General features: G+C 63.4%; 50 protein-coding genes and 1 pseudogene (2 of these 51 only partly in view). 28 read left to right on the top strand and 23 right to left on the bottom strand.

Annotated features, from left to right (window positions below):
* Positions 1-944, top strand: the 3' portion of a protein-coding gene (locus CAF70_RS22605) for an efflux RND transporter periplasmic adaptor subunit (protein WP_256573311.1). 148 nt of this gene lie to the left of the window's left edge; 944 of the gene's 1,092 nt are visible here — the last part of the coding sequence; the start codon falls outside the window, past its left edge; the stop codon is at positions 942-944.
* Positions 941-4,056 (top strand): annotated as a pseudogene (locus CAF70_RS22600) (efflux RND transporter permease subunit). The gene CAF70_RS22605 and the pseudogene CAF70_RS22600 overlap by 4 nt, the downstream one beginning before the upstream one ends.
* Positions 4,057-4,184: 128 nt before the next feature.
* Here CAF70_RS22600 and CAF70_RS22595 read toward each other — a convergent pair.
* Positions 4,185-4,400, bottom strand: coding sequence for a YodC family protein (locus tag CAF70_RS22595; RefSeq protein ID WP_085626654.1), 216 nt, complete (start codon positions 4,398-4,400; stop codon positions 4,185-4,187).
* A 212-nt stretch (positions 4,401-4,612) separates the two neighbouring features.
* Here CAF70_RS22595 and CAF70_RS22590 point away from each other — a divergent pair, with 212 nt between their 5' ends.
* From CAF70_RS22590 to CAF70_RS22580, 3 genes are read left to right on the top strand one after another with little or no spacing between them, the layout of a single operon-like run.
* Entirely contained in the window at positions 4,613-5,755 is a 1,143-nt protein-coding gene (locus CAF70_RS22590) for a MexC family multidrug efflux RND transporter periplasmic adaptor subunit (RefSeq protein WP_085626660.1), read from the top strand.
* Between the two features lie 15 nt (positions 5,756-5,770).
* Positions 5,771-8,899, top strand: coding sequence for an efflux RND transporter permease subunit (locus tag CAF70_RS22585; RefSeq protein WP_085626653.1), 3,129 nt, complete (start codon positions 5,771-5,773; stop codon positions 8,897-8,899).
* Positions 8,899-10,302 (top strand): efflux transporter outer membrane subunit, encoded by a 1,404-nt coding sequence (locus CAF70_RS22580; RefSeq protein ID WP_085626652.1) that lies wholly within the window; start codon positions 8,899-8,901, stop codon positions 10,300-10,302. The genes CAF70_RS22585 and CAF70_RS22580 overlap by 1 nt, the downstream gene beginning before the upstream one ends.
* Before the next feature lie 81 nt (positions 10,303-10,383).
* Here CAF70_RS22580 and CAF70_RS22575 read toward each other — a convergent pair whose 3' ends face one another.
* The 4 genes from CAF70_RS22575 to CAF70_RS22560 all read right to left on the bottom strand — a co-directional run bounded on the left by CAF70_RS22575 (position 10,384) and on the right by CAF70_RS22560 (position 13,016).
* Entirely contained in the window at positions 10,384-10,944 is a 561-nt protein-coding gene (locus CAF70_RS22575) for a TetR/AcrR family transcriptional regulator (protein WP_085626651.1), read from the bottom strand.
* Positions 10,945-11,125: 181 nt separating this feature from the next.
* Positions 11,126-11,587: a type II toxin-antitoxin system YhaV family toxin gene (locus tag CAF70_RS22570; protein ID WP_085626650.1), complete on the bottom strand. Its 462-nt coding sequence runs from the start codon at positions 11,585-11,587 to the stop codon at positions 11,126-11,128.
* The gene (locus CAF70_RS22565) at positions 11,587-11,904 is read right to left on the bottom strand and encodes a type II toxin-antitoxin system PrlF family antitoxin (RefSeq protein WP_085626649.1); all 318 of its coding nucleotides are present in this window, start codon (positions 11,902-11,904) and stop codon (positions 11,587-11,589) included. Before CAF70_RS22565 ends, CAF70_RS22570 begins: the two co-directional genes overlap by 1 nt.
* A 197-nt stretch (positions 11,905-12,101) precedes the next feature.
* Positions 12,102-13,016: a LysR family transcriptional regulator gene (locus CAF70_RS22560; protein WP_085626648.1), complete on the bottom strand. Its 915-nt coding sequence runs from the start codon at positions 13,014-13,016 to the stop codon at positions 12,102-12,104.
* A 207-nt stretch (positions 13,017-13,223) separates the two neighbouring features.
* On the opposite strand from CAF70_RS22560, the gene CAF70_RS22555 reads away from it, so the two are divergent.
* The 3 genes from CAF70_RS22555 (at position 13,224) to CAF70_RS22540 (ending at position 17,500) form a co-directional block, all read left to right on the top strand.
* On the top strand, positions 13,224-14,246 hold the full coding sequence (locus CAF70_RS22555; RefSeq protein ID WP_085626647.1) for a zinc-dependent alcohol dehydrogenase family protein: 1,023 nt from the start codon (positions 13,224-13,226) through the stop codon (positions 14,244-14,246).
* A 513-nt stretch (positions 14,247-14,759) separates the two neighbouring features.
* A complete protein-coding gene (locus CAF70_RS22545; protein WP_085626645.1) occupies positions 14,760-16,145 on the top strand; it encodes a hypothetical protein in 1,386 nt (461 codons plus the stop codon).
* Positions 16,145-17,500, top strand: coding sequence for an aminotransferase class I/II-fold pyridoxal phosphate-dependent enzyme (locus tag CAF70_RS22540; protein ID WP_085626644.1), 1,356 nt, complete (start codon positions 16,145-16,147; stop codon positions 17,498-17,500). Before CAF70_RS22545 ends, CAF70_RS22540 begins: the two co-directional genes overlap by 1 nt.
* Before the next feature lie 199 nt (positions 17,501-17,699).
* On the opposite strand, the gene CAF70_RS22530 is transcribed toward CAF70_RS22540, so the two are convergent.
* A complete protein-coding gene (locus CAF70_RS22530; protein WP_085626643.1) occupies positions 17,700-19,010 on the bottom strand; it encodes an MFS transporter in 1,311 nt (436 codons plus the stop codon).
* Between the two features lie 66 nt (positions 19,011-19,076).
* Positions 19,077-20,390 (bottom strand): L-fuconate dehydratase, encoded by a 1,314-nt coding sequence (locus tag CAF70_RS22525; RefSeq protein WP_085626642.1) that lies wholly within the window; start codon positions 20,388-20,390, stop codon positions 19,077-19,079.
* Between the two features lie 101 nt (positions 20,391-20,491).
* On the opposite strand from CAF70_RS22525, the gene CAF70_RS22520 reads away from it, so the two are divergent.
* The 8 genes from CAF70_RS22520 to CAF70_RS22485 all read left to right on the top strand — a co-directional run bounded on the left by CAF70_RS22520 (position 20,492) and on the right by CAF70_RS22485 (position 32,022).
* Positions 20,492-21,439 (top strand): LysR family transcriptional regulator, encoded by a 948-nt coding sequence (locus tag CAF70_RS22520; RefSeq protein ID WP_085626641.1) that lies wholly within the window; start codon positions 20,492-20,494, stop codon positions 21,437-21,439.
* A gap of 34 nt (positions 21,440-21,473) precedes the next feature.
* On the top strand, positions 21,474-22,421 hold the full coding sequence (locus CAF70_RS22515) for a LysR family transcriptional regulator (RefSeq protein ID WP_085626640.1): 948 nt from the start codon (positions 21,474-21,476) through the stop codon (positions 22,419-22,421).
* 191 nt (positions 22,422-22,612) lie between these two features.
* Positions 22,613-24,154 carry a UxaA family hydrolase gene (locus tag CAF70_RS22510; protein WP_085626639.1) on the top strand — a complete coding sequence of 514 codons (1,542 nt, stop codon included), beginning with the start codon at positions 22,613-22,615 and terminating at the stop codon, positions 24,152-24,154.
* A 34-nt stretch (positions 24,155-24,188) separates the two neighbouring features.
* Positions 24,189-25,247, top strand: coding sequence for an Ldh family oxidoreductase (locus tag CAF70_RS22505; protein ID WP_085626638.1), 1,059 nt, complete (start codon positions 24,189-24,191; stop codon positions 25,245-25,247).
* 20 nt (positions 25,248-25,267) lie between these two features.
* Positions 25,268-26,485 carry a fumarylacetoacetate hydrolase family protein gene (locus tag CAF70_RS22500; protein WP_085626637.1) on the top strand — a complete coding sequence of 406 codons (1,218 nt, stop codon included), beginning with the start codon at positions 25,268-25,270 and terminating at the stop codon, positions 26,483-26,485.
* 98 nt (positions 26,486-26,583) lie between these two features.
* The gene (locus CAF70_RS22495) at positions 26,584-27,885 is read left to right on the top strand and encodes an MFS transporter (protein ID WP_178076418.1); all 1,302 of its coding nucleotides are present in this window, start codon (positions 26,584-26,586) and stop codon (positions 27,883-27,885) included.
* A gap of 229 nt (positions 27,886-28,114) precedes the next feature.
* On the top strand, positions 28,115-29,764 hold the full coding sequence (locus CAF70_RS22490) for a VRR-NUC domain-containing protein (protein ID WP_085626635.1): 1,650 nt from the start codon (positions 28,115-28,117) through the stop codon (positions 29,762-29,764).
* On the top strand, positions 29,761-32,022 hold the full coding sequence (locus tag CAF70_RS22485) for an ATP-dependent DNA helicase (RefSeq protein WP_085626634.1): 2,262 nt from the start codon (positions 29,761-29,763) through the stop codon (positions 32,020-32,022). Before CAF70_RS22490 ends, CAF70_RS22485 begins: the two co-directional genes overlap by 4 nt.
* A 172-nt stretch (positions 32,023-32,194) precedes the next feature.
* Here CAF70_RS22485 and CAF70_RS22480 read toward each other — a convergent pair whose 3' ends face one another.
* Positions 32,195-33,376 (bottom strand): NnrS family protein, encoded by a 1,182-nt coding sequence (locus tag CAF70_RS22480; protein ID WP_085626633.1) that lies wholly within the window; start codon positions 33,374-33,376, stop codon positions 32,195-32,197.
* Between the two features lie 214 nt (positions 33,377-33,590).
* Between CAF70_RS22480 and xerC the strand changes: the two genes are divergently transcribed.
* From xerC to ureG, 9 genes are all read left to right on the top strand, one after another.
* Complete coding sequence (gene xerC, locus CAF70_RS22475; protein ID WP_015270152.1) at positions 33,591-34,505, top strand: tyrosine recombinase XerC; 915 nt, start codon at positions 33,591-33,593, stop codon at positions 34,503-34,505.
* Positions 34,506-34,828: 323 nt separating this feature from the next.
* Positions 34,829-35,662, top strand: coding sequence for an urease accessory protein UreD (locus CAF70_RS22470; RefSeq protein ID WP_085626632.1), 834 nt, complete (start codon positions 34,829-34,831; stop codon positions 35,660-35,662).
* 9 nt (positions 35,663-35,671) lie between these two features.
* Positions 35,672-35,974, top strand: a complete 303-nt coding sequence (locus CAF70_RS22465; RefSeq protein WP_003256923.1) for an urease subunit gamma — start codon at positions 35,672-35,674, stop codon at positions 35,972-35,974.
* A 19-nt stretch (positions 35,975-35,993) separates the two neighbouring features.
* Positions 35,994-36,311 (top strand): urease subunit beta, encoded by a 318-nt coding sequence (locus CAF70_RS22460; protein WP_025339426.1) that lies wholly within the window; start codon positions 35,994-35,996, stop codon positions 36,309-36,311.
* Positions 36,308-38,011: an urease subunit alpha gene (ureC, locus tag CAF70_RS22455; protein WP_085626631.1), complete on the top strand. Its 1,704-nt coding sequence runs from the start codon at positions 36,308-36,310 to the stop codon at positions 38,009-38,011. Before CAF70_RS22460 ends, ureC begins: the two co-directional genes overlap by 4 nt.
* A 9-nt stretch (positions 38,012-38,020) precedes the next feature.
* Entirely contained in the window at positions 38,021-38,524 is a 504-nt protein-coding gene (gene ureE / locus CAF70_RS22450) for an urease accessory protein UreE (RefSeq protein WP_085626630.1), read from the top strand.
* 17 nt (positions 38,525-38,541) lie between these two features.
* Positions 38,542-39,087 carry a HupE/UreJ family protein gene (locus tag CAF70_RS22445; RefSeq protein WP_085626629.1) on the top strand — a complete coding sequence of 182 codons (546 nt, stop codon included), beginning with the start codon at positions 38,542-38,544 and terminating at the stop codon, positions 39,085-39,087.
* Complete coding sequence (locus CAF70_RS22440) at positions 39,087-39,761, top strand: urease accessory protein UreF (RefSeq protein WP_085626628.1); 675 nt, start codon at positions 39,087-39,089, stop codon at positions 39,759-39,761. The genes CAF70_RS22445 and CAF70_RS22440 overlap by 1 nt, the downstream gene beginning before the upstream one ends.
* Positions 39,762-39,772: 11 nt before the next feature.
* The gene (ureG, locus tag CAF70_RS22435; RefSeq protein ID WP_010953755.1) at positions 39,773-40,396 is read left to right on the top strand and encodes an urease accessory protein UreG; all 624 of its coding nucleotides are present in this window, start codon (positions 39,773-39,775) and stop codon (positions 40,394-40,396) included.
* A 120-nt stretch (positions 40,397-40,516) separates the two neighbouring features.
* Here the strand turns inward: ureG and CAF70_RS22430 are convergent, their stop codons facing one another.
* The 11 genes from CAF70_RS22430 to mcpP form a co-directional block, all read right to left on the bottom strand.
* Positions 40,517-41,245 carry a thioredoxin family protein gene (locus CAF70_RS22430; RefSeq protein WP_085626627.1) on the bottom strand — a complete coding sequence of 243 codons (729 nt, stop codon included), beginning with the start codon at positions 41,243-41,245 and terminating at the stop codon, positions 40,517-40,519.
* Positions 41,246-41,339: 94 nt separating this feature from the next.
* Positions 41,340-43,541 carry an LTA synthase family protein gene (locus CAF70_RS22425; RefSeq protein WP_085626659.1) on the bottom strand — a complete coding sequence of 734 codons (2,202 nt, stop codon included), beginning with the start codon at positions 43,539-43,541 and terminating at the stop codon, positions 41,340-41,342.
* A 136-nt stretch (positions 43,542-43,677) separates the two neighbouring features.
* On the bottom strand, positions 43,678-44,958 hold the full coding sequence (locus CAF70_RS22420) for a hypothetical protein (RefSeq protein ID WP_085626626.1): 1,281 nt from the start codon (positions 44,956-44,958) through the stop codon (positions 43,678-43,680).
* Positions 44,959-45,004: 46 nt separating this feature from the next.
* Positions 45,005-45,757: a hypothetical protein gene (locus CAF70_RS22415; RefSeq protein WP_085626625.1), complete on the bottom strand. Its 753-nt coding sequence runs from the start codon at positions 45,755-45,757 to the stop codon at positions 45,005-45,007.
* A 46-nt stretch (positions 45,758-45,803) separates the two neighbouring features.
* Positions 45,804-46,484, bottom strand: coding sequence for a C39 family peptidase (locus CAF70_RS22410; protein ID WP_025339417.1), 681 nt, complete (start codon positions 46,482-46,484; stop codon positions 45,804-45,806).
* Between the two features lie 62 nt (positions 46,485-46,546).
* Entirely contained in the window at positions 46,547-47,998 is a 1,452-nt protein-coding gene (locus CAF70_RS22405) for a heme utilization protein (RefSeq protein ID WP_085626624.1), read from the bottom strand.
* Positions 47,999-48,047: 49 nt separating this feature from the next.
* The gene (locus CAF70_RS22400) at positions 48,048-48,626 is read right to left on the bottom strand and encodes an adhesin (protein WP_085626623.1); all 579 of its coding nucleotides are present in this window, start codon (positions 48,624-48,626) and stop codon (positions 48,048-48,050) included.
* Position 48,627: 1 nt separating this feature from the next.
* Positions 48,628-49,062 (bottom strand): hypothetical protein, encoded by a 435-nt coding sequence (locus tag CAF70_RS22395; RefSeq protein ID WP_085626622.1) that lies wholly within the window; start codon positions 49,060-49,062, stop codon positions 48,628-48,630.
* Between the two features lie 299 nt (positions 49,063-49,361).
* Positions 49,362-49,931, bottom strand: a complete 570-nt coding sequence (locus tag CAF70_RS22390) for an AAA family ATPase (RefSeq protein WP_085626621.1) — start codon at positions 49,929-49,931, stop codon at positions 49,362-49,364.
* The gene (gene pnuC, locus CAF70_RS22385) at positions 49,928-50,494 is read right to left on the bottom strand and encodes a nicotinamide riboside transporter PnuC (RefSeq protein ID WP_085626620.1); all 567 of its coding nucleotides are present in this window, start codon (positions 50,492-50,494) and stop codon (positions 49,928-49,930) included. The genes CAF70_RS22390 and pnuC overlap by 4 nt, the downstream gene beginning before the upstream one ends.
* A 188-nt stretch (positions 50,495-50,682) precedes the next feature.
* The gene (gene mcpP / locus CAF70_RS22380) at positions 50,683-52,317 is read right to left on the bottom strand and encodes a methyl-accepting chemotaxis protein McpP (protein WP_085626619.1); all 1,635 of its coding nucleotides are present in this window, start codon (positions 52,315-52,317) and stop codon (positions 50,683-50,685) included.
* A gap of 299 nt (positions 52,318-52,616) precedes the next feature.
* On the opposite strand from mcpP, the gene CAF70_RS22375 reads away from it, so the two are divergent.
* Together CAF70_RS22375 and CAF70_RS22370 are read left to right on the top strand one after the other, a co-directional pair.
* Positions 52,617-53,447, top strand: coding sequence for an undecaprenyl-diphosphate phosphatase (locus CAF70_RS22375; protein ID WP_085626618.1), 831 nt, complete (start codon positions 52,617-52,619; stop codon positions 53,445-53,447).
* Positions 53,440-53,853 carry a DUF1294 domain-containing protein gene (locus CAF70_RS22370; RefSeq protein WP_085626617.1) on the top strand — a complete coding sequence of 138 codons (414 nt, stop codon included), beginning with the start codon at positions 53,440-53,442 and terminating at the stop codon, positions 53,851-53,853. The genes CAF70_RS22375 and CAF70_RS22370 overlap by 8 nt, the downstream gene beginning before the upstream one ends.
* A 120-nt stretch (positions 53,854-53,973) precedes the next feature.
* Here the strand turns inward: CAF70_RS22370 and CAF70_RS22360 are convergent, their stop codons facing one another.
* Together CAF70_RS22360 and CAF70_RS22355 are read right to left on the bottom strand one after the other, a co-directional pair.
* A complete protein-coding gene (locus CAF70_RS22360) occupies positions 53,974-54,333 on the bottom strand; it encodes an MmcQ/YjbR family DNA-binding protein (protein WP_085626616.1) in 360 nt (119 codons plus the stop codon).
* Entirely contained in the window at positions 54,326-55,228 is a 903-nt protein-coding gene (locus tag CAF70_RS22355; protein WP_085626615.1) for a LysR substrate-binding domain-containing protein, read from the bottom strand. Before CAF70_RS22355 ends, CAF70_RS22360 begins: the two co-directional genes overlap by 8 nt.
* A 133-nt stretch (positions 55,229-55,361) precedes the next feature.
* On the opposite strand from CAF70_RS22355, the gene CAF70_RS22350 reads away from it, so the two are divergent.
* The gene (locus CAF70_RS22350) at positions 55,362-55,973 is read left to right on the top strand and encodes an FMN-dependent NADH-azoreductase (RefSeq protein WP_049277030.1); all 612 of its coding nucleotides are present in this window, start codon (positions 55,362-55,364) and stop codon (positions 55,971-55,973) included.
* 34 nt (positions 55,974-56,007) lie between these two features.
* Here CAF70_RS22350 and CAF70_RS22345 read toward each other — a convergent pair whose 3' ends face one another.
* The gene (locus tag CAF70_RS22345; RefSeq protein WP_025339404.1) at positions 56,008-56,607 is read right to left on the bottom strand and encodes a helix-turn-helix domain-containing protein; all 600 of its coding nucleotides are present in this window, start codon (positions 56,605-56,607) and stop codon (positions 56,008-56,010) included.
* Between the two features lie 39 nt (positions 56,608-56,646).
* A protein-coding gene (locus tag CAF70_RS22340; RefSeq protein ID WP_085626614.1) for an FAD-dependent oxidoreductase crosses the window boundary here: on the bottom strand, positions 56,647-56,931 show its 3' portion. It continues 1,668 nt past the right edge of the window; 285 of the gene's 1,953 nt are visible here — the last part of the coding sequence; its start codon lies off the right edge, out of view — the gene reads right to left on this strand; its stop codon occupies positions 56,647-56,649.

The following is a 56,931-nucleotide window of genomic DNA, read 5'->3' as shown; positions in this document are numbered from 1 at the left end:
TTGCCCAGACGGGAGAAGTACAAGCTCAGGTCGTGACCGATCTCGGCTTTCGCATTGGCGGGCGCGTAGCCACTCGAACCGCGGAAGTCGGAATGAGCGTTGCCAAGGGGCAGGTTCTGGCGACGCTCGAACCTAATGATGTGCAAAACGAACTGCGGGCCGCGGAAGCCGAATTGACAAGCGCCGAAGCGACCGAGCAGCTTGCCAGGTCTCAGTTGAGCCAACAACGCACGCTGTTTGACAAACAGTTCGTCGCGCGTGTACGTGTCGAAGAGGCCGAGGCAAACTGGCGAGCCGCGAACGCAAGACTGAATGTTGCGAAAACCAGATTGTTTACGACACGCGACAAGCTTTCCTACACGGAACTGCGTGCGCCAAGCGCAGCCATCGTCAGCGCTGTCGCTGTGAACGCAGGACAAGTCGTCGATGCGGGGCAATTGGCGATCAAGCTGTCCTCGACAAACGACCGCGTTGCAGTCTTCAACGTGTCCGAGCGGCTTTACACATCGGTTCCGTCCGATGTGAAAGTGGAAGTGGCACTCGTGTCTGACCCGTCGATCAAAGTCATCGGCTCAATTCGCGATGCAAGCCCTACTGCTGATGTGGCAACGCGTACTTACCGGGTTCGTGTTGCTTTACCGGATGCGCCTCCTGTCATGACGCTGGGGGCTACCGTGACCGGGCGCCTTGTTTTGAGTGGCAAGCCCCTGGTCATCCTGCCAGCCTCTGCATTGACCAGTGACGGTGGTACGCCTGCTGTATATGTCGTCCAGCCCACCACGCATGAGCTGGTGCGCAAACCAGTCGTGGTTGCGCGTTACACGGCTGGCCAGGCAATCATCGAATCCGGGCTAACGGAAGGTGAGGCGGTTGTAACCGCAGGGGTGAGCAAACTCAGACTTGGTCAGAAAGTCTCGTATGACGCAGAGCAGGTGATGAAATGAGCTCGAAGCCAAAACTCGATAAAGAGCGGGCCGGCTTCAACCTCTCGGCGTGGTCGATCGGTCAAAAGCCTCTGATGTTTTTCCTGATGCTCATTACGCTCGTTGGCGGAATGATCAGCTATGAAAACCTGAGTCGAAACGAAGATCCTGCATTTACCATCAAAACCATGGTGGTCGCTGCGCGCTGGCCCGGCGCGAACATTGAAGACACGACCAATCTGCTGACTGATCGGCTGGAAAAGAAACTGGAAGAGATACCCTATCTCGACCGACTCGATAGCTACACCCGTCCAGGCGAAACCGTCATCATGGTCAACCTGCGCGATGATGCTCCGTCGCGGATCGTCCCTGATGCGTGGTACCAGGTTCGCAAGAAAATGGCAGATATCGGCGCAACGCTTCCGGCGGGTGTTCAAGGGCCATTTTTTGACGACGAGTTTGGCGATACCTATGGCCAGATTTTCGGCTTTACCGGCGAAGGTTTTTCCGACCGGGAGCTGCGTGACTACCTTGAGGGTGTGCGTGCGGAGCTACTGCGCCTTCCCAGCATTGGCAAGGTGCAACTGCTCGGTGTGCAAGAGGAGCAGATCGTCGTGGAATTTTCACCTGCCAGGCTTGCGGCTTTTGGCTTGGACGAAGAGGCGATCCTGCACGCGCTGAAGGCGCAAAACGCTGTCATTCCTTCCGGAACGGTACGGTTGCCTGATGACAAGATCGCTCTGCGAGTCAGCGGAGGGTTTGCCTCCGAGGAAAGTTTGCGCAGTTTGACGTTGCGAGCTGACAACCGGTTTGTGCCACTGACCGAGCTTGTCGATATCCGGAGAATCCCGGCCGACCCGCCAGCGCCATTGTTCCGGGTGAACGGCGAAAAAGCGCTCGGCCTTGCCGTTTCGATGGCCGCGGGCGGCAACCTCCTGGAGTTTGGAGAGGCGGTGCGGGCCCGTATGAATGAGGTCGGAGCGACCCTTCCCTACGGTATCGAAATGGCGCAGGTAGCCGACCAGTCTACTGTCGTGAAGCAGGCGGTTAGCGGGTTTTTGACGGTGTTGGCTGAGGCAGTTGCGATCGTCCTGGCAGTGTCGTTTTTGTCACTCGGTGTGCGTGCCGGCCTGGTTGTGAGTATTTCGATCCCGTTCGTGTTGGCGCTGACGTTCATCGGCATGGAGATCATGGATATCGGTCTTCAGCGAATATCTCTGGGCGCGTTGATTATTGCGTTGGGGCTGCTTGTTGATGACGCGATGATACCGTCGAGGCCATGGTCGGGAAACTGGAAGAAGGCTGGAGCCTGTCGCGGGCGGCGAGCTTTGCCTACGAATCAACAGCGTTTCCAATGTTGACGGGTACGCTCGTCATGATTGCCGGGTTCATTCCAGTTGGCTTCGCGGCTTCAAGTGCCGGCGAATACTGCTACTCGATGTTCATGGTGGTATTGATTTCATTATCAGCATCCTGGGTGGTAGCGGTTCTGTTTTCACCCTTGCTTGGCACCATGATTCTCCCTAAGGCTCTGCCGCAGCATGAGCATGGCGGAGGTAGACTCATGGGCGCCTACCGGCGTGCCTTGGGCTGGGTTCTGCAGCATCGCGCAATAACGCTCGGCGCTGCAGTCACGGCTTTTGTCGCCTCCCTCGGCGCTGCATCTTATCTTGAGCAGCAGTTCTTTCCGCCCTCGGACAGGCCAGAGCTGCTGGTAAGCCTGACGCTGCCGCAAAATGCTTCCCTGGATGCGACGGAGCGCGAAGCGGCAAAACTCGAGAAATTGCTTAAAGCTGACCCTGCTGTCGAGCGTTTTTCCACCTATATCGGCTCTGGCGCTATCCGCTTCTATCTGCCCATGGAAGTTTTGCTGCAGAACGAGAACATCACTCAAACCGTCGTGATCGCCAAAGGGGTCAAAGAACGGGATGCCCTGCAGGCGCGCCTGGCTGAGAGTTTCAAAACAGAGTTTTCCGGCCTCATCGCGCGCGCGACTCCGCTTGAGTTGGGCCCGCCGGTGGGCTGGCCGTTGAAGTACCGCGTCACCGGCCCGGATCAGGCCACGGTCCGTGATCTGGCGTCGCGCCTGGCCAACATTTTATCTGCCAACACCGACACCCGTGAGGTCCATCTTCTATCAGGCGAGCCGCAAAGAAGCGTCCTGGTCAAGGTTGACCAGACCCAGGCACGAGCATTGGGCCTGTCTTCAGAGGACGTTGCCAGTGCCTTGGCGACGATTTTCTCAGGTTCTGCGGTGACCAGTGTGCGTGACAAGGACCGTCTTGTGGACGTGATCGTACGGGCGCAAAGCGGTGAGCGGACCGACCTTGCGACCCTCGCGAACCTGCAGATACGTACACCTCAAGGCCATACCATTCCCTTGAGCCAGATTGCTGTCCTCAGCTATGGCGTCGAAGACCCGATCATCTGGAGACGGCAGCGTCTTCCTCTGATCACTGTACAAGGGGATGTTCGCGAAGGGCTCGAGGCTGCAACGGTTGTGCAGGCACTGGCGCCAGCGGTAGCGGATTTTGCTGCGCAGCTACCCAAGGGCTACAACATCGCGACAGGCGGAGCAGTCGAGGAGGCTGCGAAAGGCAGTGCGTCACTGGCTGCTGTTCTGCCTATTACGGCGTTGGTGATGTGCGTGCTGTTGATGGTGCAGTTGCGTAGTTTCTCGCGGATGTTCCTGGCGCTGGCGATGGCGCCGTTCGGCTTGATCGGTGTGGTCATGGCGATGTTGCCGACCGGGACACCTATGGGGTTCGTCGCACAGCTTGGTGTAATTGCACTTGTCGGTATGATCGTCCGCAATGCCGTTATCCTGATCGAAGAAGTGGATATCAACATCAGTAGCGGCCAGTCGCCGCGTGAGGCTATCACGCATGCCGCCATTCACCGGGCGCGCCCCATTGTGTTGACGGCTTGTGCGGCAATTCTCGGGATGATTCCAATCGCGCCTCAGATTTTCTGGGGGCCCATGGCTTTTGCGGTCATCGGCGGGCTTGCCGTTGCCACGATCATTACGTTGACCGTTCTACCCAGTGCCTTGTTGCTTTTGCTGCAATGGGAACACCGAAATGTTCAACCTCGACACGCGGAACATCCAGAGGTGTCGCAAGAGCACAACTAGGGTCGGCGAACTGGCCATCTGAACGAGCTGGCATCCAGCCCCCAAAGCTACTGGCGCCGATAACATCGATAACCAAGGTTCAACCTTGGTTATCGTGTTCTACGGGCCGTTGCCGGTTTCGCGTCGCTTTATCGCGTGTTGCCACCTGATGCTTCTTTGGCGGCTTGCAGAACGATGGTGTCAAACCATTTCTCCATGAAGGCGTCATTTTCGAACCACTGACATAGCGCAAATGCCGTTGCGGGAAAGCCGGAGATGGAACGCTGTTGCCTGATGTTCGTGATGGTCATTCTCGGGCCACCGCTTTTGATGGTGACGACATCGCCTCTAAACAGGTTATTCATCCATTACCTCTATTGTGTTTGCAGTGCTCTGTAGGCGGCTCGCCTTGGAGGAAAGCCGGTGATCAACTCGCGACCCATGCCGAGAGGCGGTGCAACGTGGCACCGCCGCGATCAGATATGCATGTTCTTTTTGGCTCTAATGAGACATTATTGACTCATTAGTGATTCGAAGATATCATTCGGGTCGTTTTCAATCAAGGCTGTGGTGAATGATGGGCAAGATACATACGATAGGGATGGGTGGGCTGCTGGCTGTTGCGGTGGCGTTGGCCGGTTGCGGAGCGGGTGAGGAGCCACAGGCCGCCTCCGCAGCGGTTGTGCCCGTGGAGACCGTGACGGTGACGACCGAACAGTTGGCGCTGGCCTCGACGCTGCCTGGCCGGGTCGAGCCAATGCGGGTAGCCGAGGTGCGTGCCCGTGTGGCCGGTATCGTCTTGCACAAGCGCTTTGAAGAAGGTGCCGATGTCAAGGCCGGCGACGTGCTGTTCCAGATCGACCCCGAGCCATTCAAGGTGGCACTGGCGCGCGCCGAAGGCGACCTGGCGCGTGCTCAGGCGGTACAGCAAGAGGCTCAGGGGCGGGTCAAGCGTTACGAGCCCCTGGTCAAGATCGAAGCTGTCAGCCAGCAAGATTTCGATAGCGCCACCGCCGAGCTGCGCAGTGCCCAGGCCGCTGTGCGTACGGCACAGGCCGACGTGCAGTCCGCACGCCTGAATCTTGGTTATGCCACGGTAACCGCGCCCATTTCCGGCCGCATCGGTCGTGCCCTGACCACCGAAGGTGCGCTGGTCGGGCAGGGCGACGCCACGTTGATGGCACGCATCCAGCAGCTCGATCCGATCTACGTCGACTTCACCCAGTCTGCCGCCGATGCCCTGCGTCTGCGTCAGGCGTTCACGGAAGGTGCCCTGACAGGCGGCGAAGACAAGGCCCTGAGCGCCCAGGTCGAAGGCACCGACTACCAGCGCCAGGGCGCGCTGATGTTCACCGACGTGGCGGTCGACCGTGGCACCGGTCAGGTCACCTTGCGCGGGCGCTTCGACAACCGCGACGGCATCCTCCTGCCTGGCATGTATGTGCGTGTGCGCACCCCACAGGGTACCGACCAGCAGGCCATCCTCGTGCCGCAACGGGCGGTGCAGCGTGGCAGCGACGGCATGGCACGGGTGATGGTCGTGGGGACCGACAACCTGGCCGAGGTACGCAGCGTGCGTACCGGCGTGATGCAAGGCTCGCGCTGGCAGATCAGCGAAGGCCTGCGTGCCGGTGACCAGGTCATTGTCGGCAGCCCGGCCGGATTGGCCCCTGGCATGCCCGTGGCGCCGGCTCAGGCGCAACAGGCCGCGGCGCACTAAGGCGAGGTTAGCGAGATGTCCAAGTTCTTCATCAATCGGCCGAATTTCGCCTGGGTCGTGGCGTTGTTCATTTCCCTGGCCGGTTTGCTGGTGATCCCGGCGCTGCCGGTGGCCCAGTATCCCAGCGTGGCGCCGCCACAAATTTCCATCACCGCCACCTACCCGGGTGCTTCGGCCAAGGTGCTGGTGGAGTCAGTGACCAGCATCATCGAGGAGTCGCTCAACGGCGCCAAGGGCCTGCTGTACTACGAGTCCACCAACAACTCCAACGGTGTCGCCGAGGTGATGGTGACTTTCCAGCCCGGTACCCTGCCGGATATGGCCCAGGTCGATGTGCAGAACCGCCTGAAGAAGGCCGAGGCACGCATGCCCCAGGCTGTGCTGACCCAGGGGCTCAAGGTGGAGCAGGCCAGTTCGGGCTTCCTGCTGATGTATGCCCTGACCAGTGCGACAGGTGGGCGCGACAATGTAACCGCGTTGTCAGATTATGCGGCGCGTAACATCAACAACGAACTGCTACGCGTACCCGGTGTGGGCAAGCTGCAGTTCTTCGCTTCCGAAGCGGCCATGCGCGTCTGGGTCGACCCGCAGAAACTTGTGGGCTACGGCCTTTCGATCGACGACATCAGCAATGCCATCCGTGGTCAGAACGTCCAGGTACCGGCTGGCAGCTTCGGCAGTACGCCGGGCGCCAGCGAACAGGAACTGACCGCGACCTTGGCCGTGCAAGGTACCCTGGAAACTCCGGAAGCGTTCGCCGCTATCGTCCTGCGTGCCAATCCGGACGGTTCCAGCGTACGCCTGGGCGATGTCGCGCGCATGGCCATCGGCAGCGAGAACTACAACCTGTCTGCGCGCCTGGATGGTAAACCGGCAGTGGTAGCAGCAGTGCAACTGGCGCCCGGGGCCAACGCCATCCAGACCGCGACGCTGGTCAAGGAACGCCTGGCGGAGCTTGCGCAGTTCTTCCCCGAGGGCGTCGAGTATTCGGTGCCCTACGACACCTCGCGCTTCGTCGACGTGGCCATCGAGAAGGTGATCCACACCTTGATCGAAGCCATGGTGCTGGTGTTCCTTGTGATGTTCCTGTTCCTGCAGAACGTGCGCTACACCCTGATCCCGTCGATCGTGGTGCCGGTGTGCCTGCTCGGCACGCTGATGATCATGAAACTGCTCGGTTTCTCGGTGAACATGATGACCATGTTCGGCATGGTGCTGGCTATCGGCATCCTGGTGGACGACGCTATCGTGGTTGTGGAGAACGTAGAGCGCCTGATGGCCGAGGAAGGGTTGTCGCCGGTAGACGCAACCATCAAGGCGATGGGGCAGGTGTCCGGGGCGATCATCGGTATCACCATGGTACTGGCGGCGGTGTTCCTGCCGCTGGCATTCATGTCCGGGTCGGTGGGGGTGATCTATCAGCAGTTCTCGGTGTCGCTGGCGGTGTCGATCCTGTTCTCTGGCTTCCTGGCCCTGACCTTCACCCCGGCGTTGTGCGCCACGCTGCTCAAGCCGATCGCACACGGGCATCATGAAAAAGGCGGTTTCTTTGGGGCGTTCAACCGCACATTCGCCCGCATGACCGAACGTTACTCGGTAATGAACAGTGCCCTGGTAGCGAGTGCCGGGCGTTGGATGCTGGCCTATGTCGGCATCCTGGTGGTCCTGGGTTACTCCTATGTACGAGTACCGGAGGCTTTTGTCCCCGCCGAGGACCTGGGTTACGGCATTGTCGACGTGCAGTTGCCGCCGGGCGCCAGCCGGGTGCGTACTGATCACACTGCCGAGGCACTGGAAGCTTTCCTGATGTCCCGGGAGGCTGTCGCCAATACCATTGTCGTGACTGGTTTCAGCTTCTCGGGCCAGGGCGAGAATGCCGCGTTGGCGTTCCCGACCTACAAGGACTGGTCATTGCGTGGCAAGGAGCAATCCGCAGCAGCTGAAACTGCCGTGGTCAATGAGCAGTTCGCCGCCAACGGCGACGGGGCCATTACCGCGGTCATGCCGCCGCCGATCGACGGCCTGGGCAACTCCGGTGGTTTCGCCCTGCGCCTGATGGACCGTGGCGGCCTGGGGCGCGAGGCATTGCTGGCTGCCCGCGACCAACTGCTGGCCCGCGCCAATGAAAACCCGGTGATTCTCTACGCAATGATGGAAGGCCTGGCCGAGGCGCCGCAGTTGCGCGTGCAGATCGACCGCGAGAAGGCCCGCGCCCTGGGTGTGGACTTCGAGTCGATCAACAACACCCTGGCCACCGCCTTTGGCTCTGCAGTGATCAACGATTTCAGCAACGCCGGGCGCCAGCAGCGCGTGGTGGTGCAGGCCGAGCAGGGCGCGCGCATGACCCCGGAAAGCGTGCTGCGCCTGTATGCACCCAACGCCCAGGGCGAGCAGGTGCCGTTCAGTGCCTTCGTCACCACCCAGTGGGAAGAAGGGCCGGTGCAACTGGTGCGCTACAACGGCTACCCGTCTATTCGTATCGCTGGCGACGCGTCGCCAGGCCACAGTACCGGCCAGGCCATGGCCGAGATGGAGCGCCTGGTCGGTGAGCTGCCGCCGGGGATCGGCTACGCCTGGACCGGCCTGTCGTACCAGGAGAAGGTCTCCAGCGGCCAGGCCGCCGGCCTGTTTGCCCTCGCCATCCTGGTAGTGTTCCTGCTGCTGGTAGCGTTGTACGAGAGTTGGGCGATCCCGCTGACGGTGATGCTGATCGTGCCGATCGGTGCGCTGGGCGCGGTGTGGGCGGTACTGCTCACCGGCTTGCCCAACGATGTGTACTTCAAGGTCGGCTTGATCACCATCATCGGCCTGGCGGCGAAGAACGCGATTCTGATCGTCGAATTCGCCAAGGAACTGTGGGAAAAGGGCTACAGCTTGAGCGACGCTGCCATCGAGGCTGCGCGCCTGCGCTTCCGCCCGATCGTGATGACCTCCATGGCCTTCATCCTCGGCGTGGTGCCGCTGGCCATCGCCACCGGCGCTGGCGCGGCCAGCCAGCGCGCCATTGGTACCGGAGTGATCGGCGGCATGCTCAGCGCAACCTTGCTGGGCGTGGTGTTCGTGCCGATCTGTTTCGTCTGGGTGCTGAAGCTGCTCAAACGCAAGCCGGCCCCCATGCAACACGCTGTCGAGGTGGTGAAGTAATGGTCATTGGTAAACTTGCATTTCCATTCGCACTGGCCTGTGCCCTGATCGGCTGCTCGCTCGCGCCGACCTACCAGCGCCCCGAGGCACCGGTGCCGGCGCAGTGGGGCAATGCCACCGGGCCGCAGGGCCAGGCGGTTGGGCAGCTGGACTGGCAGGCGTTCATCCTTGACCCTACGCTGCGCCAGCTAGTCGGCACCGCACTGGGCAACAACCGCTCCCTACGCCAGGCCCTGCTCGATATCGAGCAGGCCCGTGCGTTATACGGCATCCGTCGTGCCGATCGCGTGCCGGGGCTGAACGCCGGCGCTTCGGGCAATCGCCAGCACTTGCCGTCGGACCTCTCCAGCGATGGCCGCGAAGGCGTCTACAGTACTTATCAGGTAGGGCTATCGCTGCCGGAGTACGAAATCGACTTGTTCGGCCGCGTGAAAAGCCTGAGCGACGCAGCGCTCGAGCAGTATCTGGCAACCGAGGAAGTCAGCCGGGCTGCGCACATTGCCCTGATTGCCGAAGTCAGCCAGGCTTACCTGACCCTCGATGGCGCCGAGCGTCGCCTGACGCTGACCCGCCAGACCCTGGGCAGTCGCGAAGACTCCCTGGCCCTGGTAGACCAGCGCCGAACCGTGGGCACCGCGACGGCGCTGGATCACCAAGAAGCACTGGGGCTGGTCGAGCAGTCGCGAGCGGAGCTGGAGTCCGTCCTGCGAGAGCAGCAGCAGGCTTACAACGCCTTGGTACTTCTGCTCGGTAGCGCCAGCGCGGCCAAGGTGATCCCTGCCGAACGCCCCGAGGTTCCGATGCTGCTGCAGGACATCGCCCCGGGTGCACCATCGGCACTGATCGAGCGGCGTCCGGACATTCTTGCCGCCGAGCATCGCCTGCGGGCGCGTAACGCCGATATCGGCGCGGCACGGGCGGCGTTCTTTCCACGGATCAGCCTGACCGGCAGCTTCGGTACCTCCAGCGCGCAGATGTCCGGGTTGTTCGAGGGTGGCTCGCGCAGTTGGGGCTTCATGCCGCAACTGACATTGCCGCTGTTCGACGCCGGGCGCAACAAGGCTGCCCTGAGCCTGGCCGAGGCGCGCAAGGATTCGGCGGTTGCAGCTTACGAAGGCACGATCCAGACCGCCTTCCGGGAAGTGGCCGATGCACTGGCCGCCAGCGATACATTGCGGCGTGAGGAGATTGCACGCAAAGCGTTGGCCGACACCAGCCGGGCGAGTCTGGCACTGGCGAAGGCTCGCTACGAGGGTGGTGTGGACAGCCATCTGCGGTATCTCGATGCGCAGCGCAACACCTACCTGAACGAAGCGGCTGCTATCGATGCGAGTATCGAGCGGCAAAAATCGCTCGTCGACCTGTTCCGCGCCCTTGGTGGTGGCTGGCCTGCGCGGGGATAGCTCATCGATCCTTTGGTTGGTCTGGCCAACCGCTTTTGCCCCTGAGTGATCAGGGGCTTTTTTTATCTGGGCATCGGTAAACTAGCGAGCTGCCGCCACGGCGCCATTGAGGAACAGATTCTCGAGCGTCAATGCAGATGTCGCACTGGCCGCGCGACCGCGGCGTTCGGCATCGACAATTCCGTAGACCAGGCTCAGGAACATCTCGGTGAATACAGCAGCGCTGATATCGATGCGGAAAAACCCGGCCTTCTGACCACGCAGGAAGTAGTCGTCCAGAGCGTCGGCATAGGCCCGCCAACCCTGGTTGGCTTCACTGCCGTCAAAGGTGTCCGGGCGGTACTGGAAGAGCAGGAACACCATCATTTCGCGATGCTTGAGATGCTCGGCGATCAACAGGCGCAATGCCGCCAGCGGTTCACTGTTTTCAAGATCGGCATCGGCGATCACTTCACGCAGAACCTGCTCACCGTAACCTTCCAGCAAGCTGACCAGATTGTCTCGAGTCCCACAAAAGCGATGCAGGGTCGCCTTGCTGACGCCAGCCGTTTCGGCCAGCTCTTTTAGCGTGGCTCTGGGGTGGATCACGATTGCTGCAGCGAGTGCCTTTAGCAGTCGTTCGTCGGTTGCTGAGAGGTTCATGAAAGCGTCTCTGTTGTTTGATTTTGATCATTGTGCAGCAATTGAATCAAAATCGCACCATTTGAGCTATTTTAGGGTCATGTGTGACTGGGTCATAACCTCTCAAAATACGAGTGGATTACAGTGGACGCACCGGGGCGGGGCTGGTGCAGAACGTGCAATCCCTCACCATTTGCGCAACTTATGCTTTGGGCTCGTCCCAGTCGCTACGTGTTGCGGCAGTCAGCGCATCCCAGTCATCAGGAGGGTTGCCGCGTCCCAACATCCTCTCGAATACGGCGTAGGGGTCGGATTTGCTGCCTGCGGACCTTAGGGTATTTTCGTCGTTGACCCATGCATAGACGATGACCTTGGATCTTGAGTCGTAGCGAAAGAACAGCCGAAAGCGCCTACCGATCTTTGCCCGCCGCCAATGTCGGTAGGCGGTGCCCAGCGTGTTGCCTTGGCGGAACTCATCACGGCCCGGATCGGCAGGCACAGCCTCCATGATCAGATGGCTCAATGCCCGAAACAGCTTGACGTTGGCGTTGCTCTCAAAACTTTGCGGGTCGTTCTGCTCGGCCCGGGCGGCGGCTTCTTGCAATTTGCGTAGCTGTAAAGTCACACCTTCATGGAACAACAGTGTCCAGCCATGTCGCAGCATCAGATCGCGACCTCACCATCGATATCTTCGTCCAGGTTAACAGGGTGGTTTGCGTTGGCGAGCAGGGTTTGCGCCAAGTCTTCCGGCAGGGTGGTGAGGTTGCGGCCGCTTCGAATATCAGCTTCCAGCAAACTTAGGAACGCACCGATGGCAGGGTCTTCGTGGGTGGTTTCTACGCGGCTGACCACGATTTCGCCCCCGCGTACGTCGAATGCGATCTTGCCACCAGTGTCAATGCCCAAAAGCTGGCGAACGGATTTGGGCAGTGTGACCTGCCCCTTTGAGGTTAGCGTTGCGATTTCGTGGATGGCAGGCATGTGTGTTCTCCCGGATGTATTGATTGAATGGTAAGGAAAAATCCTTACCAGATCAATCCTGGTTTTCTGCTGATCAACCATAGGCGGTGAGGACGCTCAATAATGCCGCAAGATGAGTTACACCACTTCCAGAGACACCATCCTCCATGGTCTATGAAAGCCAGAAATGATCAGCTAAATAGCCTGCCCAACGAGAACTAAAGACTCTCAGGATCCCCGAAGAACATCTGTATCCGCGACCGCAACCACCGTTCTGCCGGGTCATTGTCCTGCGCCCCGCGCCAAGCCATATGGAGTTCGAAACTACGTACCTCCAGCGGCAGGTCCTCGGCCCGCAACCCACCCGCTGCGGTCAGCGCCTGCGCCGTGTAGTCCGGCACCGTAGCGACAATATCGGTGCCCGCCAGCAAGCTCCCCAGCCCATTGAACTGCGGCACCGCCAGCACTACATGGCGCTTGCGGCCGATCGCCTCCAGCGCCTCGTCGATGAACCCCGACAGGTCCCCGGCAAACGAAACCAGTGCGTGCGGGCGGGCGCAGAAGTCGTCCAGGGTGATAGTGCCGGGCACGCTGTCGGCACGCAGCAGTTTCGGCATGCTGCGGCGTAGCACCTTGCGCTTGGCGTTGGCTGGCAGTTCACTGGTGTAGCTGACCCCTACCGAGATCTCGCCCGAGGCCAGCAGTGTCGGCATCAGCAGGTAATTGACCCGGCGCACCACCAGGACGATACCTGGCGCTTCGGCGCGGATGCGCTTGAGCAACTGCGGCAGCAGGGCAAATTCGGCGTCGTCCGACAGGCCGATACGGAACACCGCATTGCTGGTGGCCGGGTCGAATTCGGCGGCGCGGCTGACAGCGGTGGAAATCGAGTCCAGCGCCGGGGACAGCAGGGCGAAGATTTCGTGGGCCCGGGCCGAAGGCTCCATGCTGCGACCGGTGCGCACGAACAGCGGGTCGTCGAACAGGCTGCGCAGACGCGACAGGGCGGCGCTGATGGCGGGCTGGCCAAGGAACAGTTTTTCCGCGGCGCGGGTCACGCTGCGCTCGTGCATCAGCGTTTCGAACACGATCAGCAGGTTGAGGTCTACACGACGCAGGTCGTTTCGATTCATCGGGTGCGCTTCGCCTAAGGTTGGGCAGAGGTGAATCTTAAGGCCAAAGGCTGGTACCCTGCACGGGTTTAAAGGGACCAATCGCATGGAAAGTCAGGTGCCCAATCGATGACAGGCATGTCGACTATTAATAGCCACTGATGGTCTAACCGGCAAAGCCCGGATAAAGTCAGTGGTAATTAGAGGTTCACAAAGGCGAGGTATGCGATGTCCCGCATGATCCGTTTCCACAAGTTCGGCGCTGCCGATGTGCTCCGTTGCGAGGAGCAGGCCGAACCGTCACCCGCTGCCGACGAGGTGCAGGTTCGCGTCGAGGCGGTTGGCGTCAGCTGGTATGACGTGCTCTGGCGCCAGAACCTGGCACCGTCCCAGGCACGCCTGCCGGCGGGGATCGGGCACGAGATGGCCGGGGTGGTGACCGCGGTCGGCGAAGGGGTTGAAGATATTGCCGTGGGCGACCGGGTTGCCAGCTTCCCGGCTACCAGTGCCAACGACCACCCCGTGTATGGCGATGTCATCGTGCTGCCGCGTACGGCCATTACCCGCTATCCGGATGTGCTCACCCCGATCGAGGCCAGCGTGCATTATACGCCGCTGCTGATCGCCTATTTCGCCTACGTCGACCTGGCGCGGGGCAAGGCCGGGCAGACCGCGCTGGTTACCGATGCCAGCCACTGCGCGGGCCCTGCCTTCGTGCAACTGGGCAAGGCCCTGGGGCTGAAGGTGTTCGCCGCCACCAAGGAGGCGGAGCAGCGGGAGTACCTGCTGGGCCTGGGCGCCGACAAGGTGATTGTCACCGAAGAGCAGGACCTGCTGCTGCAGATTGGCAAGTACACCGATGGCCGCGGCGTGGACATGGTCCTCGATGGCATGGGCGGGCCGCAGATGTCGCTGCTGGGCGATGTGCTGGCACCGCGTGGCAGCCTGGTGCTGTATGGCCTGCAAGGCGGCAATCAGACGCCGTTCCCGGCCTGTGCGGCGTTTCAGAAGAACATTCAGTTCTATGTGCATTGCATTGGTAACTTCACCGGCAAGCCGGAGCTGGGTATCAGCCAGGACCAGGTGGCGCTGCAGCGCGCCCTGCGCGACATCAACCAGTTCACCGCCGACCAGTTGCTGACACCGCAAATCATCAAGGTATATCCGTTCGAGCAGGTGGTAGAGGCACATCGTTACATGGACCAATGCCCGTGTGGCGGGCGTGTGGTGCTGGACATGGCTAAACACTGATGGCTGTTTGCATTATCGGAAAACCCGGGCAGAGTCCCGGGTTTTTTCTGCCGGTAAGGTTTGGTTGATACTCAAAAAGAAGAATGGTCCTACAATAAAAAGTGAAGTGGACTACATTTAGCGCGACCACTCAGCGGTTCGAGGAAATATTTAGGCAAATTTTTTTGTTTGAACTCTCTTTGCCAGGCGGTCAATGTGTTTTTTCACTTTGACTGAATGGTTTTTTTACCCTGATCTGTATCTTCTATTCACCTTGCATCCCTCGATAATGGCTCAATGATGGTTCGCGCAAGGAGCGTGGAATGAGCATGGCTATGCCCGGGTCAGGGCGGTATGGGGCAGCGACAGGGCGTCGCCGCGACGCATTTTTCTCGATGGCATGGCGACAGTGACTGGTTACGTCATTACTTCCATTTGGTTGTAGGGAATATCTGCGGGCCAAGTTCAAGGCATGTTGACGCAGAGGTCTTGTGTTCACGTGCGCTGGCTGCGAGAAGTTGATGAGGTGATTACGTGACTGTTATTCACGACCAGGCAATGCACTATATCTACCAGCAAGTACTCGAGCGCTTGCTCAGCCATATGTCACAAGCGCAGCGGGCTTCCTTGCAGTTGCTGATACAACGGCTGCTGGTTGCTGCCGGCGGGCCCGAGTACATCGGCACTTTTCGCTTGCTGGTGCTGCAAGGCAACGATCGCTACAGCACCCGGCTGCTGGCCATGTTGCGTGCCGCGCAACTGAGTATCGCCTTGCGTGCGCCGGTAACCTTCCAGCTGAGGGTGCTGGTGGTCAGCCTGCCCGTGCCTGGCAGCGTCACACTCGAAGGCCATGAGCGCAGCTTCAGTGCGCTGTTCATGCAGGATGACCCGCGGGTACAGTTGCAGATGGTCGAGGGGCGTGAAGTGGTGCCGTTCAGTCGGCACCCGGCTGCCGCGCCCGAGCGCTGGCTGTTGGCGAAGGACGCCATGCTGGTATTCGGTCATCTGGTCGACGCCAGGCCCGAAGCACTGCTCGGTAGCCGCCTGCACCTGGAACTGGCGGGTGCCCTGGGTTCCGCGCTGCAGGCACAGGCACCGGCGGATGTATTGATCACCGCCATCCCCGCGCGCCAGCGGCGCCGGTACCTGGCCTGGGCCCGACGCAGTCTGCGCCTTGCAGGGGAGGGTGGTCCGCATGTCGTGCATCAATGCCTGGCGGCGCTGGCCCACGGGCTGAGTCGGCTGAACGGTAGCGTCGGGGTTCCGGTGCCCCCCCTGGCGGGGACGATATCGGCGGCTGTGGTGCAGGGTACGCCGGTGCGGGTAATTACCATTGATGACTTGCTACCGCCGTTGCTCGAAGAGCAGCAGCTCGACGCCATGCTCGGTTGTTGCTTCGAGGCTGCCCAGGATGCCTTGCCATTGGCCGCGTTCGTAGAACCGTTGGCCGCGGCGCAGTTGCACGAACTGCACGCACGTAGTCTGGCGCCACAGGCCAGTCGCCCGGCATTGCGGCTGGCAGGTCAGCCGGAGGGCATCAAGCGGCGTGATGTATATCAGTTGCAGTTCGGCAAGGCCTACGGCATCACCCAGATCCAACAGGTGTGTCTGCTGTTCAGCCCATTCGCCAGGCAGGGGAAAAACCTCGAGCGCTTCCTGCAGTGCCGGCATGCCGACATGTTGGTGGCGCTACCTTACCTGCATCGGGCCTTGCAGGGTAAACCCTGCCCTGATGCAGTGAAGAACTGGTTGGTGAACACCAGTGGTCTGCCGCTGAGCCAACTGCGAATGATCTATGACGGGCGCCTGCCGCTAAGCGCCTGGCGCCTGATGAGCCACCTGGCCCGTCGCGATATACAGCTGCGGTTGCTGCCACGGCAGGCGTCGGATCGGCGGCGTGGTCATGCAGGGCTGCCTTGATGGAGCCATCTGGTCCTGGCGAATTCGCCTATCGCAAGGTCTATCGCTACCTGGAAGCCTTGATCGACCAGGCACCAGGCAGCGCCACATGCCGTTTACCCTCGTTGCGCGCGTTGTCCCGGCGGCTGAGGGTGTCATTGGCCACCGTGCAGAGCGCCTACAGCCTGTTGGAGGAAGAGGGCCGTGTGCAGTGCCTGCCGAGGTCGGGCTATTTCGTACAGGGCGCTGCCAAGGGGGATGCTGTGGCCACGCCCCGTCAGGCACCCTTGCCGGCACAGCCGATGCTGGAGCGGGCCCTGTTCACCCACGAACGGCGCCTTGCACGTCAGCGCTCGCACGGTGTTGCCCCGTGGGACACGCCGGGCAGCGACCGTCTGCGCAATGCCGTCGCCGAGCGCTATACCCGTTCCTCCAACCAGTATTGGCGTGCCGAGGACGTTCAGCTCGCCCCGGATGTGCAGGCGTTGCTGGAGACGTTACTGGCGGCGCTGGACCTGAAGGGGGGAACCGTGGTGGTGCACTCGCCCTGTTGCTGGCAGGTGTTGCGCGCATTGGCACGTGCCGGCATGCGTGTGCTGGAGGTGCCACTGGATTCCCGCGGCAACCCGGATGTGCGCGCCCTGGCCCGGCTGCTGGGCAGTGAGCCGGTGTGCATGGTGGTCATGCCGTCGTGCCTTGGCATGCCGCAGGGCCGGCTGGTGTCACGGCACTACCAGCAGCAGCTTGGCCAGTTGCTTGGCCAGCATCCTGTATGGTTGCTGGAGAACGATCTGGACAGTGAGCACTGTTACAGCGGGCCGCCGAATACACGCCTGCGCGACTGGGTCGACCCGCGCTGGCTATTGGTGATAGGGACGTTCGATGCAGCAGTGGGGGGCGAAGCGCCCTATGCCTACCTGCTGGGCCATGATGCGTTGCTGGCCAGGGCGTTCACTGAGCGTGCATTTCGGCTTGCGCCGCTGCGCCTGCAAGCGCTGGCGCACATGCTGGGCAAAGGTGAGATCGAGGCGCAACTGGTGCGGTTGCGCACAGACCTGCAAAAGCGCATGCAATGCCTGGCGCGTGCGCTGCAGCAGCAGTTCGGCCAGCGGGTGGCGTTAGAAATGCCGGAGGGTGGACGGACACTGTGGGTGCGCTTTCACCAGCCGCCGCCGTGGCAGGATATTGCCGAAGCACTGGCTGGTTCAGCACTGCATGCAATGCCGGGCGAGCAGTTCAGCGTGCAGCTGCGCTACCGGCATTACCTGGCGTTGGCGTGGCTGGGTGATCACCCGGGGGAGTTGCAACAGGCGGTAGGGCGCCTGGCCCAGGCGCTGGAACTGCGCTGCGGCCGGCCCGCCGGGGTTACACCCTGAGCCGCCGGGGTTGCTTGGGCTGCGCTGTCGCCCAGGGAGCAATGTCCAAGCGTGTGTCGCATACCCTGTGGGAGCGGGCGTGACCGCGAAGCGTACAACACGGTGCATGGCACCGGCTTCGCCGGTGTTCGCGGGCACGCCCGCTCCCACAGGCCCCACTGAATCAATGATTCGTGTGTTGTTCCATGCGTGCCTCCTGTCAACAATTCGCTTGCTCCTGCCCCTGCCGCAAGCGGGTACTGACCAGCGCGGCCACCACCAGCAACGCGGCAATCATCCACAAGCCATTACGGGTGCTGCCGGTGGTCTGCTCGATCAGGCCCATCACCGATGGCCCGACGAAACCGCCAAACAGGCCGCAGGTGGTGACAAAGGCCAACCCGGCCGCCAAGGCACTGCCGCACAGGCGGCTGGAGGGTAAGACGAAAATGATCGACTGCACCACGAACAGCATCAGGGCGGTCAGTGAAAACCCGATCAGGCCGATGAACGAGTTGGCCAGCGACGCCAGCAGCAGCCCGGCCGCCATGGTCAGCAGGCCGCAGAAGAGCAGGGTGCGGCACCGGCGTGGCGAGGTGGCCAGGCGCGGGAAGGTGGCGGCGCCGATGGCGGCGGCAATCCACGGTACCGCGGTCAGCAGGCCGACCTGGAAAGGCGACAGCGCGCCATAGGTAGTGATGATGCCCGGCAGGAAGAAAATCACCGTGTAGATGGTAATCTGGTGCACGAAGTACACCACGATTGCCAGCCAGATCTGCCGGTCGCGGAGCATCTGCCCCAGCTTGCTCTGCTGCGGTGCGGCGGCCCGTTCGGCGGCCAGGCGGCGCTCGATGTCCTCGGCGTCGGCGGCCGATAGCCAGGGGGCCGAGGCCGGCCCGTCAGGCAGTTTCTTCCACACCGTATAGGCCAGCGCCACGGCGGGCAGGCCTTCGAGCACGAACAGCCATTGCCAGCCGTGCCAGCCCAGCACACCGTCCATTTCCAGCAGGGCGCCCCCCAGCGGGCCGCTGAGGATATTGGCCAGGCACACGCCCAGCAGGAAGTAACCCGTGGCGCGGGCACGCTGTTCACGGTCGAACCAGTAGGTCAGGTACAGCATCACGCCAGGGAACAGGCCCGCTTCGGCCACCCCGAGCAACAGGCGCATGATGTAGAACGAGGTTTCGCCCTGGACGAAGGCCATACCCGCCGAGAGCAGGCCCCAGGTGATCATGATGCGGGTGATCCAGAAACGTGCGCCCACCCGATGCATGATCAGGTTGCTGGGGACTTCGGCCAAGGCGTAGGTGAGAAAGAACAGGCCGGCGCCCAAGCCATAGGCCGCCGCCGACAGGCCGAGGTCGATACCCATGCTGGCCTTGGCCAGGGCAATGTTGGTCCGGTCGAGGAAGCTCATCACGTAGACAACGATAAGCAGTGGCATCAATTTGCGCAGCAGCAGGCCGTTCAGGCGCTGTTCGGTGGTGGCGGCAGGGGCGGGGGCCGCGGCAGTACCGGTGAGGATTGTCATTGTTTTTTTCCCCATGAAAAGTACTGGTGGCGCGCCGCGCAAAGGCGGCACACCCAGGTAGGTGGGTCAGGAACGGTTGATGTCGAGCCACACTGCGCCGTTGGGGTACTGGTAGCGTTCCAGGGTCTCGGCATGCATTTCGATGCTGTAGCCCGGGCGTTGCGGCGGCATGTAGCGCCCGCGGCGGATCACCACCGGGTCGATGAAATGCTCGTGCAGGTGGTCGACGTACTCCAGCACTCGGTTGTGCAGCGAGGCCGACACCGCGATGTAGTCGAACAGGGCAATGTTCTGCACATACTCGCACAGGCCGACACCGCCGCCGTGCGGGCACACCGGCACGTCGTACCTGGCCGCCATCAGCAGCACGATCAGCACTTCGTTCAGGCCGCCCAGGCGAGCCGCGTCCAGCTGGCAGAAGTCCAGCGCGCCGGCCTGGAACATCTGCTTGAACATGACCCGGTTGTGGCAATGTTCACCGGTGGCCACGCCAATCGGCGCGATTCGCTGGCGGATGGTGGCGTGGCCGAGGATGTCGTCCGGGCTGGTCGGTTCTTCGATCCACAGTGGCTCGAAGGCGGCCAGGCGGCGCATGTTGGCGATCGATTCCTCGACGCCCCATACCTGGTTGGCATCCATCATCAGGGTGCGCTCCCAGCCAATTTCGTCGCGCAGGATGCTGGCACGGCGAATGTCTTCTTCAAGGTCTGCACCGATCTTCTGCTTGATATGGGTCCAGCCATCCTCCACAGCCTCGCGGGCCAGCTTGCGCATCTTTTCTTCGCTGTAGCCCAGCCAGCCTGGCGCGGTGGTGTAGCCGGGGTAGCCTTCGCGCAACATCTGCGCTTCGCGCTGGGCTTTGCCCGGTGCCTGGCGGCGCAGCAGGGCGATGGCTTCTTCGGGGGTGAGCACATCGGTGACGTAGCTGAAGTCCAGGCAGCGCACCAGCTGCTCGGGTGTCATGTCGGCCAGCAGCTTCCACACCGGCTTGCCCTCGTGCTTGGCCCACAGGTCCCACACGGCATTGATGATGGCGGCGGTGGCCAGGTGGATCACGCCTTTTTCCGGGCCCAGCCAGCGCAACTGGCTGTCGCTTACGGTGAAGCGGTGCCAGAAGCCACCCATGTCGGCAGTGATTTCCTCCAGGGTGAGACCAACGATCAGCGGCGCCAGCGATTGCACCGCTGCTGCGCAAATCTCGTTGCCACGGCCGATGGTGAAGGTCAGGCCGTGGCCTTCGAGGGCTTCGACGTCGGTGTGCAGCACCACGTAGGCGGCCGAATAGTCGGGAGCGCTGTTCATGGCGTCGGAGCCATCCAGCGACAGCGAAGTGGGGAAACGAATGTCGCGAACGCTCAGGTGGGTAATACGTATGCTCATGGTCGGCTCTTGTTCTGTTCAGTCACTGGAAGACCTGACTGTAGGTTGTCGAGCGATACAGGCATAATCGCCAATTCTTAACCAGCGATACCGGATTCGATATGTCTCGTTTGCCATCCGACAGCGTCCAGGCGCCCGCCAGCCTCGGGGCATTGAAGATCTCCAGCCGGCAGATTACGTTGCTCAACGCCTTGGGCGAGTTCGGTAACCTGCGCCGTGCTGCCGCGGCGATGCACACCACGCAACCGGCAGCCAGCCTGTTGCTACAGCAACTTGAGGAGCGCCTGGGCGTACGCCTGTTCGAGCGTTTGCCACGGGGCATGCAAGCGACGCTGTATGGCGAAGTGATGATCCGCTATGCGCAGAACGCGCTGCATGAGTTCGAGCATGCCCAGGCGCAGATTGCCGAGCTGGCGCGCGGGGCCCTGGGGCTGGTGCGGGTGGGCAGTGTCATGGGCCCGGTGCCTGGCGTGCTGACCAAGGCGGTACTGGCCTATAAGCGCGCTCACCCCAAGGTGCGCATTTCCCTGGAAGTCGGCACCAGCGACACCTTGCTGCCGGCCTTGCTGCGTGGCGACTTCGACATGGTGGTGGGGCGCCTGCCGGACCAGAGCGACAGCCAGGACCTGAACATCGAACTGTTCGAAGGCGGTGAGCAGATGCGCGTCATCGCCCGCGCCGGCCACCCGCTGGCCAATGCTGCCGGGCTGCAACTGGCCGACCTGGTGGCGCTTACCTGGATCCTGCACCCCATCGGCAGCCCGATGCGCCGCCGTGTCGAAAGCGCGTTGCAAGCCGGTGGCATGGTGCAGTCGCTGGATATCGTCGAAACTGCCTCGATCCTGGCTACCACTGCCATGCTCGAAGCCTCCGAGATGATTGCGGTGGTACCCGATGATGTGGCCAAGCATTATGCCCGCTATGGCATGGTCGCCATCCTGCCGGTGGCGCTGCCGCTGGCCATGGCCAACCTTGGCGTGCTGACCCTGCGCTCGCGGCCCAACTCGGTGGCTCTGGACACCTTGCTGCACTACCTGCGGGCGCAATAACCCTGCCTTTTCACTTGCCTGAGGCCCTGCGTCGATGCCGCCAGACATGACCCATTCCAGCTTTTGCAACTGGATCCGCTACAAGCACCTGGTGCTGATCGACACCTTGGCGCGCACCCGCAACATGCACGCCACCGCCACGCGCATGAACCTCAGCCAGCCGGCACTGAGCAAGATGTTGCGTGACCTCGAGGAGCAGTTCGGCTTTGCCCTGTTCGAGCGCCTGCCACGTAGCATGCCCCCCACCGAACTGGGTGAGTATGTGGTGCGTTATGCTCAAGGCGCGCTGGCCGAGTCGCAACAGTTCGTCGATCAGGTCAACCGCTTGCGCAACGGCGGGCACGGCTTTATCCGCGTCGGCGGGATCTTTGCCGCCACCGCGCTGGTGCTGCCGCAGGCCATCGCCACGATCAAGGCACGCAGCCCGTTACTGTCGATCGAAGTGGTAGAGCATTCCAGCGATCACTTGTTGGCCATGCTGGAGCAAAACAAGCTAGACATCATGATTGGCCGCTTCACGGAGGAACGCTTCAGCCAGTTGTTCGAGTTCCAGCCCCTGGAGCCCGAACCGTTCAGCCTGGTGGTCAATAGCGATCACCCGCTCAACCAGCTGCAAAGCACGCCGTTGGAGGCGCTGGGCGATTGGCCATGGGTGCTGTACCCGGTGGGCACGCCGATCCGCAATCGCCTGGAGCAAGCCTTCCGGGTTGCCGGCATTGCCACGCCGGCCGACAGCGTCGAGACCATCTCCATGCCGATGTTCCTGCAACTGCTGCAAGCGGCGCCGATGATCGCCATGTTGCCGCGCTCGATGGTTGCCGCGCAGCTGGCCAGTGGCCAACTGAAAGAGTTGCGCAGCCCCTTGCACCTGGCTGCGCTGGAGTACGGCGTGGTTACCCGCAAGGACGAGCCGCTGAGCGCTTCGGCCCAAGCGTTTGTCGAGATTCTGCTGGAGGGCGCTCGCCGTCGCCAGAAGGAGTAGCGTAAAGCCATTGGGGCTGCGCAGTGGCCCCGGTATCCCTCGCAGTCGATTGCAATTCACGCTGAAGCACCTCCGCGCGATAACTGGGGGTTATCGTTCGATCGGATCATCTCATTGGGAATGTCGCCCAAGGCTTCTTACAGTGGTCGCAGCCATGACAAGAAGCCAGCCGCACCGCCCTGAGAGGTCCCATGCAACTGATTGCCAAGTCCGGTGACCTTGCCGTCATCCGCCTCAACCCACTGGACAACGTGCTTATCGCTCGCCAGGCCCTGCCGCAAGGCCTGCGCCTGGACGCCGAGGCGATCACCGTGCGCCAGCCGATCCCCTCGGGCCACAAGGTCGCTACCGAACGTGTGGAGCAGGGCCAGCCCCTGCGCCGTTACGGGCAGATCATCGGTTTTGCCTCGCAGGCCATCGAAGCCGGCGAGCACGTGCATGTGCACAATGTGCAGATGGGCGATTTCGCCCGTGACTACGCCTTCGGTGTCGATACCCGCAGTCAGCCCGTCAGCGAGGCGCAGTTCCAGGGCATCGTGCGCGCCGATGGCCGGGTCGCCACCCGCAACTACATCGGCATCCTGACTTCGGTGAATTGCTCGGCGACCGTGGCCCGGGCCGTGGCCGACCATTTTCGCCGCGACATCCACCCTCAAGTGCTGGCCGATTACCCGAACATCGATGGCGTAGTGGCGCTGACCCACGGCGCGGGTTGTGCGGTGGATCCCGGCGGTGAGGCCCTGGGCCTGTTGCGTCGCACCCTGGCCGGGTACGCCATGCACCCTAACTTTGCCGCCGTGCTGATCATCGGCCTGGGCTGCGAAACCAACCAGATCGAAAGCCTGCTGGAAACCCAGGGTCTGCAGGCCAGCGCCCAGCTGCGTACTTTCACCATCCAGGGTATCGGCGGTACCTCCAAAACCATCGCCGCCGGCATCGAACAGGTCAAAGCGCTGCTGGCCGAGGCCAACCAGGTGCAGCGTAAGCCGGTCAGCGCGCGGCACCTGGTGGTCGGCCTGCAGTGTGGCGGTTCCGATGGTTATTCCGGCATTACCGCCAACCCGGCGCTGGGCAATGCCGTCGACCGCCTGGTGGCCGCCGGCGGTACCGCGATCCTCTCCGAGACCCCGGAAATCTACGGTGCCGAGCACCTGCTGACCCGTCGTGCGGTCAGCCGCGAGGTGGGCGAAAAACTGCTGGCCCGCATCCGCTGGTGGGAAGACTACTGCCAGCGCATGAACGCCGAACTGAACAACAACCCCTCGGCCGGCAACAAGGCCGGGGGCCTGACCACCATCCTCGAGAAGTCCCTCGGCGCGGTGGCCAAGGCCGGCTCCAGCAATCTGGTCGATGTGTACCAGTACGCCGAAGCGGTGCGCGCCCAAGGCCTGGTGTTCATGGATACCCCCGGCTACGACCCGGTTTCGGCCACCGGCCAGGTGGCTGGCGGGGCCAACCTGATCGCCTTCACCACCGGCCGCGGCTCGGCCTACGGCTGCGCCCCGGCGCCATCGATCAAGCTGGCCACCAACAACCAGGTGTTCGAGCACCAGCAAGAAGACATGGACGTCAATTGCGGCGGCATCGCCGACGGCTCCACCAGCATCGAAGAACGCGGCGCGTTCATCTTCGAACAGATGCTGCGCATCGCTTCCGGTGAGCGCAGCAAGAGTGAACTGCACGGCTACGGGCAGAACGAGTTCGTGCCTTGGCAGACCGGTGCCGTGACCTGATCGCCAGCCCTGTCCCATTTTCGAGGCAACCGCAATGACTCAAGCCACACATTACAACGTGCAAGCGCTCACCACCTTCGTCGAGCGGCTATTCGAAAAGGCCGGCGCCGATACCGGAGTAGCCCAGGTCGTGACCCGGGTGCTCCTCGAGGGCGAGTTGCTGGGCCATCGCACCCATGGCCTGAACCTGGTCAGCCGCTACATCGGCGGCATGCTCGGCGGCCAGGTCAAGGCCCGCGCGCAAGAACTGGAACAGGTGTCGGACGGTGGCATTTCCAGCCTGTTCGATGGCCACTACCTGCTGGGGCCGTACTGCGTCAGCCGTGCCCTGGACTGCGCGGCAAAGGGCGCCATTGCGCAAGGCATCGGTATTGCCGTGGTACGCCGCGCCGCGCATATCGGCTGCCTGGCAGCCTACCTCAAGCCTTACACCGATCAGGGCCTGGTGGCCATGCTGTATTCCTCGGACCCGTCGGTAGGGCTGGTCTGCGCCCATGGCGGCGTCGACCCGGTCTACACCCCCAACCCGATCGCTGCAGGTATCCCGACCCAAGGCGAGCCTATTCTGCTGGACGTCAGCATGTCCACCGTCACCCTCGGCCTGGTCGGCCAGTATCGCGACGCTGGCAGCCGCCTGCCGCACCCGGTGCTGGTAAGCAATGACGGGCAACTGAGCGATGATCCGCACGACTTCTTCAGCAGCCCGCAAGGCAGCATCCTGCCCTTGGGTGGCCAGGCCTTTGGCCACAAAGGTTTCGCCCTGGCGCTGCTGGTCGAAGCCTTGACCTCGGGGCTGGCCGGCCATGGCCGCAAGGATGCACCCGACCAGTGGGGGGCCTCGGCCACCGCCGTGGTCATCGACCCGCGATTCTTCGGCGGCCTGCAGGCGTTCACCGACGAAACCAGCTTCCTCGGCCGGCTGGTACTGGCCAGCCGGCCGCTGGACCCCGAGCGCCCGGTGCGCCTGCCCGGGCAGGCTGGCCTTGCCTTGCGCCGCCAGGCCCTGGAGCGGGGCGCAAGCCTTTCGTCACAGCTGGTGGCCGACCTTGACCGCCTGGCCGTGCAGTTGCAACTGCCGGCACTTTCCCAATGAACGACAGTAAGGGTACACAGATGTCTGATCGAGCAAACGGCAAGCGACCGCTGCCTCTGAATCACGATGCCAGCGCGTTCGACAGCGGCAGTTGGGTAGGGCGGGTCTGGCTGCCGCAGCAGGGCCCTGCGGTGGTGCTGGTGAAGGCTGGTGCCGTGCACGATATCAGCGCCCATGTAGCCACCGTCTCGGCCCTGCTCGAAGTTGCCGACCCGGTGGCCTACCTGCGCAGCCTGCCGCTGGCCGAGCCGCTGATCGGGCTGCCAGCCTTGCTGGGCAACAGCGACCCGGCCCTGCGCGACCCGCACCAGCCATGGCTGCTGGCACCCATCGACCTGCAGGCGGTGAAGGCCGCCGGGGTGACCTTCGCCACCAGCCTGCTGGAGCGTGTGGTGGAAGAGCAGGCCAAGGGCGACCCGGCCAAGGCCGATGCCATCCGTGACACCCTGGCCAGCCGCATCGGCGCCGACCTGTCGCACGTCGTGCCAGGCTCGGCCCAGGCCGAAGCGCTGCGCAAGGTGCTGGTGGAGCAGGGCCTGTGGTCGCAGTACCTGGAAGTGGGGATTGGCCCGGATGCCGAGGTATTCACCAAGGCCCAGCCGCTGTCGGCAGTCGGCCACGGCGCTGACATCGGCATTCACCCCAAGTCAAACTGGAACAACCCCGAACCGGAGGTGGTGCTGGCGGTATCCAGTGATGGTCGCATCAAGGGCGCGATGCTGGGCAACGACGTCAACCTGCGCGACTTCGAAGGCCGTAGTGCCTTGCTGCTGTCCAAAGCCAAGGACAACAATGCCTCCACCGCGCTGGGCCCTCTGCTGCGCCTGTTCGACGAAAGCTTCGGCCTGGACGACGTGCGCGCCGCCGAAGTGGACTTGCAGGTGGTGGGCGAAGACGGTTTCATCCTCGCCGGTCGCAGCTCCATGCGCCAGATCAGCCGCGACCCGCAGGATCTGGTGCAGCAAACCCTCAACGAGAACCATCAGTACCCCGACGGCCTGGTGCTGTTCCTCGGTACCTTGTTCGCTCCCAGGCAGGACCGCGACCAACCGGGCAACGGCTTCACCCACAAACCGGGCGATGTGGTGAGCATCAGCAACCCGCACTTGGGTACCCTGTGCAACCGCGTGACTACCAGCGACCTGGCACCGCGGTGGGACTTTGGCCTGCGTGCACTGATCGACAACCTCGGCCGGCGCGGCCTGCTTGACGTTGCAACCACCGCGCGCCAGCCCTGAGCGGTGCGCTGCGTCAGGGAGGGCGCAGCTTGAACGAAGGATCGCCAAGGCGCTGACAGCGCGGCAACAATAATAATAAAGGTCATCACATGAACCCTATGAAGAAGTACCAACGCATCACTGTCGTGTTCCTGCTGCTGATTGGCATCGTCAACTACCTGGACCGTAGTGCGCTGTCGATCGCCAACACCTCGATCCAGAAAGACATGATGATCAGCCCGTCGCAGATGGGCATCCTGTTGTCGGCGTTTTCCATTGCCTATGCCTTCGCCCAGCTGCCGATGGGCATGATCATCGACCGCCTGGGCAGCAAGATCGCCCTTGGCGCCTCGCTGCTGGGCTGGTCGGTGGCCCAGGCAGCTTTCGGCATGGTCAACAGCTTTGCCGGCTTCATGGGCCTGCGGGTACTGCTGGGGATTGGCGAGGCACCGATGTTCCCGTCGGCGGCCAAGGCCTTGTCTGAGTGGTTCGACGCCAACGAACGCGGCACCCCGACCGGCGTGGTCTGGTCCTCGACCTGCCTTGGCCCGTGCCTGGCGCCACCCTTGCTGACGCTGTTCATGGTCAACTTCGGCTGGCGCGGCATGTTCATCATCACCGGTGTGATCGGTGTGGTGCTGGCGCTGTGCTGGCTGACCTTCTACAAAAGCAAGGCGCGCTACCTGGCGGAGCTTGCTGCCGAAGGCAAGCCGTTGCCGGCTGGGCAGCAGGCGCCGGCAGCTGCTGCACAAGCGCCGAAGGCCTCGTACTTCGCCGGCTGGCTCGACCTGTTCAAGCACCGCAGTACCTGGGGCGCGGTGCTGGGCTTCATGGGCGTGATCTACATGCTCTGGCTGCACCTGACCTGGTTGCCTGGGTATTTCGAGCGTGAGCATGGCCTGGACCTGTACAAGACCGCCTGGGTGGTGTCGCTGGCCTATGGCTTTGGTGCCGCCGGCACGATCGTCGCCGGGCGTTTCTGCGATGTGCTGGTCAAGCGCGGCATGAGCGTGCTGGCCAGCCGCAAGTTCAGCGTCATCACCGGCCTGGTGCTGGCGGCGTTGTTCACCCTGCCGCTGTCGTTCGTCACCGGCCTGACCGGTTGCATCATCCTGCTGTGCCTGGCGCTGTTCAGCATCAACATGGCCAGCGCCACCGCCTGGATGATCGTCAACACCATCGTCGACAGCCAGCGGGTGGCCTCGTTTGGCTCGATCCAGAACTTTGGCGGCTACATTGCCGGCTCGGTGGCGCCGATCGTCACCGGCTTCAGCATCCAGTACTCCGGCTCGTTTACCACGGCGTTCATGATCAGTGCAGTGGTGGCGCTGTGTTCGGCGGTGGCGTACTTCCTGCTGCTGCAGGCGCCGATTGGCAGCGCCAAGGTCAAGGCGGCGGGGATGGTTGCCGCGACTGAGTAACCGTTGCGCCGTCGCAAGACGCCTGTAGGAGCGGCCTTGTGTCGCGATGGGCTGTACAGCAGCCCCGGATTTTGAAATCAACGCCGAAAGCGCCGGGGCCGCTGTGCGGCCCTTTCGCGACACAAGGCCGCTCCTGCAGACAGCGTCACCGAGCTGACCCACGGCACTTGCCAGGCCTACTGGTCTGTATGTATAACCAGTATCCATTCCAGCCGCCTGACCCCATCCCGTGATCGCCCATTCCGTCGACGACCCGTTCTACTACCTGCACAACTTCCGCCAGGTGCTGCTGTGGGTCGAACAGCGCTACGAAGACCTGCTCGACGATCAGGAACTTGCTTTCATCCGCACCTTCAGCCACCTGGACGCCCCGCCACAGGCCCTGATGGTGCGCATGGTCATGCGCAAAGGCGAGCTGTTTCGCAGTGATCGCCTCGACTATGCCGAAATCGGCGATACCGGGCAGGCCCTGCTGCCGTTGCTGGCCCTCGGCTGGGTGCGGGAACCTGCGCAACTGGCGCTGGAGCAACTGTTCGCCTTGCTGCGCAAGGACGAACTTGCCCGCTGTTTTGCCCCGCACCTTAGCCGGCCTCGCGCCGCCAAACATGATCTGCTTGCACAACTGCAACCCTTGGGCCTGCAAGCCCGGTCATTGGCCGAGTGGTTCCCGGGCAGCGGCATGCGCATCCTCCAGTGGTGCCTGCAACCCTTGTGCGACCGCATGCGGCTGCTGTTCTTCGGCAACCTGTACCAGGACTGGTCGGACTTCGTCCTGGCAGACCTTGGCCTGTTGCGCTACGAACAGGTGCCGTTCAGCTCCGATTCGCGTGCTCTGCAACATCGTGCTGAAGTCGACCTGGCCATGGCCCTGCACCAATGCGCCGAGCGCCTGGAGCAGGGCGATGACCCGCTGTCGATCCTGGCTGCCATGCAGGGCCTGCACAGCGACAACCCGTGGCTGGCCCGGCGCCATGCGCGCCTGCAATTCGCCTTGGGCCAGCAATGCGAACGCCTGGGCGACTGGGCGCAGGCCATGGCGGTTTACGCACAATGCAGCCACGCCCAGGCGCGCATCCGCCAGGTGCGGGTGCTGGAACGCAGCGAGCAGTGGCCCCAGGCCCATGCGCTGGCGCTGCAACTGGCGGCGGCACCGGCCAACGCCCTGGAAGTGCAGGCGCTGGAACGCATGTTGCCACGCCTGGCGCGCAAGCTCGGAGGCCCGCCACAGCGGCGCCAGCGTGCCGCCCCGCTGGAGCTGATCGAGCTGGAGCTGCCGCGGGAACTGGCAGCCCTGGGCGTGGAGGAAGCGGTCCGCCAGCACCTGGCCGAAGCCGACGGGCCGGTGCATTACGTGGAGAACACGCTGTTCAACAGCCTGTTCGGCCTGCTGTGCTGGGAGGCGATTTTCGCCCCGGTGCCTGGCGCGTTCTTCAACCCGTTCCAGGCCGCCCCGCAGGACCTGCACGACAGCGACTTTCAGCAACGTCGCAGTGCCCTGTTCGAACGTTGCCTGGGGCGGCTCGACGATGGCAGCCATCACCGCACGATTCTCGACTGCTACGCCGCCAAGCAAGGCCTGCAGTCGCCGTTCGTGTTCTGGTCCATGCTCAGTGAAGAATTGCTCGAACAAGCCTTGGCCTGCCTGCCGGCGGCCCACCTGAAACAGTGCTTCCTGCGCCTGTTGCAGGATATCCGCAACAACCGCGCCGGCATGCCCGACCTGATCCAGTTCTGGCCCGAGCAGGGCCGCTACCGCATGGTCGAGGTCAAGGGCCCCGGCGACCGCCTGCAGGACAACCAGCTGCGCTGGCTGGAGTTCTGCCGGGCGCACGGCCTGCCCGTCGCGGTATGCCATGTACGCTGGAGCGAAATGCCGTGAGCTACAGCGTGGCGGTACGCGCCTTGTGCGAGTTCAGCGCCAAGGTCGGCGACCTGGATTTGCGCTTCACGCCATCACCCACCGCCCAGGAGGGGATCGAGGGGCATCGGCGGGTGGTGGCACGACGTGCTGCGGGCTACGAGTCGGAAATCGCCCTCGAAGGCCAGTTCGAAACCCTGACGGTGCGTGGCCGCGCCGACGGCTATGACCCCGCCTGCAACCGCCTGGAAGAAATCAAGACCCACCGTGGCGACCTGTCGCGCCAGCCGGCCAACCATCGGCAACTGCACTGGGCGCAGGCCAAGGTCTATGCCTGGCTGATGTGCCAGGCACGGCAACTGCCGGCCATCGAGGTGGCGCTGGTGTACCTGGACGTGGACAGCGATGGCCAGACGCTGATCAGTGAGCACTGCACGGCTGCCGAACTGCAGGCCTTTTTCACAACCCAGTGCCAACGCTTTCTGGCTTGGGCACAAGGGCAGGAGCAGCGCCTGGCCGAGCGTAACCGGGGCCTGCAAGCGCTGGGCTTCCCTTATCCGGCGTTCCGCCAAGGCCAGCGACAACTGGCCGAAACCCTGTACAAGGCGGTGAGTACCGGCCGTTGCCTGATGGCCCAGGCCAGCACCGGAATTGGTAAAACCCTGGGTACCCTGTTCCCGCTGCTCAAGGCCATGGTGCCGCAGCAGCTGGACAAGCTGTTCTTTCTCACCGCCAAGACCCCAGGCCGGGCCCTGGCCCTCGATGCCATGCGCCAGATCACCGATGCCACGCCGCAGCCGGCCTTGCGCACGCTGGAACTGATCGCCCGCGACAAGGCCTGCGAGCATCCTGACAAGGCCTGCCATGGCGAATCCTGCCCCTTGGCCGCAGGCTTCTACGACCGCCTGCCGGCCGCGCGGGCGGCGGCGGCAGCGCTGCCTTTGCTCGACCGCGCCCAGCTGCGCGAGGTTGCCCTGGCGCACCAGGTGTGCCCGTATTACCTTGGCCAGGAGATGGCGCGCTGGGTAGATGTGCTGGTGGCGGACTACAACTACTACTTCGATGCCCATGCCTTGTTGTTCGGCCTGACCCAGGCCAACCAGTGGCGGGTCGCGGTGCTGGTGGACGAGGCGCACAACCTGGTCGAGCGCGGGCGCGGCATGTACAGCGCCAGCCTCGACCAGGGCCAGTTGCTGGCCCTGCGCCAGAGCAAACCGCCCGGGTTGGTCAGTGCGCTTGACCGGCTGAACCGGCAGTGGAACGCCCTCTACAAGGAGCAGCGTGCGCCGTACCAGGCCAGCGATTCGCTACCGGACGCTTTGCTGCGTGCCCTGCAGCAATGCATCGGGCTGATCCAGGAGCAGATGAACCAGACGCCTGCGCAGATGGACCCGCAGGTGCTGCAGTTCTTCTACCAGGCATTGCAGTTCAGCCGGGTTGCCGAGCTGTTCGACGAGCACTTCCTGTTCGACATCAGCCAGCGCCAGGGCCCGCGCAAGCGGCGGCTGGCCACCCTGTGCCTGCGCAATGTCACCCCGGCGCGGCTGTTGGCCCCGCGCATGCAGGCGGCGCGCAGCGTGACGCTGTTTTCCGCCACCCTGAGCCCGCGGCATTTCTACAGCGACCTGCTAGGCATGCCGGCCGATACCGCCTGGCTGGAAGTGGCCGCGCCGTTTCGCGCCGAACAACTGGAAGTGCGCATCGCCAGCCAGGTATCCACCCGCTACCAGCAACGCCAGGCTTCGCTGGCGCCGATCGTCGAGCTGATTGCCCGGCAGTACGAGCGTATGCCGGGTAACTACCTGGCGTTCTTCAGCAGTTTCGAGTACCTGCAACAGGTGGCCGGGCTGCTGGCCGAGCGGCATGCACAGATACCCCTGTGGGCCCAGGAACCGGGCATGGACGAAGCGGCCCGCCAGGGGTTTCTTGACCGTTTTGTGGCGGATGGCCGCGGGGTGGGCTTTGCGGTGCTGGGTGGCGCCTTCGGCGAGGGGGTGGACTTGCCGGGCACGCGGCTGATCGGCGCGTTTGTCGCTACCCTCGGGCTGCCCCAGGTCAACCCGGTCAACGAGCAGTTCAAGCAGCGCCTGGGGCGGCAGTTCGGTGCGGGGTTCGATTACGCCTATCTCTACCCGGGCGTGCGCAAGGTCATCCAGGCGGCTGGCCGAGTGATCCGTGGTGACCAGGACCGTGGTGTGCTGGTGCTGATTGATGAGCGCTTCGCCGAACCCCGGGTACAGCAGATGTTCCCGGGGTGGTGGCCGGCGCCGGGAGGATAACGCGGCCCCGGAAATTTACGCATCTGCGCTGAAAACTTAGGGCTGCTTTGCAGCCCATCGCCGGCAAGCCAGCTCCCACAGGTACAGCGTGTGCCCTGAGGTCGGCGCGGTCGGTGTGGGAGCTGGCTTGCCGGCGATGGGCCGCAAAGCGGCCCCAATCTGGGCATCAAGGCTAGCCCGGCATGCCATCTACCCGGGGCTGCAGCAAAATGGGCTGGTAATGGCGCAGGAACAGCAGCAAGGCCAGGCTCCAGCACACTACCGAAAGGCTCACCCCCAGCGGTGTGAAGAGCGGCAGCACCACCCTTGCCAGTGTCGCCAGCTGGATCAAGCCAAAAGCCCAGGCAATGCTGGTTGGCACCTGCAGCGGCCTGCCGGTGTGGCCCAGGCTGACCCGCGCCATCATCGCCAGGATCAAGCCGCTCATGGCACCCACGGTCAGGGCGTGAGTCACAAGGCTCAGGCTCAGCGCCACCCCGGCGTGCCACAGCGCCATGCCCAGGCAGGCAATGGCAATCCAGGCATAGGCCAGGTGCAGCGACCACAGCAAAGGCACACGCCAGAGGCCAGCGTGATGCCACAAGGCCAGGCGGGCAGTGTGCAAGGCGAACAAGGCGCCGAACAGCGCGGCCAGGCCTGTACGCGGCGTATCGGCCAAGCCCGAGGCAAAGGCCAGCGGTACCGCCACGCTGAGCAGCAGGCAGGCCCGGTCCAGCCGGGGACGGGCAGGGGCCGGGGCCATGTTGCCCAGGCCGCGCCGGGTGAAGAACGGGATCACCCGCCCGCCAAGCACGGTCATCATCGCGGCCACCAGCCACAACCCGGCAAACACCCCGCGGCGCTGCCACAGTTCGTCCTGGCGCAGCCAGCCGACCAGGGTCAGCCACTGGCAGGCGGCAATCAGCAGAACCAGGCCGATGATCGGGTAGTTGTTACGCAAGCGCCGTTGTACGATCGGCCGTGCCAGGGCCAGTGCCACCAGTGGCAGGAAGCTGCCCTCGACTGCCACCAGTAAGCCGCCCGGTAACGGCAGGAACCAACTTGCTCGACCCAACAGCCAAAGCAGGAAAAAGCCCTGCAGCGCGCGCCCGCTCAAGCCTGGGATGCCGCTCCAGTTCTGCACGGCGGTCAGCAGGAAACCCGCGATGATGGCGACAGCGAAGCCATAGAGCATCTCGTGGCGGTGCCAGGCGAGCATGCCGCCGGGAGGCGTGGGCTCCAGTGCCCCGGCCAGTGCGCCGGCCCACATCAGCAAGGCAAGCAGCGCAAACAAACTACCTCCCAGGAAAAATGGGCGGAAACCCAGGCCCCAGACGGCCTGGCGTGGGCGTGAATCGATCGGCTGCACAAGCATGGGCGGACCTTCATTCGTTCAGTAGGCTCAATTGGGGTAAGATCATGATCCGTGCCAACTTCAAACTCCTTGTATATCAAGGTGATGGCACCTCTTGGGGTCAGAACGACATGCCTATCCTGCTGTTGTTTTGACCTGCTTGTATGTCGTTTTGACTTGCTCCAGGGTTTGGCCGGTTCGCCGCTGGCCAACGCTTCGCTACAGGATTCACGTTTTGTCCGACCTCTCGAAAAATCCGCTGCTGCAGTACATGGCCCGCCTGGCCCCATCCAGCCAGCAAACCATGCGCTACATCCTTCAGGACGCTGCCGACCGGCTGGGTTTCGTCGATTGCAATATTGTCGATGTGCCTTGGCACCGGCTCGAGCCCGGCCATGTGATTGCCCTGGTGGCAGCGCTGCGTGCCGACGGTTATGCCCCCAACAGCTCGTCGCTGTACGTCAATGCCATCCGCGGTGTGATGAACGAGGCCTGGCGTCAGGGCCTGATCGATCATGAGCAGTTGCTGCGCATTCGCGAGGTCAAGCCGGCCACCGGCAGCCGCCTGCCGCCGGGGCGCAACCTGCGCCGTAGCCTGATTCGCGAGTTGATGGATGTGTGTGCGGCCGATCCACGGCCGCAGGGGGTACGTGATGCGGCGATCATCGCCTTGCTGTACGGCACCGGGATGCGCAAGTCGGAATCGGTGGACATCGACCTGGATCAGGTCGACTTCGAGGCGCGCAGCCTGCAGGTGCTGGGCAAGGGCAACCGCCAGCTGATCAAGTACGCCCCGCCATGGGCGTTCGAAAAGTTGCAGGCATGGCTGGACCTGCGCCGCCAGGATTTGCCGGCAGGTGCCGAAGATGACCCGTTCCTGTTCAACCGCATCCGCCGTGGTAGCCATATCACCCGGGCGCGTATCACCAAGCATGCCATTTATTACATTGCCCGCCAGCGTGGCGCGCAGGTGGGCGTGAAGATCATGCCGCACGACTTCCGCCGGGCGTTCATCACCCGGGTGATCGAAGAGCATGACCTGTCGATTGCGCAGAAGCTGGCGCACCACGCCAATATCCAGACCACCGCAATCTACGACCGGCGCGACGACAACGAGCGCCGGCGTGCGGTGGACCGCTTCGATTACTAGGTTTCCTCAGTGACCTCAAGCCATGCGCGATCCCTGTGGGAGCTGGCTTGCCGGCGATGGGCCGCGTAGCGGCCCCAGTATTCTCTCAGTCCAGCACCTAAACAGGGCCTGAGTGCGCCCCGGCTTTGTGCGCCATCTCCCCGTATGCCCGATGCCAGAGCGGCTGTGGCAGAAGTTTTCATTTTCCTTCACCTGCGGAGTTGGCCCGCAACCTGCTATATCCAGCCTGAGAATTTGATCGAGTGGTCAGGCCGCGGGCACTTCAGCCGTGCAGGCCTGCCCCTCTAAACGGCCAGCAGGCCACGGATTTCAGGGGCCGCAGGATGTCGCTCGCGGAGCAGATCGAACAACGTCAAGACGATGCAGGCTGGAGTGCTCACCTGCAGTTGCGCTTCGTCAGGCGCGACGAAGTGACCCGCCTTGGTGCGTGGCGGCATTTCGGACCTCTTTTGGTGCAGCGGCCGTTCTATCCGGAAGGCGCACCGTGCCATGTCTACGTGCTGCACCCACCCGGCGGCATCGTCGCTGGCGACCGTCTGGAGCTGGACATCCGGCTGGAGCCGGGCAGCCACGCGCTGCTGACCATGCCCGGCGCCAGCAAGTTCTACCGCAGCATCGGCCCGACCGCGCGGCTGGCCCAGCGCTTTCACCTGGCCGCTGACAGTACGCTGGAATGGCTGCCGCAGGACAGCATCCTGTTCTCCGGTGCCCGTGCCAGCCTCGACAGCCGTTTCACCCTGGAACCGGGGGCGCGCCTGCTGGCCTGGGAAACCCTGTGCCTGGGGCGCCCTGTGATGGGCGAGCGTTTCGACCAGGGTGCCCTCGACAGCCGCCTACGCATCGAACTGCCCGGCGAAGTCGGCCTGCACGAGCGCCTGCGCCTCGAAGGCGGGCGCCTGGACAAGCTTGGCGGGCATCCGCTGCTGGCCACCTTCTGCGCCGCACCGGCCGACCAGGCCGTGCTGGAACAGGTGCGCCTGCTGCTCGACGAACTGGGCAATCCGGCCGGTGCGACCCTGCTCGGGTCGCTGCTGGTAATCCGCGTGCTCGACCATGACAACCAACACCTGCAACGCACCCTGCAACGCCTGTGGCATGTGCTGCGCCCGGCCGTCCTCGGCCTGCCGGCCTGCCCACCGCGTATCTGGGCTACCTGAGAGAGCGCCATGGAGCTGACCCCGAGAGAGAAAGACAAACTGCTGCTGTTCACCGCCGCGTTGCTGGCGGAGCGGCGCCTGGCCCGTGGCCTGAAGCTCAACTACCCGGAAGCGGTGGCGCTGATCAGTGCCGCCGTGCTCGAAGGCGCCCGTGATGGCCGCACAGTCGCCGAGCTGATGAGCCTGGGGCGTGAAGTGCTGAGCCGCGAGCAGGTAATGCCCGGCATTGCCGAAATGCTCCACGACGTGCAGGTCGAAGCGACTTTTCCGGATGGCACCAAGCTGGTGACCGTGCATGACCCCATCGTCTGAAACTGCCCAGGAGCCCCGCATGATCCCAGGTGAAATCCAGGTCGCCGCCGGCGACATCGAGCTGAACAGCGGCCGCGCAACGGTCAGCGTCAGCGTGGCCAACCATGGTGACCGGCCGGTGCAGGTCGGCTCGCACTACCACTTCTACGAAGTCAACGAGGCGCTGGTATTCGAGCGCGCACCGACCCTGGGCTTTCGCCTGGACATCCCCGCGGGTACCGCCGTGCGGTTCGAGCCCGGCCAGGCGCGTACCGTGCAACTGGTGGCCTACGCCGGCAAGCGTGAGGTCCATGGCTTTCAGGGCAAGGTGATGGGCGCGCTGGAGGGTAGGGCATGAGCCGTATTTCCCGCCAGGCCTATGCCGACATGTTCGGCCCCACCGTGGGCGACCGCGTACGCCTGGCCGACACCGCGCTGTGGGTCGAGGTGGAGCAGGATTTCACCATTTATGGCGAAGAGGTGAAGTTCGGTGGCGGCAAGGTCATCCGCGATGGCATGGGCCAGGGCCAGATGCTGGCCGCCGAAGCCATGGACCTGGTCCTGACCAATGCCCTGATCATCGACCACTGGGGCATCGTCAAGGCCGATATCGGCATCAAGCACGGGCGTATCGCGGTGATCGGCAAGGCTGGCAACCCCGATGTGCAGCCGGGCGTGAACGTGCCGGTGGGCCCCGGCACCGAAGTGATCGCCGCCGAGGGCAAGATCGTCACCGCCGGTGGCGTCGACTCGCACATTCATTTCATCTGCCCGCAGCAGGTGGACGAGGCGCTGAACAGCGGTGTCACCACCTTCATCGGCGGCGGCACCGGGCCGGCCACCGGTACCAACGCCACTACCTGCACGCCCGGCCCCTGGTACCTGGCGCGCATGCTCCAGGCCGCAGACAGCCTGCCGATCAACATCGGCTTGCTGGGCAAGGGCAACGCCTCGCGGCCGGAAGCACTGCGCGAGCAGATCGCGGCCGGCGCCGTGGGCCTCAAACTGCACGAAGACTGGGGCTCGACACCGGCGGCCATCGACTGCTGCCTGGGTGTGGCCGAGGAAATGGACATCCAGGTGGCGATCCACACCGATACCCTCAACGAGTCCGGCTGCATCGAAGACACCCTGGCGGCCATCGGCGACCGCACCATTCACACCTTCCACACCGAGGGCGCCGGTGGTGGCCACGCCCCGGACATCATCCGTGCGGCGGGGCAGGCCAATGTGTTGCCGTCCTCGACCAACCCGACCCTGCCGTACACGGTCAACACCGTGGACGAACACCTGGACATGCTCATGGTCTGCCACCACCTGGACCCGAGCATCGCCGAAGACGTGGCCTTTGCCGAGTCGCGCATCCGCCGCGAAACCATCGCCGCCGAGGACATCCTCCACGACATGGGCGCCTTTGCCATGACCTCGTCCGACTCCCAGGCCATGGGCCGGGTTGGCGAGGTGGTACTGCGTACCTGGCAGGTCGCCCACCAGATGAAGCTGCGCCGCGGGCCACTGTCGCCGGACACCAGCTACAGCGACAACTTCCGGGTCAAACGCTACATCGCCAAGTACACCATCAACCCGGCACTGACCCACGGCATCGGCCACGAAGTGGGTTCGCTGGAAGTCGGCAAGCTGGCTGACCTGGTGCTGTGGGCGCCGGCGTTCTTTGCGGTCAAGCCGGCCCTGGTGATCAAGGGCGGGATGATTGTCACCGCGCCCATGGGCGACATCAATGGCTCCATCCCTACGCCGCAGCCGGTGCATTACCGCCCGATGTTCGGCGCCCTGGGCGCGGCGCGGCATGCCACGCGCATGACCTTCCTGCCCCAGGCGGCGATGGACCGCGGCCTGGCCGAGGAACTGAACCTGCGCAGCCTGATCGGCGTGGCCCACGGCTGCCGCCGGGTACGCAAGCCCGACATGGTCCACAACACCCTGCAGCCGCTGATCGAGGTCGATGCGCAGACCTACCAGGTGCGTGCCGACGGCGAACTGCTGGTCTGCGAGCCGGCCCGCGAACTGCCGCTGGCCCAGCGTTACTTCCTGTTCTGAGGAGCCCCGATGATTGTCTTGACCCGCCGTATCACCGACCCCGGCACACTGGGTGAAACCGGTACTGTCACCCTGGACGTGGACAGCCGCATCAAGAGCCGCCTGCGACTGACCCTGGATGATGGCCGCGAGGCCGGGCTTATGCTCGAGCGCGGCCACCTGCTGCGCGGCGGCGAACTGCTGGCCGATGCCGAGGGCACCCAGCTGATCCGTGTGCTGGCGGCGCCCGAGGCGGTGTCCACGGTGCGCTGCGCCGACTCGCACTTGCTGGCCCGCGCGGCCTATCACCTGGGCAACCGCCACGTGCCGCTGCAAATCGAGCCCGGCCTGTTGCGCTTCCAGCACGACCATGTGCTGGACGACATGTTGCGTGGTCTGGGCCTGACGGTAGAAGCCGAACAGGCGCCTTTCGAGCCTGAAGCGGGCGCCTACCAAAGCGCGCCGCACAGCCATAGCCACAGCCATGCACACGGCCACGATCATCCGTTCGTGCGCTTGCCTGCCCATTCCTGAACTGCCTGGAGCAACCAATGAAAAAGACTTTCGCCCTGTTTCTGCTGATGCTGGCGCTGCCAGCCTTCGCCCACCCCGGGCACGACGCCAACCCGCTGCACGACGGCCTGCTGCACCCGCTGACTGGCCTTGACCACCTGCTGATGCTGCTGGGTACCGGTGTGCTCGCCGCGTTGACCCGGCGCAGCCTGACGCTACCCCTGGCAACCCTGGCGGCAATGTTCGGTGGCGCGGTGTGCGGCCACCTGTTTGGCGATGTGCTGGGCATGGAAACCCTGATTGCCGTGTCGCTGCTGGTAGCTGCCGGGGCCGTGCTGCTGCCCAGCCGCCAGCTGCTGCTGGCCATGGCCATGCCGGTGTTCGCCCTGTTCCATGGCTGGGCCCATGGCGTGGAAGCCACCCCCAGCGCGTTCTGGCAGTTCAGCGCCGGCTTCGTCGCGGTCAGCGGCTTGTTGCTGGCGGCCGGCTTCGCGGTCGGTTGTTTGCTGCGCAGGCATAGCGGCCTGCAGAAGGCCTTTGGCGGTGGCCTGCTGGCCGGCGCCGCGCTGGTACTGGCCGGTTGATGGACAGCGACCTGGCGCTGCTGCGCCTGCTGCAACTGGCCAGCCCTGGCTTGCCGGTGGGGGGCTTCACCTACTCGCAAGGCCTGGAATGGGCGGTCGAGGCCGGCTGGGTACGGGGCGCAGATGGTTTCGCTGCCTGGCAGCGGGAGCAGATCGACGACACCCTGGCCTGCCTCGACTGGCCGGTGCTGGCGCGCCTGTACCACGCCTGCCAGGCCGAGGACGCCGAGGCCTTCGGCCATTGGAGCCGTTTTCTGCTGGCCAACCGCGAAACCGCCGAGTTGCGTCTGGAAGAACAGCAGCGCGGTGCGGCGCTGGCACGGCTTCTGGACGGCTGGCAACTGGGCCAGGCGCCGGCCTGGCGGGCCAGCCTCGAACTCACCCAGCTCGGCGGTATGGCCTGGCTGGCTGCGCACTGGGCGATCCCACTGCGCCAGTTGGCCCTTGGCCATGGTTTTGCCTGGCTGGAGGGCGCAGTAATGGCCGGGGTCAAGCTGGTGCCGTTCGGCCAGCAGGCTGCCCAGACGTTGCTGCGCGACCTGGGGGCAGGGCTGCCCGCCGCCTTCGAGCAGGCACTGGCTTTGGGCGATGACCAGCTAGGCGGCGGCTTGCCGTTGGTGGCCATTGCCTCATCGTGTCACGAAACCCAATACACCCGTTTGTTCCGTTCCTGAGGACTGCCTGCATGCAAAGCTATCAACAACCCCTGCGCGTCGGTGTCGGCGGCCCGGTCGGCTCCGGCAAGACGGCGCTGCTCGAAGCCTTGTGCAAGGCCATGCGTGATCACTACCAGATCGCGGTGGTCACCAACGATATCTATACCAAGGAAGACCAGCGCATCCTTACCGAAGCCGGGGCCCTGGAGCCGGAGCGCATCGTCGGCGTGGAAACCGGCGGTTGTCCGCACACGGCGATACGTGAAGACGCCTCGATGAACCTGGCGGCGGTCGAAGCACTGGCGCGCAAGTTTGGCAACCTCGAGGTGATCTTCGTCGAAAGCGGCGGCGATAACCTGAGTGCCACGTTCAGCCCGGAGCTGGCCGACCTGACCATCTACGTGATCGACGTGGCCGAAGGCGAGAAGATCCCGCGCAAGGGTGGGCCAGGGATTACCAAGTCGGATTTCCTGGTGATCAACAAGACCGACCTGGCGCCCTATGTGGGCGCTTCGCTGGAAGTGATGGAACGCGATACCCAGCGCATGCGCCCACAGCGGCCATGGACCTTCAGCAACCTGAAGAAGGGCGAGGGGCTGCAGGCGGTGATCGACTTCATCGTCGAGCGCGGGATGCTGGGTGTGCGTGGCTGACATATCGCGTCCCCAGTGGGAGCGGGCGCGCCCGCGAAACAGGCGACGCGGTGCCTGGCACCAGCTTTGCCGGTGTTCGCGGGCATGCCCGCTCCCACAAGGGATAGGTGTTGCCTCACGTTATTTGTGGCAGCAGTCAGGCTTGTTCGGCTGCCCTTCATAACGATCATGGTGCCGCACCCAGTCCATGGTCCCACCCTCGTTGCGCCCCAGTGGCGCAATGTCGAGGAAGTTGTAGGTGTTGACCAGGATATCCAGGCCACGGGCATAGGTGGAATAGGTGTGGTAAACGCTGCCATCCGGATCACGGTAGAACGCACTCAGCCCGGGAAGCTCGCTTTCATTACCCTCATAGGGCTCATAGTTGTACTGCCGCTGGCCCTCGCTGCCAACACTGACGCCAAAGTCCTCATTGAACCCGCTGCCATGTGACGAATACCAGGGGAACTGCCAGCCCATGCGCTGGCGGAAGGCCTGGAACTCGGCATAGGGCGCCCGCGACACCGCCACCAGCGACACGTCGTGATGTGCCAGGTGCAGGTTGGCGCCGTCGAAGTGGTCGGCCAGGAACGAGCAACCGGGGCAGCCTTCGCTCCAGCCCTCGGCAAACATGAAATGGTAGACCAGCAACTGGCTGCGGCCGGCGAACAGCTCGGCCAGGTCCCTTTCGCCGTCTGGCCCGTAGAAGCGGTAGCCGTGCTCGACCTTGACCCAGGGCAGGGCGCGACGGGCTGCGGCCAGCGCGTCGCGGTGGTGGGTAAAGGCCTTTTCGTGCAGCCACAGCTGCCGGCGGGCCGCCAGCCACTGGCTGCGGGAAACCACCGGGTGCCTGCTTTCGCTCGTGCTCATGGTGCTGTCTCCACATTGGGGATTCACACACTAGTCGAGCACGGGCAGGTTGAATCGACAGGCCGCGGTGACCGGGCGATGAGCGGTACTGCGCTCAGCCCGAATGGGCGATATGCCCCTCTGGCAGTTCATCCTCCGCCTCATCTTCCCCAGGCAGCGCGGTGATCACGCTGAAATCGCTGATTTCCACCTTGCCACCGCCATAGCCCAGCAAATGGAAGGAAAACGCCTTTCGCGCGGTCGGGTTGTCGAAGCTGAACTCCATTTCGAGGGGCTCGTCGGCGGTGACTCTCACTTCATCAGGCAGGCCCAGCGGTACATCCTGCTCCGACTGCTTGGCCTTGAGCTGGATGTAGGCTGCGCGCCGAGGGTCCAGCGAGCGTACCTTGACCCGCACGCGGGTATGCGAGCCCTCGGGCATCTCCAGGTACTGGGCGCCGATCAGGTTGTCGGCCCAGTCATCGTGAATGCGCTTGCGCAAGCGGATCGGCGATGGGCCGCCGAACTGGTAACGCAGGTTCAGCGGTGTTTGCAGCAGGGACTGGTCAAGCACCCCGGCGAGGGCGCCGATCTGCTGGCCGAGCAGGCTGTCGCCGGGGCCCAGGTAGCGTGCCTGGTCGGCGATGAAGCCCTCGCTGGCGTAACGCCGGCAGCGCTGCTGGAAGTCGCATTCGGTGAACACTCCCCGGCCATCGTGATAGCGCAGCATGCCGTTGGTGTAGGAGATCATCTCGCGACCGCTGTCGTAGTCGCGGTACAGCGAACGGCCCCCGAGCGCTATCGGGATGGGCAGGGCGAAGTAATCAAGCAGGGAGGTGGCCAGGTCGATATGGCCGTAGGTGCCGTGCTTGATCTTTGGCAACTGCGCCTGCTCCGGCGCCAGGGTGAGGTTGAAACCCCAGGACGAGGCCAGGCGTACCCCGTCGATGCCGTGGGATTCGTCGGAGGTCACCACCACCAGCGTGTCCTTGAGTACGCCCTGGCGTTCGAGGTTGTCGAGGAATGCCCCGAGCGCGTCGTCCAGGTAGGCGACTGCCGCCTGTTTCGGCGTGTCGTAGCGCTCCAGGTATTCGGCCGGTGCCGAGTACGGTTGGTGAGTGCCCACGGTGAGCAGCGTCAGCATCCAGGGTTTGTCCTGCTTCTGCAGTTGGCCGACGTAGTCCAGCGCGCCTTCGAAGAAGGCCCGGTCATCCTTGCCCCAGGGGAAGTCCAGGTAGTTCTTGTTGCGGAACCACTCCTGGCCGTGCACCGCGTCGAAGCCGATGTGCGGCATGATGCGGTCCTTGGCCATGAAGCGCAGGCCGGCGCCCTGCAGGTAGTGGGTGGTGAAGCCGGCCTGGCGCAACTGCGCCGGCAGGCAGGCCTGGTTGCGCTCGTTCTGGGTCAGCAGCTCCATGCCCTTGGGCGTGCCGTTGGCCAGCTTGTCGTAGTCACCGCACAACATGGCATACAGGCCACGGATGGTCTGGTGGGTATGCAACACGTAGTCCGGGGTGTTCATGCCGCGCTCGGCCCACTGGCTGAGCCTGGGCATCAGCTCTTCGTCGAAGCGGCTGTGCAGGGCCTGGCGGTTGGGCCGCAGGTAGGCCCCGGGGATGCCTTCAACGGTGATGACCAGCAGGTTGCGGGCGTTGCCTGGCCCGGCGAGCAGGCGCTGGCCATGCAGGTCGGACTGGGTCAGGCCAGTGCTGGGCAGGGGAGTGAAGGTTTTCGTCCGGCCCATCCAGCCTTCGACCTGGCGCTGCAGATTACCGGCCCCGGCCGACAGCAACTGGTGGGTGAGATTGTATTGCCGCCATTGGTCGGCGTCGGAAGGTAGCAGTTGCTGGCTGCCCCAATGGGCGCCAAACAGCAGCAACGGAATGGCCCAGGCCTTGCGTGGCAGCGGCTGGCTGCGTTGGGTACGGCTGCGCCAGGCGATGGCCAGCCAGGCCAGCAGGCCGACGCCCATGGTCCAGGGTAGCCAGGCATGGGCCAGGCCGCCACCGGTCGAGTTTTCCATGAACTGCGGGTCGAGCAGGTACGTCAGGTCGGCGCTGGTGGGCAAACGGCCGACCGCGCTCACCAGTTCGGCCGAAGCCACCCAGAGGGCCGCCCAGGCCAGCAATACGGGCAGCGCCAGCCACCACGGCCGACGGTGCAGCAGCAAGACCAGCAGGCTGCCGAGGGCGAGGTCGGACAGGTAACCGAGCGGGTTGGACCAACCCAGTATGGCGCGCGTACCCAGTGGGATCACCAGTACCAGGGCCGTCAGGGCGACAAGCCGGATACGTGGGTGGTCTGACAGGTTCTTCACAAAAAACATCCCTTTTGCCATTAAATCGTCATGCAACTGTGCTTGATGATAACAGGCCAGGGCGGGCACGGCGTTGCGGGACAAGGCTGGTAACCAAAAGCCGGGCCCGTTCGCACGGGCCCGTCGGGGGCAAGTCTCAGAAGTAGTAGGGGAATTTCAGGCTGAAGGAAAAGTCTGGTGCGTCATCGGTCAGACCAATGGCCAGGTTGGGCACGATGGTCAGGTTGTCGGTGGCGGCGAAGGTCATGCCGATGTTGAAGTTGGCTGCGTTGTAGTCGCTGTTGGAGATCGACTGCCAGTCGCCGCCATCGGGCTTTATCTTGCTCTTGCGGGCGAACTGGTCGGACACCGAGAACGACATGCTCATCTTTTCGTTCAGGGCAAAGGCGATGCCGCCGCCGATCTGCCAGGAGTCGCCCAGCTTCACGTCACCCGGCACCTTGCTGTTGACCTGTGGGCTGATGTCGCTGAACGAGTCTTCCATGTTGTAGGTGTAGGACAGGCTGCCGAACAGCACAGCCGGGTCGAAGGTCTTGACCAGCGAGATGCCCGGGGTGATCGACCAGACGCCGTTGCCGGTCGGCAGGCTTTCCGGCACCGACAGGTTGTCGTTACCCTCGACCTGGCGCAGTTTGATGCCATAGGGGTCTTTGCCGGTCGGCGCCTTGATGCGCAGGGTAGCGACGGCGTCAGGCCAGGTCTCGTCTTCGTCGAGGAACTTGTAGGCGACGCCGACGTTGACGTCACCGATTTCCGGGTCGCGGGTCACGGTCTGGTCCGAGGTGCTTGCCCCGGCGCCTCCCGCACCGCCGGAAGAGTAGGTGGATTCGCGGTAAACCACCGGGACGTTGATGTCGAACTGCCAACGCTGAGCGAGGTTGTAGCGGGCAGTCATGTCCAGGGTCCAGTTGTCTGCCTTGACCCGGTCAAGGTTGATACTGCCGAGGAAGATCGAGTCCAGCGCCAGGAAGCCGTTGAGCACCAGCGCCCGGGTATCGTAGTGGGTATAGGTGACCCCGGTCTCGAAGCTGAACTTGCCACCGCCGAAGAAGCCGCTGGCCTCGTCATACAGGTTGGATACGCTCTGTGCCGGTTCGGCGTCGGCGGTCAGCGCCTGGCCATAGGAGCTGCCGGTGGTGCCCGGTGCGCCCGATGCCACCGTCTGTGCGCCCTTGACCCCTTCGGCCGGGGACCTGACCAGGCGTTTGGGCGGCGGCGCTGCCGGGGTTTCCTCGACCTGGCGGACGCGCTGCTCCAGCACCATCAGCGCTTGCTGTTGGGCTTCGTAGCGACGTTTCAGCTCCATCAGTTCCTGCTTGAGAGCCTCGACCTGTGGGTCGGATGCAGCGTAGAGCAATGTGGCCGGGGCCAAGGTGGTCAAACACACAAAAGCTTTGAGCGATAAAGATCGGTGCATGGAAGTGCCGTCCCTGCCGACTACTTTTGATGAGACTGAGCGTAGATCAGTATCCGGATGTACGAAGACCTTTGAGCTGATCGAGGCTACCGTTCAGCGACGCGGCTGTTGGCACGCTTTCACGCATCACTACATTGAGCGTGGTGACGTTGTTCACCCGGTTGCCGTTGCCCAGCAGCGTCGAGTTCTGCATCAGGCCACCCCGCGCCAGACGCTGCACGCTGCTGCCCTGGTTGTTACTGGCATTGATATTGAACTGCACCCCTACGCCGCTGGCGGACACACTCAGCGTACCTGCGCCGTTTGCGCCCGTCAGCGTCTGGCCGTTGGCCAGCGCTTGGCCCTGTGGCTGCGCGGCGGGCGCCTGGTTGGCCTTGGAGACATTGATGGCGACATTGTTGTAGGCGGTGTTATCGTCGCCAGCTGCGCGTACCACCTGGGTCACACCCTCTGTAGTGTTGAGGCCGGCACCGCCCGTGACGGTGCCGGTACCTGGTGCGGTGGTTCCAGCTGACGTTGTGCCAGTGCCGCTTTCGTCGATCAATGACACATAGAATTGCGGTTTGATGGTCGACTGCTGAATCTGCATCGTGCTCGTGGCACCGATCACGTCCCCTTTGGCATTCTGCCAGGTGCTGGACATGACAATACCGAAACTCACGATCCGCCCCGGCATCACGTAGCGGCCACGCAGGGCCGCCAGCTCATGGTCCTTCAGCTCGATCGGCTTGAACGTTTCGGCATGGGTGGGAAGGCTGACGGCCAGGCATGCGATCGCGAGCCAGAATGGGTTCTTCATTGGGGTGCTCCCCGGAGCCTCGTGCTCCTTGTCGTTGCAAGAGTCGTTAGAAGAAGTCGCTTTTGATGAAACCGAAGTCCAACAGCTCTGCATCCTGCACCGGGGTGAAGTTGTTCACCCGGCCCTTGGCGGTCAGCGGCAGGGGCGGGTCGAGCAGGATGTTGTTCTTGTCGTAGCCTTGGCCGATGACGGCGAAGATGATGCCGTTCCAGCCCTTGAGAAAATCATCGACCTTGTAGCGCTTGTGGCCGAGTACCGGGTCACCGATATACACCCAACCCTTGTCGACCTTCTGCATGACCACGAAGTGCTTGTAGCCGCGCACGTCCATCAGCACCACGACCGGAATGCGCACGCTGTGCAGGGTCTCGGGTGCCACCCGGTAGCCGCGGGCACGCATCCCCAGGCTTTCCACGTAGCGTTTCATGTCGAGCATCGAGAAGCCTTGTGTGCGCACCAGGTCCTGGTCGGCGTGGGCCAGCATGCCTTCGATGATCTGTTGCTCGTCCACGTCCAGCCAGTAGGCCTGGCGCAGGATGGTGGCCAGCGCGGCGGCGCCGCAGCTGAAGTCGGTTTTCTGTTGCACCAGGTCGGCGAACTTGCGCTCGCGTACGCTCTGGATGGGCTTGAACACCACGGCGCCGCCCGGCAGGACGGACAGCGGCATTTGTGCAGCTTCGCTCACGCTGGCCAGGCACAGCAAAAACGCCAGGGCAATGATGCGCATGATCGGATGCCTTCCGGTTCTGTTGAAGAAAGGCCCCCCGAAGGGGGCCTCAAGCACAGCGATCAGAACGAGGTGTTGGAGATGGCCAGCGAGTTGCTCTGCTGGTTGCCCACACCGGCTGCCACGTTCACGCCCAGGTTGCCGCTGCCACCGTTCACCGAACCGCTAAGGGTTGCAGTGTTGGTCACGGGGTTGGCCCAGCCGGTCGGGGTCAGCACTTGGAAGGACACGGTATTGCTCAAGTCGTAGGCACTGCTTTCGCTGTAGCTCTTCGACACGTCGTTCGACGATTGAGACGATTTCTCGCCAGACTTTTCAAACGCCGATTCCGATGCATTGGCATAGGACGACTCGTGAGCCTTCTCATACGAGGAGTCGCGAGACTTCTCGTAGCTCGATTGGCGAGCCTTGTCGTACGACGAGTCGAATGCCTTCTCGAACGACTTGTCGTAAGAGCTTTCCCGCGAGTGGTCGACATCTACATTGAGCGAGGCATTGAGCGAGGCATCGAAGCTGTCGGTGCGAGTACGCTCGCGACGGCCGTCATCGGTGGTCATGGTACGGGTCGCATCGGCAGCAGCGGCCAAGGAGGCACTCAGGCTGGCACTGCTGGACGAACTGGCGCTGCCGGCCATCGAACCACTGGCATTCCAGCTGTTGGAGCCGCTGGCAGTGGAACTGTGCGAACCGCTGGCGTTCATGCTGCTAGAACCGCTGGAGTTCCAGCCACTGGAGCCACTGGAACTGGCACTTTGCGAGCCGGCCACGCTGAAGCTCGAGGACGAACTGCGGTCGTCGGTCGAATTGAACGTGCCCTCACGCGAGCTGGAACCGCTCTTGGTGGTGGTGATGGTCAGCGTGTCCACCCGGTAGGTGCGGTCGGCGCCGTTGTTCACCGTCAGGCCTGGGCCGTTCTGGTCGGCAGAGGCGGTGGCAGTGGCATTGCCCAGCGGGGCACCGGTGTTGGCGATGGCCATGGTGTTCTTCTGCTGGTTCAGGTCGCCGCCAGCGATGTTGATGCCGACGTTACCCTCCGCACCATCGGCCGAGCCGGTCATGACTGCCGAGTTCTGGGTGGACCAGTTGTCGACACGGTTGTTGTTGCTGAACTGGCGAACGTCAGCGGTGGCTTCGGCGGTGCCGAACACGAAGCTGTTGTCCAGGCTGGACTCGGAAGATGCATTGGCAATGGCCGCAGCATTGTCCTGCTGGTTGCCGTTACCGGCTGCCACGTTGACACCCACGTTGCCGCTTGCACCCGTGGCCGAGCTGCTCATTTCGGCTTCGTTGATGGTGCCTTGGTTGGTGATGGTATTGCCCGTGCTGCGTTGGCTGTCCATGGCGTTGGCTGTGGCATACACAGGGATCCGGGTGGGAGGAGGGGTGTGATGCCCGTTATTGTGGTGACCATTGTGGTGCCCGCCACGCCGGTCGTTCTGATCAGCTTGTACAGCAACAGCCATGACCGCAGCAATTGCGAAAACCAGAGGCTTGATTGCCATCGAGGGTTTCATGGTGATTCTCCGTACGCTATTGGTTAAGTGTCGTTCTTGACTGGATGGGTCAATCCGCGACCCGGATGCTCAAGGTGTTGGCCATTCGGTTTCCCACCCCGGCACTCTGGTTCAACTGAATCACTCCACGGCTACCGGTGAAGGCCTGGTCACTGGTGGTGACCTGGCGATGGCCAGTTGAAGTGTCAATCGGACCGGAGTTGTTGAGCAGCGCCACGTTCTGTTGCATGAGGACGCTGTCGTCGATGCTTTGCGGCTGGGCACCGATACTGATGCTCAGTGCGTTCGCTTGCTGGGTGTTGGCGCCGGCGCTCTGGTTGACCCCCAGGGCGCCGCTACCGTTGCTGAAGGCATCGCCCTGTATGGTCGAGCGCGCGTCCATCGCGGAAGTTGCGGGGGCATTCAGCCGTTGGCGGATCTGTGTGGTGGCGCCAGCCTCGGGCCCTGCAGCGAAGGCGCGCGCGTTGGCCTGTTGCTGTTGGTCGCCGGCTGCCTGGTTGACCGACAGGTTGCCCTGGTAACGGCTGCCCGAGCTGTCGATGTCGGCGTTGTTGATCACGGGGACCGGGGATTGCGCGAAGGCCGATGTACTGCACAGCGTGACCAGGATCAGCAGCGTGTGCTTCATCTCACTTGCCTCCGGTCAGGATCTGCAGCGGTGCCAGGCCGCGCTGCACACTCGAGTTGACCATGTTCGAGATGCCATTTCCCGAGCCCGTACCGCGGCCACCGGCCAGGTTGGGCAGTTGGGACTGGTTATTGAGGTTGCCGCCCAGGTTGTTGGTCTGCTGGGTAATCAGGGTACTGATGCCCGCACCGCTGCTGATGTTGGCGAAGTCGCCATCACTCAGTTCGTTGGTTTGCTTGAGGATGTGAGCGGAAGGATTGGCATTGACGGTGGTGGGGTTGGGGTCGGGTCTTAAAGGCGGGACCACGGCGTTGCGTGTCTGCACATCACGGGTTATCACGATGATGCCGTTGTCGGCCTGGGCCGTGAAGCTCAAGGAGCCCAGCACATAGCTCATCAGCAACAGGTGATAAAGGCGTTTGTCAGTTTTCCTCACGACGGCAACTCCTTCAATGAGCGCTGGCCTTGTTCAGCGATGCGAACGAGGGAGCAGAAGGTGTGCCGCTTTTGAAAAGTATTTGCAGATCAGAAGCTTAAGACAAGGACCATGACAAACTGCGGCGTATTTTGTCTCAGGGTTGAAACAGGCAGCCGCGCGCTATGCAGGCGAAGCCCGTGTCGGTGCGGATTGGAAGGGCTTTTTGCAGGGGTGTTTCAGCGCCTTGACAGTCTCTTCGATGCCGAAGAAAACCTTCTGTTCTCAGGGGGGTTGCCGCCCACGGGTGTGTCAGTGGGTTAACACTCGGTGGGGCAGGATGGCGCATCGCTACCAATGAGCTTAGCCACTGTTTGCAGTGCCAGCAACTGGCGTTGTGGCCAATTGCCCTCAATTATTTTGTACGCTTGGTCATGCCGTTGCAGCCAGTGCAGGCTGTCGTCGAAAAAGCGCTGGCGGTCGCGCAGTTCGGGCTGGCTGCGCTGGCCATCGGCAACCCACTCCACGCCTTGTGGGCTCAGCAGAAGGTGCAGGTGATAATGCCGCGCCAACAGCGCCTGTTCCAGCCAGGCCGGGCAGTCGTCGAACAGGGCGCGGCTCCAGAGCATGTTGCTGAGCAGGTGGGTGTCGAGAATCAGCAGCGGCGGTGCCTGCTCGCGGGCATGGTCTTCCCAGGCCAGCTGGCCGCGGGCGATGGTGGGGATATCGGCATAGCAGGTGTCGCGGCCTTCCTGGTCGATGAAGTGGCGCACGTATTCGGCTACTACCACGCCGCCGAAATGCGCCTGGATCACACCGCTGAGCCAGCTCTTGCCGCTGGACTCCGGGCCGCACAGTACCAGTACTTTCATGGCCTGTGCCACGCTCATGGTTGCACCAACGCCGGGTCCCGGCGCCATTCCAGCCAGCCGCGCACGGCAATCAGGGTGAGTACGGCGAAGAAGCCTGCGGTGAAGTACAGCTGCTGGTGCAGGTACTGGCCCACGTAGACGATATCCACTACCACCCACAGTGGCCAGCACTGCAGGCGCTTCTGCGCCATCCACAGTTGTGCCACCAGGCTGAAGCCGGTCAGGGTGGCGTCCAGCCAAGGCAGGGCGGCATCGGTCCAGGTGGCCATGGCCGCGCCCAGGGCGGCGCTCAGCAGCACCCCGACGGCCAGGCCGGTGAACAATGCCGGGCGCTGCAGGCGTGAGACCAGGCGGGCGTCCGCAGCGTGGCCTGGGCGCTTCCATTGCCACCAGCCATAAACCTGCAGGATGGCGTAGGCCAGTTGCAGCAGCATGCCCGAGTACAGCTTCACCTCGTAGAACAGCCAGCCATAGATCAGCACCATGACCAGGCCGATCGGCCAGCACCAGGCATTCTGCTTGACCGTTAGCCAGACAGCGGTGACGCCGAGGACGGCGGCGATGAGTTCAAGGCCGGACATCGGCGATCCTTGGAGACTACGGAGGAGGGCGCGATTGTAGCGGGTCGGCCGGGGAAGGTGTAGGCATGGCACGAACGGATTTCCATGCCCGTTGTGGGAGCGGGCATGCCCGCGAACACCGGCGAAGCCGGTGCCATACCGCGCGTCGCCTGCTTCGCGGGCATGGCCGCTCCCACAGGGGCTTGGTCTTATACGCGGAACTGCCGCAACAGTTGCTCCAGCTCTTCGCTCAACCGCCCCAGCGCAGCTCCGGCATCGCTGGATTGGCGTGCCGCATCGGCGGTCTGCTGGGACAACCCCGCAGTGTCCAGCACGTTGCGGTTGATCTCCTCGACCACATGCGACTGCTGCAAGGTGGCACTTGCAATGGATGCATTCAACGCTGTGAGGTTGTTCAGCGCCTGGTTGATGGCATCCAGGCTGGCACCGGCCTCGCGGGCCTGCTCGACAGTCTGGCGCGAGGCCTCGCTGCTGGTGTCGATGGCTTTCACCGCAGCGTCCGACTGGCTTTGCAGGTGCTCGATCATGGTATGGATTTCGGCCGTCGACTGCGCCGTGCGCTGGGCAAGCAGGCGCACCTCGTCGGCGACCACGGCAAAGCCACGACCTTGCTCGCCGGCCCGCGCCGCCTCGATGGCTGCGTTCAGCGCCAGCAGGTTGGTCTGTTCGGCGATGGAGCGGATCACGTCCAGTACACCACCGATGCGCGTGCTGTGCCCGGCCAGGTCGCGAATCACCTGCACCGCCTGGTCGATGGTCAGCGACAGCCGGTCGATCTGCGCCAGGCTGCCGTGAATGGCCTCCTGACCGTGTGCCACCTGCTGTTGCGCGGTGCGCATTTCCCCGGCGGCCTGCTCGGCGGTCTTGGCCACGTCCTGCACGGCGTAGGTCACTTCGTTAACCGCGGTGGCCACCTGGTCCATCTGCAGCGATTGCTGGGCGCTGTGCTGTTGCGCGGTACCGGCATTGTCGCCGACATGCCCGGCGGACTCGGCCAGGGCGTGCGCCGCGCCTTGCAACTGGCCGATCACGCCTTGCAGCTTGCCGTTGAAGCGGTTGAAATGTTCGCCCAGGTGGGTGATTTCGTCACGGCCGTGGGTATCCAGGCGCCGGGTCAGGTCGCTTTCGCCGCTGGCGATGTTGCCCATGGCCTGCACCGCTTCCTGCAACGGGCGGGCGATGCTGCGGGCAATCAGCATGACCACCAGCGCCATCAGCAGGGCAATGGCCACGCCCACCAGTGAGGCGTCGCGCAACTGGCGGGCGAATTCGGCCTGCACGTCGTCGACGTAAACGCCCGAGCCAATGATCCAGCCCCACGGCTTGAACAGCTGGATGTAGGAAGTCTTGGCCACCGGCTCGCTGGCACCGGGCTTGGGCCAGCGGTAGTTGACCGCCCCGGCATCCTGCTGTCGGGCCAGGGCGACCATCTCGTTGAACACGGCAAAGCCGTCGGGGTCGCGGATGGCCGACAGGTCCTGGCCATCGAGCTTGGGGTTGGCCGGATGCATGATCATCTTCGGCCCCAGGTCGTTGATCCAGAAGTAGTCGTCGTGGTCGTAGCGCAGCGTGCGTACCACTTGCAGCGCCTGTTGCTGGGCGGCTTCGCGGCTGAGCGTGCCAGCTGCCTCCAGGCCTTGGTAATAGGCCAGCACACCGGCTGCGGTCTGCACCACGTGGCGGGTCTTTTCCGCTTTGGCCTGGTACAGGTCACCGTGGATCTGGCGCAGCATCAGCAGGCCCAAGACCACCAGCATGGCCACCGCCACCAAAAGGATCAACCACAGACGGCGGCTGATAGACATCGATCTCAGGGTTTTCATACCACAGCTCCCGCATTGTTCTTTTTATATAGCCGCATCCAAGCATGCTTTGCGCCAGGCCCCCACTCGACTAATGGCTAAGTGCTATACATCCAATAGTCTGCAGCAGGTTGTACAAGGCGTTTGCAAAGGTGCTCTGCTAGGATTTCGGCCGCGCAAGATGAAACCTTTAGGCGGCGTGAACTTTTCTACTGGCATTGCGCCCAACAGTCGCTGTAAAACAGCCGGGCCGCGCGCGGCAATTTCAAGTAAATCAAGAACAAGGGGCCTGCAACGAGCAGCGCTCCATCGGGGGAACGATGGATTTTTGGACTGCCTTCCAGGCAATCATCTTAGGCGTGGTCGAAGGGCTGACGGAGTTTCTGCCGATCTCCAGTACCGGCCACCAGATCATCGTCGCCGACCTGATCGGTTTTGGTGGCGAACGGGCCATGGCTTTCAACATCATCATTCAGCTGGCGGCGATCCTGGCGGTGGTGTGGGAGTTTCGCGGCAAGATCTTCGACGTGGTCTTCGGCCTGACCAGCCAGCCCACGGCGCGGCGTTTCACCGGTAACCTGTTGCTGGCGTTCCTGCCGGCCGTGGTGCTGGGCGTGTTGTTCGCCGACCTGATTCACGAGTACCTTTTCAACCCTGTCACTGTGGCGGCTGCCCTGGTGGTGGGCGGGGTAATCATGCTTTGGGCCGAGCGCCGCGAGCACCGCGTGGAGGTGGATCACGTCGACGACATGCGCTGGAGCCACGCGCTGAAGATCGGCTTCATCCAGTGCCTGGCGATGATCCCGGGCACTTCGCGTTCCGGCTCGACCATTATCGGCGGCCTGCTGTTCGGCCTTTCGCGCAAGGCGGCGACCGAATTCTCGTTTTTCCTGGCGATGCCGACCATGGTCGGTGCAGCGGTGTATTCGGGCTACAAGTACCGCGACCTGTTCCAGCCCGGCGACCTGCCGGTTTTTGCCATCGGCTTCGTGACCTCGTTCATCTTTGCCATGATCGCCGTGCGTGGCTTGCTCAAGTTCATTGCCAACCACAGCTACGCGGTGTTCGCCTGGTATCGCATTGTCTTTGGCCTGCTGATTCTGGCGACCTGGCAGTTCGGCTGGGTTGACTGGGCGACGGCGCATGGCTGAGGCGGCCCGGGGGCAAAGGGGGGAGGGCGTACGTAATGTGCGCCTGAAGCTGCTGCTGTTGGGCCTGCTGTGCCTGCTGCCGGGCCTGGGCGCGGCGCGCATGGCCTGGCTCGACCACGCCTGGTGGCCGCTGGCGCTGTACCCGGCCATGAGCCTGATCAGCCTGTTGCTGTATTGGCAGGATAAACAGCAGGCGCGTACCCAGGCCTGGCGTACGCCCGAGAAGGTGCTGCATGCCAGTGAGCTGCTCGGAGGCTGGCCGGGGGCACTGCTGGCGCAGCAGCTGTATCGGCACAAGACGCGCAAGGTGTCGTACCAACTGGTGTTCTGGGGGATTGTGCTGGTGCACCAGGTGTTCTGGGCGGACTGGCTGTTTCTTGGCGGGCGGTATCTGGCTTTTGATTGATAGGTGGCTGTGCCGGCCTTTTCGCGGGCTTGCCCGCTCCCACAGGTACTACACAAGTCTTGAGGCCAGTGAAAACCCTGTGGGAGCGGGCAAGCCCGCGAAGCGGCCGGCACAGGATACCTAGATCACCAACCCCACCTGCAACCGCTTCGGCAATCGCCGCACCACCAGCTGGTGCGAGCTCTGCAACAGATCACACAGCTCAACACGCCCCATGGGGTAGGGCGATGCCATGCTGATCCATCGCGCCCGCGCCAGATACGGCGCAGGCCGCACCCCCGGTCGGTCGCAATAGCCGAGAAACAGTTCGTCGGCCACCTTGAACGACAACCCTGCACCTGCCAGGTCGAGCACCGCGAACATCTTGTTGCCTGCCACCGAGAACACCCGGATGCCGCCCCATTTGTAGTCCTCCCGCGCACCCGGCAGGCCAAGGCAGAACGCTGCCACCTGGGCTTCGCTCATGGTCCGCTCAGACATACTTTTCTCCACAGGCCTCGAACGAAGCCGCCAAGTGGTCGATCCACACCCGAACCGCAGGGAGCAAGCCGCGCCGATGCGGATACACCGCCTGCAGGTAGCCACCCGGCAGCGACCAGTCCGGCAGCAGGCGCACCAGTTCGCCGCGTTCCAGTTCTTCTTCACAGAACATGCTGGGCAGCGCGGTAAACCCGAGGCCCGCTCGTACAGCAGCATTACGTACTACGAAATCATCGATGGCAAGCCGCGGTTCCAGGGCGATTTCCTGCTGTTTGCCATGGGGGCCGAACAGGCGGAAGTGTACCAGGCGGTCCGCCTCGGCAGCGCCCAGCACCGGCAAGGAGGCCAGTTCGCCCGGTTCGCGGATGTGATCGGCGAAACCGGGCGCGGCAACCAGTTGCATCTGCGCCTGGCGCAGGCGGCGGGTGACCAGGGCCGGGTCTTCATCGCCCAGGTCGCGTACGCGCAAGGCCACATCGATGCCTTCGGAAATCAGGTCGACCCGGCGGTTGAGTAGCACCATGTCCAGTTGCACCTGCGGGTACTGCGCCAGAAAACGGCTGATCACGTCCGGCAGGAAGGCGTGGGCCAATGCCACCGGGCAGGACACTCGCAGTCGCCCGCGCGGTTCGCTGCTCATGCTGGCCACTGCTTCATCGGCGGCTTCGGCTTCCAGCAGCATGGCCTGGCAGTGGTGCAGATAGCGCTCGCCCACTGCGGTGAGCTTCAGTTGCCGGGTGGTGCGTTGCAGCAAGCGTGTGCCCAGGCGTTCTTCAAGCTCGGCGATACGCCGCGACAGGCGCGACTTGGGAATGCCCAGCTGGCGGCCGGCAGCGGCGAAACCGCCAGCTTCGACCACGCGGGCAAAGTAGAAGAGGTCGTTGAGGTCTTGCATGGGAATATCTCACTGTTCCACCTGTAGGACAAACTAACGCATTTTTGCCGACTTATCAGCCATTGGTGAGACCGGTAGGATTCTCCTCATCGTGATCGCCCCACGTCGCGGTCTTCATTCACAGGAGAGTCCCATGAAACTGTTGCATATCGATTCGAGCATCCTGGGCGACAATTCCGCCTCCCGCCAACTGAGCCGCGAAGTGGTCGAAGCTTGGAAAGCCGCCGACCCGAGCGTGGAAGTGGTGTACCGCGACCTGGCCGCTGACGCCATCGCCCACTTCTCTGCGGCTACCCTGGTAGCGGCTGGCACCCCGGAAGACATGCGTGATGCAGCTCAGGCCTTTGAAGCCAAGCTGAGCGCGGAGACCCTGGAAGAGTTCCTGGCCGCCGATGCCGTGGTGATCGGTGCGCCGATGTACAACTTCACCGTGCCGACTCAGCTCAAGGCCTGGATCGACCGCGTTGCTGTCGCCGGCAAGACTTTCCGCTACACCGAAGCCGGCCCGGAAGGGCTGTGCGGCAACAAGAAGGTCGTGCTGGTGTCGACCGCCGGTGGCCTGCACGCTGGCCAGCCGACTGGCGCCGGGCATGAGGACTTCCTTAAGGTGTTCCTCGGCTTCATCGGTGTCACCGACCTGGAAATCGTCCGCGCCCATGGCTTGGCCTACGGCCCTGAGCACCGCAGCCAGGCGATCGATGCTGCCCAGGCGCAGATTGCCAACGAGCTGTTCGCTGCTGCCTGATCCTGCTGTTTTGCGCAAGCGTCGCCCGCATGCTTCAGAATGTTGGCGGCGTGATCACCCAGATCACCACGGCATCCACCTCGCCTGGGTTGCCATAGCGGTGAGGTTCCTGGCTCGAGAAGCTGAAACTGTCCCCTTCGCCCAGCTGGAAATGTCGCTCGCCGACCCACAGCTCGAAGCTGCCGCTGAGGATGTAGCCGGCCTCTTCGCCGTCATGACTGTAGCTCTGCTGGCTGTAGCTACCCGGAGGGAAGCGCGAATGCAGGATTTCCAGCTGGCGGTTGGGCTGGGGCGTGAGCAGCTGATCGACGATGCCATCTTCGTAATGCACGCTCAGGCGGCTGTTGCGCCGTACCACATAGCCCTGGTCCTCGGGCGCAGTGGTGGCTTCACTGGCGAAGAACCACTGGATGGTCACCCCCAGGCTGCGGGCGATGTTGAACAGCGCCGGGATCGAGGGATAGGAGAGGTTGCGCTCCAGCTGGCTGATGTAGCCGGCGGTCAGTTCACTGTGCGTGGCCAGCTCCGCCAGGGTCATGCCACGGCGCTTGCGCAGGCCGCGAATGCGGCTGCCGAGAAACTGCGGCGCGGCGCCCCCGGCTTCGCTGGCGGGGGGCTGGGGGAGTTGGCTCATGCACGTCGGTCCATCGTAAAAGCCGCAGTATGTACAGCCTCAGAGTGCCCAGGCAACCGTCAGGCCATCATGGATCGCTTCTTCGGCGGTACGTGGCGCCAGGCAGTCGCCAACGCGGCGCACCTCCACAAGGCCGGCCAGCTCCGTGGCCAGGCGGTCTTCCGGTTGATGGCCCAGGCACAGCACCAGGGTGTCGATGCTTTCGAAGATCATCGGTTCGCCGCTGGCGGTGTGCTGCAGGTACACCGTGTTGTCGTCGCAGCCGTACAGACGGGCGTACGGTGTGATGGGGATACCCAGGCGATGCAGCTCGCCGGCCAGTTG

It is taken from the genome of Pseudomonas sp. B19(2017) (genome assembly GCF_002113165.1).
Classification (GTDB): domain Bacteria; phylum Pseudomonadota; class Gammaproteobacteria; order Pseudomonadales; family Pseudomonadaceae; genus Aquipseudomonas.
The sequence above is the reverse complement of the archived record's forward strand: the minus strand, read 5'-3'. Positions and strand labels throughout refer to the sequence as shown.

Excerpts from the sequence above, each read along its gene's own strand:
- CAF70_RS22595 (WP_085626654.1), bottom strand. The coding sequence starts at position 4,400 with ATGAATAACCTGTTTAGAGGCGATGTCGTCACCATCAAAAGCGGTGGC.
- CAF70_RS22590 (WP_085626660.1), top strand. The coding sequence starts at position 4,613 with ATGGGCAAGATACATACGATAGGGATGGGTGGGCTGCTGGCTGTTGCG.
- CAF70_RS22585 (WP_085626653.1), top strand. The coding sequence starts at position 5,771 with ATGTCCAAGTTCTTCATCAATCGGCCGAATTTCGCCTGGGTCGTGGCG.
- CAF70_RS22580 (WP_085626652.1), top strand. The coding sequence starts at position 8,899 with ATGGTCATTGGTAAACTTGCATTTCCATTCGCACTGGCCTGTGCCCTG.
- CAF70_RS22575 (WP_085626651.1), bottom strand. The coding sequence starts at position 10,944 with ATGAACCTCTCAGCAACCGACGAACGACTGCTAAAGGCACTCGCTGCA.
- CAF70_RS22570 (WP_085626650.1), bottom strand. The coding sequence starts at position 11,587 with ATGCTGCGACATGGCTGGACACTGTTGTTCCATGAAGGTGTGACTTTA.
- CAF70_RS22565 (WP_085626649.1), bottom strand. The coding sequence starts at position 11,904 with ATGCCTGCCATCCACGAAATCGCAACGCTAACCTCAAAGGGGCAGGTC.
- CAF70_RS22560 (WP_085626648.1), bottom strand. The coding sequence starts at position 13,016 with ATGAATCGAAACGACCTGCGTCGTGTAGACCTCAACCTGCTGATCGTG.
- CAF70_RS22555 (WP_085626647.1), top strand. The coding sequence starts at position 13,224 with ATGTCCCGCATGATCCGTTTCCACAAGTTCGGCGCTGCCGATGTGCTC.
- CAF70_RS22540 (WP_085626644.1), top strand. The coding sequence starts at position 16,145 with ATGGAGCCATCTGGTCCTGGCGAATTCGCCTATCGCAAGGTCTATCGC.
- CAF70_RS22530 (WP_085626643.1), bottom strand. The coding sequence starts at position 19,010 with ATGACAATCCTCACCGGTACTGCCGCGGCCCCCGCCCCTGCCGCCACC.
- CAF70_RS22525 (WP_085626642.1), bottom strand. The coding sequence starts at position 20,390 with ATGAGCATACGTATTACCCACCTGAGCGTTCGCGACATTCGTTTCCCC.
- CAF70_RS22520 (WP_085626641.1), top strand. The coding sequence starts at position 20,492 with ATGTCTCGTTTGCCATCCGACAGCGTCCAGGCGCCCGCCAGCCTCGGG.
- CAF70_RS22515 (WP_085626640.1), top strand. The coding sequence starts at position 21,474 with ATGCCGCCAGACATGACCCATTCCAGCTTTTGCAACTGGATCCGCTAC.
- CAF70_RS22510 (WP_085626639.1), top strand. The coding sequence starts at position 22,613 with ATGCAACTGATTGCCAAGTCCGGTGACCTTGCCGTCATCCGCCTCAAC.
- CAF70_RS22505 (WP_085626638.1), top strand. The coding sequence starts at position 24,189 with ATGACTCAAGCCACACATTACAACGTGCAAGCGCTCACCACCTTCGTC.
- CAF70_RS22500 (WP_085626637.1), top strand. The coding sequence starts at position 25,268 with ATGTCTGATCGAGCAAACGGCAAGCGACCGCTGCCTCTGAATCACGAT.
- CAF70_RS22495 (WP_178076418.1), top strand. The coding sequence starts at position 26,584 with ATGAAGAAGTACCAACGCATCACTGTCGTGTTCCTGCTGCTGATTGGC.
- CAF70_RS22480 (WP_085626633.1), bottom strand. The coding sequence starts at position 33,376 with ATGCTTGTGCAGCCGATCGATTCACGCCCACGCCAGGCCGTCTGGGGC.
- CAF70_RS22470 (WP_085626632.1), top strand. The coding sequence starts at position 34,829 with ATGTCGCTCGCGGAGCAGATCGAACAACGTCAAGACGATGCAGGCTGG.
- CAF70_RS22465 (WP_003256923.1), top strand. The coding sequence starts at position 35,672 with ATGGAGCTGACCCCGAGAGAGAAAGACAAACTGCTGCTGTTCACCGCC.
- CAF70_RS22460 (WP_025339426.1), top strand. The coding sequence starts at position 35,994 with ATGATCCCAGGTGAAATCCAGGTCGCCGCCGGCGACATCGAGCTGAAC.
- ureC (WP_085626631.1), top strand. The coding sequence starts at position 36,308 with ATGAGCCGTATTTCCCGCCAGGCCTATGCCGACATGTTCGGCCCCACC.
- ureE (WP_085626630.1), top strand. The coding sequence starts at position 38,021 with ATGATTGTCTTGACCCGCCGTATCACCGACCCCGGCACACTGGGTGAA.
- CAF70_RS22445 (WP_085626629.1), top strand. The coding sequence starts at position 38,542 with ATGAAAAAGACTTTCGCCCTGTTTCTGCTGATGCTGGCGCTGCCAGCC.
- CAF70_RS22440 (WP_085626628.1), top strand. The coding sequence starts at position 39,087 with ATGGACAGCGACCTGGCGCTGCTGCGCCTGCTGCAACTGGCCAGCCCT.
- ureG (WP_010953755.1), top strand. The coding sequence starts at position 39,773 with ATGCAAAGCTATCAACAACCCCTGCGCGTCGGTGTCGGCGGCCCGGTC.
- CAF70_RS22430 (WP_085626627.1), bottom strand. The coding sequence starts at position 41,245 with ATGAGCACGAGCGAAAGCAGGCACCCGGTGGTTTCCCGCAGCCAGTGG.
- CAF70_RS22420 (WP_085626626.1), bottom strand. The coding sequence starts at position 44,958 with ATGCACCGATCTTTATCGCTCAAAGCTTTTGTGTGTTTGACCACCTTG.
- CAF70_RS22415 (WP_085626625.1), bottom strand. The coding sequence starts at position 45,757 with ATGAAGAACCCATTCTGGCTCGCGATCGCATGCCTGGCCGTCAGCCTT.
- CAF70_RS22410 (WP_025339417.1), bottom strand. The coding sequence starts at position 46,484 with ATGCGCATCATTGCCCTGGCGTTTTTGCTGTGCCTGGCCAGCGTGAGC.
- CAF70_RS22405 (WP_085626624.1), bottom strand. The coding sequence starts at position 47,998 with ATGAAACCCTCGATGGCAATCAAGCCTCTGGTTTTCGCAATTGCTGCG.
- CAF70_RS22400 (WP_085626623.1), bottom strand. The coding sequence starts at position 48,626 with ATGAAGCACACGCTGCTGATCCTGGTCACGCTGTGCAGTACATCGGCC.
- CAF70_RS22390 (WP_085626621.1), bottom strand. The coding sequence starts at position 49,931 with ATGAGCGTGGCACAGGCCATGAAAGTACTGGTACTGTGCGGCCCGGAG.
- pnuC (WP_085626620.1), bottom strand. The coding sequence starts at position 50,494 with ATGTCCGGCCTTGAACTCATCGCCGCCGTCCTCGGCGTCACCGCTGTC.
- mcpP (WP_085626619.1), bottom strand. The coding sequence starts at position 52,317 with ATGAAAACCCTGAGATCGATGTCTATCAGCCGCCGTCTGTGGTTGATC.
- CAF70_RS22375 (WP_085626618.1), top strand. The coding sequence starts at position 52,617 with ATGGATTTTTGGACTGCCTTCCAGGCAATCATCTTAGGCGTGGTCGAA.
- CAF70_RS22370 (WP_085626617.1), top strand. The coding sequence starts at position 53,440 with ATGGCTGAGGCGGCCCGGGGGCAAAGGGGGGAGGGCGTACGTAATGTG.
- CAF70_RS22360 (WP_085626616.1), bottom strand. The coding sequence starts at position 54,333 with ATGTCTGAGCGGACCATGAGCGAAGCCCAGGTGGCAGCGTTCTGCCTT.
- CAF70_RS22355 (WP_085626615.1), bottom strand. The coding sequence starts at position 55,228 with ATGCAAGACCTCAACGACCTCTTCTACTTTGCCCGCGTGGTCGAAGCT.
- CAF70_RS22350 (WP_049277030.1), top strand. The coding sequence starts at position 55,362 with ATGAAACTGTTGCATATCGATTCGAGCATCCTGGGCGACAATTCCGCC.
- CAF70_RS22345 (WP_025339404.1), bottom strand. The coding sequence starts at position 56,607 with ATGAGCCAACTCCCCCAGCCCCCCGCCAGCGAAGCCGGGGGCGCCGCG.